27 protein-coding genes, 1 tRNA gene and 2 riboswitches (1 of these 30 only partly in view) are annotated in these 57,671 nt (G+C 42.5%); of the genes, 4 read left to right on the top strand and 24 right to left on the bottom strand.

Annotated elements, in window-relative coordinates:
- Together ACJV45_RS01990 and ACJV45_RS01985 are read right to left on the bottom strand one after the other, a co-directional pair.
- On the bottom strand, nt 1-1,834 hold the 5' portion of the coding sequence (locus ACJV45_RS01990) for a ribonuclease J (protein WP_419397526.1). It extends 146 nt beyond the left edge of the window; the window shows 1,834 of its 1,980 coding nt (coding positions 1-1,834); it begins with the start codon at nt 1,832-1,834; its stop codon lies off the left edge, out of view.
- 146 nt (nt 1,835-1,980) lie between these two features.
- Nucleotides 1,981-2,124 carry a hypothetical protein gene (locus tag ACJV45_RS01985; RefSeq protein ID WP_004113042.1) on the bottom strand — a complete coding sequence of 48 codons (144 nt, stop codon included), beginning with the start codon at nt 2,122-2,124 and terminating at the stop codon, nt 1,981-1,983.
- A 605-nt stretch (nt 2,125-2,729) separates the two neighbouring features.
- Between ACJV45_RS01985 and ACJV45_RS01980 the strand changes: the two genes are divergently transcribed.
- Entirely contained in the window at nt 2,730-4,127 is a 1,398-nt protein-coding gene (locus ACJV45_RS01980) for an MFS transporter (protein WP_004124613.1), read from the top strand.
- Nucleotides 4,128-4,408: 281 nt separating this feature from the next.
- Here the strand turns inward: ACJV45_RS01980 and ACJV45_RS01975 are convergent, their stop codons facing one another.
- From ACJV45_RS01975 to ACJV45_RS01940, 8 genes are all read right to left on the bottom strand, one after another.
- A complete protein-coding gene (locus tag ACJV45_RS01975; protein ID WP_019261591.1) occupies nt 4,409-5,089 on the bottom strand; it encodes a GNAT family N-acetyltransferase in 681 nt (226 codons plus the stop codon).
- Between the two features lie 95 nt (nt 5,090-5,184).
- On the bottom strand, nt 5,185-9,393 hold the full coding sequence (locus tag ACJV45_RS01970) for a UvrD-helicase domain-containing protein (protein ID WP_419397525.1): 4,209 nt from the start codon (nt 9,391-9,393) through the stop codon (nt 5,185-5,187).
- Between the two features lie 12 nt (nt 9,394-9,405).
- A complete protein-coding gene (locus ACJV45_RS01965) occupies nt 9,406-14,322 on the bottom strand; it encodes a PD-(D/E)XK nuclease family protein (RefSeq protein WP_419397524.1) in 4,917 nt (1,638 codons plus the stop codon).
- Between the two features lie 568 nt (nt 14,323-14,890).
- The gene (locus ACJV45_RS01960; RefSeq protein ID WP_004122644.1) at nt 14,891-15,649 is read right to left on the bottom strand and encodes a hypothetical protein; all 759 of its coding nucleotides are present in this window, start codon (nt 15,647-15,649) and stop codon (nt 14,891-14,893) included.
- Nucleotides 15,650-15,898: 249 nt separating this feature from the next.
- On the bottom strand, nt 15,899-17,749 hold the full coding sequence (locus tag ACJV45_RS01955) for a bifunctional hydroxymethylpyrimidine kinase/phosphomethylpyrimidine kinase (protein WP_419397523.1): 1,851 nt from the start codon (nt 17,747-17,749) through the stop codon (nt 15,899-15,901).
- A riboswitch (TPP riboswitch) is annotated at nt 17,737-17,829 on the bottom strand. (Overlaps the previous gene by 13 nt.)
- Nucleotides 17,830-17,958: 129 nt before the next feature.
- Nucleotides 17,959-25,944 (bottom strand): cell wall-binding protein, encoded by a 7,986-nt coding sequence (locus ACJV45_RS01950; protein ID WP_419397522.1) that lies wholly within the window; start codon nt 25,942-25,944, stop codon nt 17,959-17,961.
- Between the two features lie 154 nt (nt 25,945-26,098).
- Nucleotides 26,099-27,280, bottom strand: coding sequence for a class C sortase (locus ACJV45_RS01945; RefSeq protein ID WP_419397521.1), 1,182 nt, complete (start codon nt 27,278-27,280; stop codon nt 26,099-26,101).
- A gap of 218 nt (nt 27,281-27,498) precedes the next feature.
- Nucleotides 27,499-29,328: a SpaH/EbpB family LPXTG-anchored major pilin gene (locus tag ACJV45_RS01940; protein WP_419397520.1), complete on the bottom strand. Its 1,830-nt coding sequence runs from the start codon at nt 29,326-29,328 to the stop codon at nt 27,499-27,501.
- Between the two features lie 1,155 nt (nt 29,329-30,483).
- Between ACJV45_RS01940 and ACJV45_RS01935 the strand changes: the two genes are divergently transcribed.
- Together ACJV45_RS01935 and ACJV45_RS01930 are read left to right on the top strand one after the other, a co-directional pair.
- Entirely contained in the window at nt 30,484-31,677 is a 1,194-nt protein-coding gene (locus tag ACJV45_RS01935) for a hypothetical protein (protein WP_032836451.1), read from the top strand.
- A 535-nt stretch (nt 31,678-32,212) separates the two neighbouring features.
- Nucleotides 32,213-33,655 carry an ATP-binding protein gene (locus ACJV45_RS01930; RefSeq protein WP_419397519.1) on the top strand — a complete coding sequence of 481 codons (1,443 nt, stop codon included), beginning with the start codon at nt 32,213-32,215 and terminating at the stop codon, nt 33,653-33,655.
- 482 nt (nt 33,656-34,137) lie between these two features.
- Here ACJV45_RS01930 and ACJV45_RS01925 read toward each other — a convergent pair whose 3' ends face one another.
- The 5 genes from ACJV45_RS01925 to ACJV45_RS01905 all read right to left on the bottom strand — a co-directional run bounded on the left by ACJV45_RS01925 (nt 34,138) and on the right by ACJV45_RS01905 (nt 44,498).
- The gene (locus ACJV45_RS01925; protein WP_419397518.1) at nt 34,138-38,157 is read right to left on the bottom strand and encodes a DNA-directed RNA polymerase subunit beta'; all 4,020 of its coding nucleotides are present in this window, start codon (nt 38,155-38,157) and stop codon (nt 34,138-34,140) included.
- A 105-nt stretch (nt 38,158-38,262) separates the two neighbouring features.
- Nucleotides 38,263-41,829: a DNA-directed RNA polymerase subunit beta gene (rpoB, locus tag ACJV45_RS01920; RefSeq protein WP_020761981.1), complete on the bottom strand. Its 3,567-nt coding sequence runs from the start codon at nt 41,827-41,829 to the stop codon at nt 38,263-38,265.
- Between the two features lie 199 nt (nt 41,830-42,028).
- Nucleotides 42,029-42,763 carry a peptide ABC transporter permease gene (locus ACJV45_RS01915; protein ID WP_415686117.1) on the bottom strand — a complete coding sequence of 245 codons (735 nt, stop codon included), beginning with the start codon at nt 42,761-42,763 and terminating at the stop codon, nt 42,029-42,031.
- 77 nt (nt 42,764-42,840) lie between these two features.
- Nucleotides 42,841-43,494 carry a tRNA (cytidine(34)-2'-O)-methyltransferase gene (locus tag ACJV45_RS01910; protein ID WP_419397539.1) on the bottom strand — a complete coding sequence of 218 codons (654 nt, stop codon included), beginning with the start codon at nt 43,492-43,494 and terminating at the stop codon, nt 42,841-42,843.
- A 56-nt stretch (nt 43,495-43,550) separates the two neighbouring features.
- Complete coding sequence (locus ACJV45_RS01905) at nt 43,551-44,498, bottom strand: DMT family transporter (RefSeq protein WP_020761977.1); 948 nt, start codon at nt 44,496-44,498, stop codon at nt 43,551-43,553.
- A 661-nt stretch (nt 44,499-45,159) separates the two neighbouring features.
- On the opposite strand from ACJV45_RS01905, the gene ACJV45_RS01900 reads away from it, so the two are divergent.
- A tRNA-Ser gene (locus ACJV45_RS01900) sits at nt 45,160-45,244 on the top strand.
- Nucleotides 45,245-45,354: 110 nt separating this feature from the next.
- Here ACJV45_RS01900 and ACJV45_RS01895 read toward each other — a convergent pair.
- The 9 genes from ACJV45_RS01895 to pgi all read right to left on the bottom strand — a co-directional run bounded on the left by ACJV45_RS01895 (nt 45,355) and on the right by pgi (nt 57,458).
- Nucleotides 45,355-46,092 carry an HNH endonuclease family protein gene (locus ACJV45_RS01895; RefSeq protein ID WP_004122666.1) on the bottom strand — a complete coding sequence of 246 codons (738 nt, stop codon included), beginning with the start codon at nt 46,090-46,092 and terminating at the stop codon, nt 45,355-45,357.
- On the bottom strand, nt 46,076-48,676 hold the full coding sequence (locus tag ACJV45_RS01890) for a 6TM ABC transporter family protein (RefSeq protein ID WP_419397517.1): 2,601 nt from the start codon (nt 48,674-48,676) through the stop codon (nt 46,076-46,078). Before ACJV45_RS01890 ends, ACJV45_RS01895 begins: the two co-directional genes overlap by 17 nt.
- Nucleotides 48,677-48,929: 253 nt before the next feature.
- Entirely contained in the window at nt 48,930-49,613 is a 684-nt protein-coding gene (locus ACJV45_RS01885; RefSeq protein WP_004573792.1) for a ribonuclease HII, read from the bottom strand.
- 39 nt (nt 49,614-49,652) lie between these two features.
- Nucleotides 49,653-50,507, bottom strand: a complete 855-nt coding sequence (gene lepB / locus ACJV45_RS01880; protein ID WP_419397516.1) for a signal peptidase I — start codon at nt 50,505-50,507, stop codon at nt 49,653-49,655.
- A 38-nt stretch (nt 50,508-50,545) separates the two neighbouring features.
- Nucleotides 50,546-50,914 (bottom strand): 50S ribosomal protein L19, encoded by a 369-nt coding sequence (gene rplS / locus ACJV45_RS01875; protein WP_004114457.1) that lies wholly within the window; start codon nt 50,912-50,914, stop codon nt 50,546-50,548.
- A 263-nt stretch (nt 50,915-51,177) separates the two neighbouring features.
- On the bottom strand, nt 51,178-52,728 hold the full coding sequence (locus ACJV45_RS01870) for an ABC transporter ATP-binding protein (RefSeq protein ID WP_419397515.1): 1,551 nt from the start codon (nt 52,726-52,728) through the stop codon (nt 51,178-51,180).
- A 133-nt stretch (nt 52,729-52,861) separates the two neighbouring features.
- On the bottom strand, nt 52,862-54,610 hold the full coding sequence (locus ACJV45_RS01865; RefSeq protein ID WP_419397514.1) for an ABC transporter permease: 1,749 nt from the start codon (nt 54,608-54,610) through the stop codon (nt 52,862-52,864).
- A 137-nt stretch (nt 54,611-54,747) separates the two neighbouring features.
- Nucleotides 54,748-55,005, bottom strand: coding sequence for a hypothetical protein (locus tag ACJV45_RS01860; RefSeq protein ID WP_410312801.1), 258 nt, complete (start codon nt 55,003-55,005; stop codon nt 54,748-54,750).
- 65 nt (nt 55,006-55,070) lie between these two features.
- Nucleotides 55,071-55,231: riboswitch (M-box (ykoK) riboswitch) on the bottom strand.
- Between the two features lie 532 nt (nt 55,232-55,763).
- Nucleotides 55,764-57,458 (bottom strand): glucose-6-phosphate isomerase, encoded by a 1,695-nt coding sequence (pgi, locus tag ACJV45_RS01855; RefSeq protein WP_004120935.1) that lies wholly within the window; start codon nt 57,456-57,458, stop codon nt 55,764-55,766.
- Between the last annotated feature and the right edge of the window lie 213 nt (nt 57,459-57,671).

Raw genomic sequence — 57,671 nt, 5'->3', positions numbered from 1 at the left:
CTTGAAGCTGGAAAACAATCTGACTACGAATCTTTTCAAAATCAGACTCGTCTTCTGCAACAGCATTCAAGTAGATTTTTGGACCAGCTACAACATCTGCGCTATCTGTGTTTACTACTACAAAGCTAGACACAAATCCTTCTGTGCCAAGAATCCTGCGCTTTTCCAGCTCTTCGTCTGTAAGCTCGCCAACGGAATCGCCATCAACATACACGTATCCGCATGGCACAGATCCAACAACGGCGGCGTTTCCGTGGTACAAGTCCACAACATCTCCATCTTCTGCCAAAACAACATTTTTAGGATCCACGCCCGTTTTAACAGCAATCGAACCGTTTGCCACAAGATGCCTGTGTTCGCCGTGAATTGGCATAGCGCATTTTGGCTTAACAATGTTGTACAAGTAGAGCAACTCACCCTCATTGCAATGACCAGAAACATGAATCGCAGCATTATCTTTGTTGATTACGCGAGCGCCCATTTGCACAAGCTTATTGATTACTTTGTAAACTTCATGCTCGTTTCCTGGGATTAGTGAGCTTGCAAGAATTACGGTATCAAGTTCATTAACTGTAATATCTTTGTGTATTCCGTCTGCGATTCGCCCAAGAGCTGCCATTGGTTCGCCTTGAGATCCTGTGCACATATACACAAGCTTGTCGTCTTGAATATCTTTTGCTTGCTTTAAATCTACAACAGTATTTTCTGGAATATGCAAGTAGCCGAGATCTGCCGCAATGGACATATTTCTAACCATTGAGCGCCCAACGAACACAACTTTTCTGCCATACTTGTGTGCAGCGTCTACGACTTGCTGAACGCGGTGAACATGGCTAGAGAAGCTTGCGACGATTATTTTGCGAGTGGCTTCCGCAAACGCGCGATCCAAAGCTGGTCCAATAGTGGTTTCTGGCTTAACGAATCCTGGAACCTCGGCATTTGTGGAATCCGCCATTAATAAGTCAATTCCCTGTTCACCAAGCTTTCCGAATTCAACTAAATCAGTAAGCCTATGGTCTAGTGGAAGCTGATCTAGCTTTATATCTCCCGTATCAATAAGCGTTCCTGCTGGCGTTTTTACACACACTGCAAGAGCATCTGGAATTGAGTGCGTTACGCTAATAAACTCCAAATTGAAAGGACCTATTTTTAGCTTGTCTCTGCCTTCTACATGAATCATTTTTGGTGCGATTCTGTGTTCTGCACATTTTGCTTCAACAAAGGCGAGTGTTAATTTAGATCCGATTAGAGGAATGTCTGGACGCATTTTTAGCAAATATGGTACTCCACCAATATGGTCTTCGTGCCCATGCGTAAGTACCAGAGCATCTACTTTGTCTAATCTGTTTTGAATATAGTGAAAATCTGGCAAAATCAGGTCTACGCCTGGCTGCTCTTCTTCTGGGAAAAGCACTCCGCAGTCTATAAGTAGAATATGACCGTTGTATTCTATAACGTTCATATTTCTTCCGATTTCGCCCAATCCGCCAAGTGGAACGATTCTCATTGACCCCTTGCGATATTTCGGCGGAGCAATTAACGCACCTTCGCGCTGATCGTTTACCACTGGTGGAAGCGCGTTTTTAACTATTTTAGAACTTTTAGAATTTTGCGTATTTTTGGTTTTTTTGCTTGCTTTCAAAGATTCGATATTGTTATCGTTAATCTTGTTCTCGCTTGTTTTATTGCTTTTTTTACTTGTATTCGTTATTTTTTCTTTTTTCACAGTTTTATTTGACTTTTTATTCGTTATTTTTGAAGGTTGGGAGGTTTTTACAGAGCCTACAATTTCTGCAAGAATCTCATCCGTCAATTGCGTCGTTGTCTTACTCATCTAATCCATTGTAGCGTTACGCCTCAACGGATTAACACTTAAAAATATGAAGCAAATCGCTTTGATTTGTCGCAAATAACCTATAAAGCTAAAACTAAAGTCAAAATGTTAAAACGTGTGTTGAAACGTATGTTAAAACGTAAACTCTAATGCTTACCGTATTTTTTCCAAATCTTGATTCCGATGCCTATTAGTACTACAACTATTGCGAAAATCATTGAACCTAAAATTGCGGAGCCTGATTGAATGTCAGCAAAGCCTGCTGCTGCAAATAAATCTGAACCAAACATTTCGCACCTTCTAAAATTCTTGTTTCTTGTTTCTTGTTTTGTTATAAAAACCTATTGTTCCTAATTCTACAATACTTTTTTGCAAAAGATAATCTCTATATACAATCGAAATAATCACAATAATCGCGAGCGATACGGGGGAATCGTTCGCGCGTTACAGCGCACTCACGTCTTCGCCGCACGTAAAGTCCACTGGACTTTACGTTTAAGCGGCTCAGCGCTCTATTCCTCGCGGCTATTAGTAGCCGCTCGGCTGATTTGGCACATAAAGTCCACTGGACTTTATGCTTGAGCCAAATCACGCTTTGAAGGAGCTTGAAATTCGTTATGCAATTTCAAGCTCAGTCAAAGCGCTTCTCGCGCTACGCTTTAAGCGAAAAGGTAGGTCGTCGCGCCCGCGTTTGTTCCCAAAATCACCAAATCCAACTACAAAACCAAGAACACTTTCCCACGTTTGTTTACCCAAACAGTCAAAACGTAAACAAATGCGGGCAAAAAGAAACAAACACGGGCAAACTTTGACGCCATAATGTAGACTAGAAAGACACTCAAAAATCAACCATGTTAAACACGTTAAGCGCGTACAAATTTTAAGGGAAGTGAATATGTCATCGAAATCGGCGCAGCAAAAGTCTTCGCCTATGTCAAATTATGCAAAATTGTTCTCTTTTGAAGGAACACGAGCATTTTGCATATCTGGAGCAATAGCAAGGCTGCCTATTTCGATGATGGGTTTAGGAATCGTTCTTGCGCTAAACCACATTTACAACAATTGGACTATTGCGGGCACTATGAGTGCCGCATACGTGCTATCGCAAGCAGCCGTAACGCCATTATATGCAAAGCTTTTTGATAGATTTGGTCAGCGAAAAGTTGGAACACTTGCTCTAAGCGCGCAAGTTGTAGCTATGCTATCTTTTGCTATTGCAACGCTAATACATGTACCTTTGCCAATACTTTTCGTGCTTGCAATTTTAATGGGCGTTACGCAATTTGCATTCGGCGCGCTTGTTAGAACTCGCTGGGCGTACACTCTTAAAAGTCAAAGCGACGACACGCTGCTAAACGTTGCATATGCGCTTGAATCTGGAATTGACGAGATTGTGTTTATTTTCGGACCAATTCTTGCAGCATGGCTTGCCACTAGCGTTCACCCTGTATCTCAGCTTTTTGTGCCAGTTTTGGCAAGTGGACTAGGCGGAGCGTGGTTCTTGTCACTTAAAAACACGCAACCAGCTGTGATTAAAGTTGTGCAAGTAGAAAGCGCACCTAAATACGACGAAGACGTACAAAATGCAATAAGCGAGCAAAGCGACAACGTACAAAATGTGCAAGATACACAAAACGCACAAAATAGCAACAACACTACAAAGCTTATCGACAGGCTTTCGCTTAAACAACTTAAAAACAAAAATCGTAAAAATAAGCCTAAAAACGTTCTTCTTTACCGTGGAATCATACCGCTTGTTGTTATGTTCCTTGTTTTTAATATGAGTTTTAGCGCTTTTGACGTATCTGTTACCGCAGCAATGCGCGCTCAAGGATTAGACACTTTAATTGGTTTGCAACTTGCACTATTCGCGTGTGGATCTTTAGTTGGAGCTGTTATTTTTGGTTCTCATAAATTCCGCGGATCTAATTGGTCTCATCTAATTGTGTTTTTAAGCCTTCTTACTATTGGCTTTATTCTTATGAACATTAACTTAGATAGACTTGTACTTCTAAGTATTTTTGAGCTTTTAAGCGGACTATGTGTTTCTCCGATTTTTGCAACTGGAAATCTTATTGTTAAAGACACGATTCCTGAGCATTCTCTTACCGAAGGATTGTCTTGGCTTCCAACAGCATCTGCAATCGGAGCTTCTCTTGGATCAATGGTTGCAGGCTTTGCGATTGACGCGTGGAACTCGCATGGCGGAATGATGGTTCCGTGGATTTCTACGCTTATTGCTATTCCAATCGCGTCAATTGGGTGGATTATTGTAACACGCAAGCGCAGTTAATTTGCGCAATCAACCTTCCGCACTTTGTTTCTTTTTTCCCGTGTTTGTTCCCTTTTTGGTCGATTGGGTAAACAAAAGCGGGAACACTTCCCCGTGTTTGTTCCCTTTTTTGGTGTTTTGGTAAACAAAAGCGGGAACACTTCCCCGTGTTTGTTCCCTTTTTTGGTGTTTTGGTAAACAAAAGCGGGAACACTTCCCCGTGTTTGTTCCCATTTTTGGTGTTTTGGGAAACAAAAGCAAGAAAGTTGCTCATATAAATCAGTCAAATAAGTAGAAATTAATCAGCGCGATTGATGCGTGCGTCTTGTACGGTTTACAAACGGCTCGCCCGAATATATGTACAAGTCCTCAACGAGGTCTTTTACGCGGTTCGCATACTTCTCATGATCCTTTTTAGCCCACGTAGCATCTCGCCTAAGCCCGTGATAATCGTAGAAACTTACATCGCAAGCTGTATCTGTGTGCAGAAAATAGCGGTTCACTCCGCGATGTCGCAAATGTTGCATTGTGCGTTTCCACAATCCGCCCCCAACACCGTGTCCGCGAGCATCGGGAGAAACAACAAAAAGCTCCAACTCTGCCTGAGTTAAATCGTTAATATGGCTCACCGCTTCCAACTTGCGCTCAATTTGCCCCATGCCAATCGCCGCATCTAAAGCCTTAGCATACTGAGAGTCGTTATTCGCCATCATGCTTTCTTCCTGCTTTTTAAGCATGTTTTTTACTTGCGGAAACATTACATTGTCACCGTAAACGCGCGCAAGCAGCAGCCCCATGAACTTTCCATCGATTGTTGCAACAGTACCGTGCGTTGACGGTTCAAGATAATGCAACACAAATCTGCGCGAAAGATTGCGAGAAGCGTCTGCTCCAACAGCATGTGCGATTCCCCATGTGCGCTCGTACTCTTCTACGATTGCGTCAATATCGTTAATTTTAACTGGTCGAAACTCAACCGTCATTTTTCCCTCTCTTGCTTTCCAAGCGCGCAGCTCATTCTACTACTTTTACTATTTTTACTACTTTTACTACTTTTAGATTATCAAAAACGTTGATTTTAAAAAGACATATCACATAAAATTTCGTCACGAGTTTTGTTTAGCGCGTGAATCTCGCGATTTGCCTCATCCTCCTCGCTAACGTAGTACAGTGTGGCATCAATGCAATTTAAATCAACGTTTGCAGCGCGCGCTAGCAGTAGTCTATACCAGTCGAGCTGCTCAAGTTTTAGTCGAATCTGCTCCGCGCTTTTTGGCCGCTTTCCTGTCTTCCAGTCAACGATTGTGTAGAGTTTTGTAGTATCGCTAGCGTCTAATCCTCCTGCAAAAACAGCGTCCAAAGTACCGTTGATGATTCTATCTGCAAACGCAGAATCGTCGATTTGCATTAGAATCGGCATTTCCGCAGCTAGCGGCACTCGTTTTGCCCAGCGCGATTCTATAAGTCGTTGCTTCCACTTATTTATGGCATAACTTTGCGAATCTGATGCTTTACTATTTTGATTAAAATCGTCTATAACTTTTTGTCTGTCTTCAGGCGTTTTTTCTAACGATATTCCGTGTTTTACAATGTTTTTCCACTCGTAGCATGCGCAAGATTCGCTCGGCGTTGCTGAGTCTACAAACTGTTGTGCCCAAGCGTGGAATTTTGTGCCTAGGTTTGCATCTATTGAAGGAATAGACGGGATTGGTCGAATGCAAGCCAATAGATTGTTGTAAACGCTTGTTTTTGCATTTTGCGCGATTTTGCTTATTTTTTGCAGCGATGTTACGTTTAGTCTTGATCCGCTAGATATTTTATTCACTTTTTCGGCTAATTCTTCTAGCGAATAGTCGCAGTCATTTTGTGATGTTAAGTCCGCGTCTTGTATGAAGATTTTTGCCTTGTAGAGCAACGATTTAGGGTTTGTGTTGATGGATGAATCGTATACGGATTCCAAATCAGAATCGCAGTTTTCCACGAGTTTTGCGGATTCTATTAAGGATTTTTCTATAGTATTGCTCAATGTGCAAGGCCATTTAAGTGTTGGCTCTAAACTTGATGAGTCAGACTGAGGCGCGATTTTGCTAAATTCTGCAGCAAATTCCTGAGCGTCGTCTCCAGCTATAAAACCGAAAATATCTTGATTTGAAACATCCTGATTTAAGCCATTTTGACTTAAATCCTGTTCTTCAGATTTTGTTTTATTTTCCTCATCTGAATCACAGCGTTGGACTTCGATAGCTCCATTGAGATTTTTAATAGCATTTATTGATTCGTTAAGGAACACTGACGCACTGCGCTTTCTGCCACTTTGAGCGCTATCTCCAGAGGTAGCTGATCCTGTTAAAAGAGCAGCGAACTTTGCTCTAGTTAATGCCACATACATAAGATGACGCTCATCCATGTGAAGCTGTATTCCGCGCTCCTCACTTTGCGTAAATGGCATAGAATCAACACTTTGCTGGGATTTATACGAATTGTAAACGCGCTTTGTTTCTTCGCTCAAAAAATCGCCAGCAACCGCAGAGCCACAATCCGCCTCTTGAACAGATTCTGCAAATTCACGTAAAGCTTTAGTTCTATCTGGCTTAATCTCGTCAAAGATTTTTTGAACACTATCTAAACTTTGCATGGCTTTTTCAGGATGCATTGCCTCTACACGCGTCGCATTATGTGGAAAATGCGGCAAAATATTAGCGTCCACTCGTAATGCAGTTGGCACACTTGCTGCAAACTCTAATGGTATACGCGCGCTAGCTTGCCCATTATCATCAACTTTCAATGAATCGCCTTGATTGCTCGGAAAAGCGCCCTCATTTAGTCCGACTACAGCAACAGCAGGCCATTGCAATCCTTTGGATTGGTGAACTGTCATTAGCACGACTTGCGCTGGTTCTGTCTGAGCTGAAGATGAAACAGAGGATCCTGACTGAGAATCAAGATTTTTTGCTGAGTCAATCCAGCTTATTAGTCCGCGCAAACTGACGTCCTGCCACTCGCCCATTTCTTGAATATATGTTTCTACAATTGCATTTAGCGAATCTAACACACTACGCATATCGTCCAGCATGATTTGGTTGCTAAAATCCTTGTATTTTAAGGCAGACCCCACTGCTGTATCTATGTCTACGTTAAGCGCTTGAACAGCGGCTTGCATTACGTTTGTTAGCGAGTTTCTTTGTACGCCTTCTACATTATGTAGGATTTTACTAAGTCTTTTTACTGCATCAAACCCTTCAATGCTGAGTTTTTGCTGCATTTGATTAACCCACTGGTCGTTTTTTGTGGAAAAATCACGCATTATTAGGTCTGCTAAATAAACTCCTCCATAAATGTTTGTGATTTGACTTGAGTTTTCGCCGCGGTTTGCTTTGTCTCTGAGTTCTCGCACTGCAGAATCCCACTGACTTTTAGGAAGATCTGCTTCTAATAATCCTGCCGACGAGTAAATGTTGTAAAGATATTCCGTGTTTGCGCTATTTGCGATTGCAGCTAATGCGCCCAAATCGCTGGTAGATAGCGCAAAACGCGGTGTGGCTAAGAGTCGCATAAGTGAGTTTGAGTCGCTGTGATCTTGCACTATTTTTAGTAGGCTTAACACATCTTTAACTGCTGGCTTTTCGATTAACGATGAGTATCCTACTATGCTTGTTCTTATACCTGCTAACTCTAATTTTTCAGCATATTTTGGCATATTTGCTTTACTTCTAAATAGTATTGCCAATTGTGGTTCGCGCGATACTTGCGATACCTGCGATACCTGCGATACTTGACTTTCCTGTTTTTCCTGCTTTTCCTGCTTTTCTATAATTTTTTGTGCGAATCGCACTACTGCGTCGATTTCTTCTGCCTGAGATGGCATAAATAGCGCTGCAATCGTGCCATTTTTTGCATCTTTTGTAGGCTTCAGCGTTTCAACTTCTACTTCTCTATCGTCGATGCTGCTAAAGCGAGAATGATTATTTTGTGACTTATTTGTGCCAGCTTCTCCGCGCATAATTTCGGTTAGCGCATTAGCCACTTTTAGTATAAACAGCGAGTTTCTGCGTGTAACAGTTAGTGAATATTTGTTTTGCTCGTTTATATTAAAGTCTTGCTCAAATTTGCAGAAAGCTCCTGTAGACGCTCCTCTAAACGAGTAGATTGCTTGGAATGGGTCTCCTACTGCCATAACGTGTGTACGCTTTGACGACGCACTATAGCCATCACTATCGCCACCATTCTCCGCATCATTCTCCGCATGAAACAGCGTGTTTATAAGCATTGATTGAGTTGTGGAAGTATCTTGATACTCATCTAAAAGCACTTGCGAATATTGATTTTTGTACTGTGCACAAATAGATGGAAAATGTGTCACTAAATAGTAGGCTGCGATTGTAAAATCGCTAAATTGTGCCATGTTTACGCGCTTTTTTTCAGCGTCAAATTGCAAAACAAGATCTAGCAGTATGTCTCTTTTTACACATGAGTTGTATAGGTTCACGCAGAGTTGCAAGCATGAATCGTCCCAATATTTTTCGTATTTTTTACACGCTTGTTTAAATTTTTCTGCAGATGTTTTTGTAACGTCTTCCGCACTCATTCCAGCAGTTTTTTTGACTTTCCTATATTTTGGTATTGCTGGCGATTTAGCAGGTAATGGCGATTCGACTTTCCTGTTTCCTATGACATTTTTTAAGTGTTCTGCAAACTCGTTATTCCACTCTCGTATTTTTTGTACTGCTTGAAGCACACTGGAACAAGTGTTTCCTTGCGCGTCTACACCTATCATTGAGCATGATATTTCAGCACAGAGTTTCATAACATCTGAACATAACGTGTCAAAATCATATAATTTGTTTAAATTTTTATTGTGATTTTGTGGATTATCTAAATATTTTCCGATTATACTTTTTATAATTTCCATAGCACCAGCATCACTTAATGGCATGGTGTTTTGGTTGAATCCAACTAATAATCCGTATCTTCTTACGATTGACTGGAAGAATGCATCATATGTCATCACTTCTGGCTTTAAGAATGATTTTGCTCCGCTTGCACTCACCTCTGCGGAAACGCGACTTAGTAATTCTGCTGCAGCTTTGTTTGTAAAAGTTAGTCCGAGTATTGATTCAGGCGCTACGGAGCTTTGAATAAGTTGTATTACGCGACGGGTCATGGTGTATGTTTTTCCACTTCCTGCGCCTGCAACTATTAACACGTCTTGATTTGTTGGAGCGTTTATTACGCGATCTTGTTCTACGCTAGGTTTTGATTTTACGGTTGTAATGTTTGCATTATTCATTTTTACCTTCAATCATTTCCCTTCAATCATTTCGTAAACCGTGTCTACTTTTCCAGCGCAACCGGGACATACATCTAAACATCTGCAATGATTTTTATGGTCTGCTTTTGGCTCAACAACAAAACTGGTTGACTTAACAGCAGAAGCAGCAAAGAATACTCGAGATATCATCATAAGCGACCATTTTGTTCTCATAGGCAGGTTTACAAAATCCGACCACGCATTCTGGCTCACACCATCCGCAGGATTTTGCGCATCAATATCTGGAAGTTCGTAAAGACGATTATCATCCGCATACCTGTATCGACTTATCAGTCCTTTAGTGCTCAACGCACCATCAGCATCAAACAAAGACGGCTGACAAATGTTTTCCGCAACACCATTATCTTGCGCAGGAGAATCTTTGTATACAACATGAAACAGCGCGCTTCGTTCGATTTTTGTGTGCTTAAACTTAAGCAATTGTTTAACGTCTTCAACGTTTTCGTTACAAAACACAATCCCAAGCTGATAGCAGATAAGTTGTAAATCGTTAAACACCTGCTGCGTTTTAGGAACTTTTCCTGTCTTATAGTCGATTAAGCGAATTTGTTCCGTATTGTCATTTAACTTTCTAATTTCCATGCGGTCAATTCGACCTTGAATCCTCACTCGCAAATCGCTAGACGCGCCATTTTGCCATCCGCCTACTAAGAATCCCATTATCGAATAAAGATCCGTAATGCTTGTTTTTGTTTTAGATGCACGATTATATGCGTTTAAAATATCGTCGAACCCAAAAGTGGCATTTATATTGCACTCACAATAGGCATGTTCAAGATTCCCCAAATCGACGTCTGCAATTGTAGGTTTTGCAGACTTCGATTTTTCTAACGCTGGTAAAATATCAGTAACCACACCGTCTTCATCTTTTTTTGCCATAATCGGGTAGTTTGATCCAGTTAAAGAACCTACAAAATATTGAGCAATCGTATAAAGCGCTCGTCGAACATTTAAATCATTTTTTATAAAACGATATCGGTCTTTTACGTCTGAAATACTGGAATCACTTGGGCAAATCGAATAATAATGCTCAATCATAGTGTTTGCAATATCTTCAATCGCCTTTTTTTGTAAAGCGCTTATAGATTCAAACGAAAAGTCAAAGTCGGGCAATTCGCTAACTTTGTTATTTTTAATCGCAGCAAACGCCTGTAATTCTGGATATTTTTCGTGTAAATACTCGTTGTCTAAATGCTCATCTTGACTTGCCCATCTAGCAGTTTCGTGAATAAGCGTGCCGAATTGCGCTGCCGTTCCTCCATGCGTAGGACCTGCAAATTTTCGCTCTAAAAGACAACATACTGGACATGACCAAAGGCTATCCACCATTGATGGAGATAGTGTGACCAAGTTTGATTTTGATTCGTTTTCAATAGATTTCTCTTCAATCTTAGAACCGTAATTTTTACGAATAAAATCCCAATTTTCTGGATTTGCCGAATCCACTCCATTATTTTTCAAAAGATTCAACGCTGTTAAAGCGTCTTTAACAGTAGGATTTTCGTCTAAGTTGTGACTATTTTCTGATTCATATATTGCACGCGCTACTTGTGTTCGAGCCGAAGCAACAAGCCCTCTAGGATCCGCATCCATTACAGCAAAATCTTCACAGAAATCAGTGTATTCACTACTTCCATCCGCATTACGCCAATATATTTCTGGCAAATAGTAGTAGAGAAAATCAGAAGGAACACAATCATCACTATTAACCGCGCTTATAAAAAGATGACGGTTGGCGCGCGTAATCGCCATTAAAAAGCTTCGCTGCTCTCCAGTAAAAATCGCTTGTCTATCGTTTACACAAATTCCAGTAGGATTAGTGAATTTATCTAATAATGAATTTTGAGAATTATTAGATTTCAGGTTTACTGAACCGAAAATCCTATTATTTAACACCATGTTTACTAGAGTTTCTGACCCAAACATTGTGCTTCGAGCCGCAGTATTTGGCCAGACTCGCTGCTGTACGGCTGGAATCCACACATAATCCCAGCGAGAACCAACAGAGCCAGACGGAGTTGTGAGTGTTACAGAGTCAGGAACAGGAGCAACACTTGCAAGAGAATCAGCTTCAATTTCCATTTGACGAACTTGATCAATAAACTGTGTGATTGTTGGTGCCACTGCAGAATAGTCGCCAGCAACCGACGACTCGTAATAATCCGCACGCGAATCTATGTAATTAAACGAATTAGCATACTCAAATAATCGCATAGCCGCATCTAGTCTATCGTTTGCAAGACGACCTTCATCGTTGTTTTTAAGCGCTTGAATCTGCCACTTTTTAGCGCAATTACAAAGATTCCACGCCTGCCCAAGTATGTAACTAGCCTCGTTTGTTCCACTATTTTGAATTTTTACTAAATCTTGTTTTAAAATCTTAGATAGTTTAGACGTGATTTTAAAAACGCGCATTAAAGTACGAAGATGAACACTGTTTGGGCGCATTTTTTGCAAAACAGAAAAAATTTCTGGAGTTTGATCAGATTGAGTTTGGTCAGCTGGCGACTCATCAGCCGGCGACTTATCCAATAAATCAGAATCGTAGGAATCAACACAAAAATCATCACAATCCATTGATTTATCGATAGCACAACTATCAATAAGCGCTTTAAGTATCAGCAGATAGCAGGAATCAACACTAAATCGCGTGGAATTAGGGTTTGGATTTGAATCAAAAATACGATTGTCGAAGTTAAAATTAGCATCCAAACCATCATTCTTAGAATCAGTCTTGTTTAAAAGCTGATTTTGCAGTAAATCCCACTGTCTTATAAGAACGCTAAGAGGGGAATTTTCCTTAGATTTAACCATGTCACTAAGAGAGACAATGGAACGCATAAGCGCTTCTACAGCACTTAAATCAGCACAATTGTAATTATCTGAATCAATCAGAGGACTATCCATTATGGTTTTTATGCGACTCTTCACAAAACGCGCAATCGAAGAAATAGTGCGAGTTCCTAAAGATACGTCTTTAGCTAAATTATCCACGCTATTTTGGCTAAATTGCGCCAATTCAATAAGCGCAAACAGTGCTTTTATAAACGGCTCTTCCCTGAGAGCGCGAGTAACGGACGAGTATCGCACAGGAACACCATCTTTGCGAAGTCGCTCGCCGAAAGCACGAACAGTAGCATTATCGTGAGCAATCACAGCCATATTTTTCCACGGGATTTTGTGATCTAAGTGAGCGCGTTTTATTTGCCAAATAACACAATCCATTTCTTCGCGCACAGTACGATACAAGTCGCCAGAAACCGAAGAATTTTCTGTTTCTTGCGAATTTGATTCGATTTTTTCTATAGGAAAAGCGCCTTTAACATTTGCCATCTTCCAAGCCCTTCGGGCGATAGGCGTTGGCGTTGGCATAAGCGAAGGGATTGAAAGCGAAACCCTAGACGAAAAAAGACTCAGTGGAATTGAGCGACTATTTTGTTTTAGCAAATCTGAAGTATTTGAAGAATCTACAGAATCGGCGGAATCATTGGAATCATTGGAAGACTCAGCTACACCGTCAATCCTATAGTCACAAATTTTAAATACCGCTGCTTGCATAACACCGTGCTGAGCAGCTTCAACCACATAATCTGGGTATGATCCACGGAAGGATTGCACAGATTCGTCTGGGTTCGCCGTTAAAACAATACGAACGCCCAAACTAGATAAAGACTCAAGAAATGCAAGTCCAGCAAGTGTTACATCATGAAAATCATCTACTACCAAAAGACGTGGAAGTGAACATTTAAGCGCAAATAATTCTTTAGAAAAATCTTTTGAAGAGCCAGCTGAATAGTCGCCAGCAACCGACGATTCTTCTGTATTATCATCATATAAACTCTTAAAAATCTCATTCAAAATTTGAACACCGCTAGCCAAAAGTTTAGAAGAATCTAATCTAAAAGCATTTGGATATTTTTTCCGCACACAATTCGCATACTGATTGCGAAGTGCAAAAGCCAAATTCCATTGCACACGCAAACGATTAGCAATGCTAGAAGATTGCAAATCCGCCTGCAAAGTTGCAAGCAAATCGAAACTAGAGCCAGATTGCAAATGCGACTGAAAATTAAGGCTATTTAATATTTGCAACTCTGAAGATTCGCTCACAATACCCATTTCGTCTAACCTAGCGAGCATATCGCGAAGTTGATGAATGAAAGCACTATTTATTGGCAAATCCTGAGTATTTTGAGCATTATAAGCATTATGCGCATTATGTTCATTATGTGCATTCCGATAATCTGTAGAGTCGAACGAATCCATAAGATTATCACTGTTTTGCAACTGCGATATTACGTAAATCCAAGAATCATGTGATTTATAATCACCATCTTGCAAAGATTTAGAATACTCTCCAGAAAAATAATCGTTAAAAAGCGAGCAGATTTTGCAATCACCGCTATCGCCTTGCAAAACATGATTAACATGCATTCGCACTATTTCGCGAAGAATCGCATCTTGTTCAGCGCCGTTAAGCAATTTAGGAGAGGGTATTCCAAAAAGCTTATTTCGTGCGGAAATCAGGCTGAATGCAAAAGCGGAAAGAGTGCCAACTGGACGAGACTGGTATGAAACACCAAGATTGCTTATTACGTAGTTAGACATGCGTGCGGCAGTTGCACGATTCTGGGCTGCGGCGATAGCAAAATCAGTGCGAATCGCATATTTGAGTAAAAGCTGTACGGCTTCATCGTATTTAGAGTCCTGCGTATTCTTCCAATTAGCTCGCAAACCGCATAGAAGAGCGTTTAGAGCGAAACTTGACTTTCCAGAATTTGGAGCGCCAAACACCAACAAAACATTGGTGTGGCGTTCGCTGGCGTTTTTAAGACTGCCATCAAGCAACGATTGAACAGCATCTAGCGCAGAATCTTCCGTACACATAAACACAATTCTATCAACTGGCTTGCGCTTGTATGTAACCTCGTAGTGCGTTTGTTTCTTCTTCCCCGCGTTTGTTCCCCTTTTGGGTCAAACGGTAAACAAAAGCAGGAACACTCACCCGCGTTTGTTTACGTATTTGGCGTTTCGGTAAACAAAAGCAGGAACACTCACCCGCGTTTGTTCCCCTTCTGGGTCAAACGGTAAACAAAAGCAGGCGCGACGACCTGCCTTCGCGTTCAAAGCGTAGCGCGCGAAGGCAATTCGGAGCGCTGAGCCGCTCTAGGCAGAAGCACTGCTTCTGCGCGGCGAAGACGTGAGCGCGCTGTAACGCGCGAGCGATTTCCCCGCGTTTGTTTACGTATTCGGCGTTTCGGTAAACAAAAGCAGGAGCACTTCCCCGCATTTGTTCCCCTTTTGGGTCAAATGGGAAACAAAATCAGGAACACTTCCCCGCATTTGTTCCCCTTTTGGGTCAAATGGTAAACAAAAGCAAGAACACTTCCCCGCGTTTGTTCCCAACTTTGGCGTTTCGGTAAACAAAAGCAGGCGCGACGACCTGCCTTCGCGCTCACTGTTGTTGACTAAAAAGTCGCGTAGCGCGAGCGTTTTTAATCGCAAGAAATGCTATTCCAATTCCAATAAAAATCAACGTAAAAATGGCAAGCAAATAAACCACACCCACCCCGAGTGTTGTTGAATTAAACGTGTTTGGCGCAAATCCAAACCATCCTGCAGGAGCTTTGTAGTTCAAAAAGTTGTACGGCGCTGCCATAGCATGCTCTCCCCATCGCACGCCAGCAAACTCGCTTAAACATACAGCATAAGCCACATAAGTAAGCGGCGGAATCGTAGCAAAATAAACGTGCGCACGGCTGGACTTGTACTTGTAGTCGAAAAGAATAAAGTCAAAAATTGCGAGCAACGGCGTTATAAAATGCACGCATAAGCTTGAGCACCCATTGTTCATGTATGCGCCGATAAACCCGAGTTTGTTCGTAGGCGCTAGGAAGCAAAGATACAGCGTGAATGTTACGGCGATTGAAATCGTCATCATGAATTTGAAAACGTACCATGCGTTTGGTTTTGAATCTACCCATCCTTCGGATTTAACGCTTTCTGCAATATTTTTTGGCTTAAAAACATTGAAAGTGTCTAAGATCAAAGATCCTATAAGCGCAACGCAAATCATCAGATTGGAAAGATTTGTAAAATATGTGAGTGCCATTGAATCCCAAGACATTATCATTCCGTAAATTGATGACACTATAGCAATAACTCGAATAATGGTTCTTGTAACGTAGTTTTTGCGCGTTAGGGTTCCGCTCATTCTTATCTCGCTTTCAAATAATTTTTAATTCGCATTTTGTTTTTTGACTATTGTTTTTTACATATATTTCGTTTTTACATAAATAAGATTTACTATACTTGATTCGGATTTAGGAATAGCAAAATATGAAAAATTCGCCTGCGATTTTTGTAGATAACGCCAATCGCAGACGAATAGTAGAAAATGATTCCTAATAACTGTCTAATTAATTAGATATGTGACTATCTAACTAAGTGACTATCTGAGTGACTATCTGAGTGAACGGTGTGCTTGATTAAAGAAATCGTACTCGTACACACAAGACGTCATATATGCTTGCACGGCAAGAATACGCTGGCTTGGTGAAGCTTGTTCGAAAGCTTTTTCAACACATTCAATCGCTTTTCTAACACTCGCATCAAACTCTTTCGACGAATACATTGAAATCCAATCGTTATAAGGATTATCTGGAGTAGTTTTTTCAACAAGAACATGCCCAACTTCTTCATAAAGCCAGTAGCACGGCAAAATAGCAGCTGCAGCAACAACATAATCTTCACTAAAGGTTGTAGCTAAAAGATGATTAACGTAGGCAAGAGTTGCAGGAGAACATGCTGACTTCATAGCAGTACCTGTTTTCTTAAACCAGCTACGATGCAATTCGCTTTCTGCTTCAATACATGCGGCAGCGCTAGAAGACCAGTGCACGCGCGCATCATCATCTTGAGTTTTAGCAGCAGTGGCCGCGAGCGCCCGAGAGTAACGTTTCAAATATTCAGCATCCTGATTCAGGTAAAAGTCAAACAAATCCTCGTCTAAAGACCCATCTCCCAAAGACTTAATAAAATCAAGATTCATAATATTAAAGTCAACGTCTGCAGTGGCATTCCAAAGAGCTTGAGTCCAGCGTCCTGCAGCGCATATTTTAGGTTTTCTAGGCAATGTTTTTGGCACAACATAACAGGTTTCCGGATTTGATCCGTCAAGATTAATTAAATTATCGTCTTTCAGATGTTCCCAAGGCGTTGTAGAGGAATCAAGTTCAAGCCTATATTGTCGTGCGGCGTGATTTACTGGACCATGCCCTTTTCCAACATGCAAATCTTCGCCGTTGCGTATTGCTTCGTTAAGCCAATGCGTTGTCCAAGTTAATGCTTCTGATACGGTTGCAGGATTTTCAAGCGTTTTGCCGTTTTTAAGAGCTAAGGATACACGCGTTGCTAATGATGATGAAAGCGAACATCCTGTACCGTGTGTAGTTTTTGTGTCTACTCTGCGTGAAGGAACATGCACATTAGTGCCATCTGGGAATACGGCGGTGTTTCCAGCGTCTTTTCCTGTTAAGTGTCCACCTTTAACGATTACAATAACATTATTTTCACTAGCTAAAATTTTAGCTTGTTCTAAAGCTTGATTAAAACTCGTTGCAGGTTCGCTATTGCATAAAACAGCAAGTTCTGGAATATTTGGTGTAATAATATCTGCTTTTTTTATGAGAAGTCGTAAGGATTCTTCTGCAGATTCTTTAAGAAGACGATCGCCTGATGTAGCAACCATAACAGGATCTAACACGACTACAGGAACTGGATGATTTTCAAGCCATTCTCCGACTATATCAATATAGGGTTTATCACCTAACATTCCTAGTTTTACAGCATCTACTTTTACATCGTCGAATACTGCCTCTAGTTGAGATACTAGGAATGATGTTGGTGGAGTATATACTTCTCGCACACCGCATGTGTTTTGCGCTACTAAGTTTGTTGTAACGCACATGCCGAAACCATCGGAAGCCATGATTGATTTTAAGTCGGCTTGAATTCCAGCACCACCAGTTGGGTCTGTGCCGGCTATGGAAAGCACTCGTGGAATCACTGGTTTTTCACACGATGGTAATGAGTTTTTGCGCTGTGTAGAAAATAAGCTTTCTGCAGATTGATTAGATTGATTAGATGTATTGGATGTATTGGATGTATTGGATGTATTGGATGTATTGGATGTATTGGATGTATTGGATGTATTGGATGTATTGGATGTATTGTATGTATTGGATGTATTGTATGGATTAGATAGATTTATATTAAATGTATTAGTATGCGAATCTAGTGACAATTCTGTCATGATATTCCCTTCGCTAGCATTATCTAGATCAGGTTCAACGGGTGTAATCTCAGCGTTTAAACGCACCCCGAACCATTATTTGACTATATCGTTTATTTGTGACTTACTACACCCCGCGTTTGTTCCCAAAATCGCCCGATACGTAAACAAACGCGGGATAAAAGTAACAAAAAGCAAACATTAGCACACAAAAGCAAGCCTGATCTAATTCAGCGACTAAACCAGTCAAATAGTCTGCTATTGCGCAACGATTCTGCCGAAGCGTTGCAATGCTTGCTGTATGTTAGCTCGCCACTGATGCCGTTTCCGCTAAGCACAGATGCCAACCATCCGCGCCTACCGAATGCACCCGACGCTATGAAGAGCGCCATCAATATGCCGAATAAGAAGGTGTACGTAATAGCAGCGTTTCCACCAGTAAACGGCAGCGGAATTGGCGACACGTTGATGCCAGTAATCTTTATATAGCCGATGATTGCATTCTTATCATCTTTACCAGCATCATAGTGCTCACTCTCATTATCTGACTTATCTTTTGTCTGCGCGTATACTGCGTAAACAGCCGTATTCCTATTAGTTATAAGCAGCCTCTGCAATGCTTCAGTATCTACACTTGCGTTGCCTTTGGCATCGCGCTTCAAAATAGGCGTGCAAGTATCATCAACAGGCTTGCGATTGTTTAACTTTCGCACGCATACTTGAAGATTCTTCTCAACTACATCTCGAGAATCAAAATCATCGCTAGCGTTTACTAACAGCTCTTTGCCATTCACTTTGCCTTTAGCATCTGGATTACCTGTGAAAGCGAAGTTAATGTCATTAGCAGTAACCTCGTAAGGCTTATCCATAGTCGAAGTCTTAAGCGAACCTATAGATTCAGCTTTAGGCTTTACTACATCAACCGGCACTACGTATACTGGTATGAGCGAAGTTGCAGAAGCAACATTCTTAAAATGAGTTTGCGCATCATAGCCATAAGTATTCTTTAAGCTTCTCATTGCCCAACCATTAGAAAGCGACAAAGCATAGACTGGAGCAATAGCTTTCTTAGATGTTCCAGCTACATCATCTGCAGTTTCTATATTCTTATTTCCACCTAAAACTTTCGTAAGCTTAAAGGAATCGGAATTGACAGTCTTGCAATTTGGATTTGCAGTACCACTACCCTCACACCATTTGTTCACAGTAATATCTTGAGGACTCATATTCGAATAATTATTACCCAATGTACTGTAATTCATGCCATTAGTGTTAGAAACATTTAATCCGCCACCATAGTTTCCATTACCTAATACTAAATCAGGTATATTGATATACTCACCGTTAAGCGTGAAGAAGTAGGAACCATCATCATGACCGAATTGATCTACCCTAGTTTTGTTGTCAGGAAGCTGTACTGTAACCTTACTGCTATGCTCGCCATTTTCCTTATCCGCGCCGTTTACAACGCGCAAAGATGGTTGAATCTTCTTAAACTCATCTTCACTCATGCTGTTTGGAATATTCGGCTTAAGAGTGAGAGCATTCTGCAATTGGTTTAAATCAATTTGTTTATTTTTCGTACTCGCGTTATAACGGTACACAAGCGATTGATGACCAGACGCGCCAACCAGCTCAAATCCTGGGTCGTCAGAACGTTCACCAACATATGGCTTATTCTTATCCCAAGTAATCTTGTAGTCGGCAGCAGCATTGCCAACACTTCGCAACGTAGCGAATCGAGTTACAATATTATATCTCGGTTCTGGCGTTACATTTCGCCTACGCCATCCGCGCAAAAGAATAAATGAATCCTGCTCATTGCCTGCGTTAGAGTAATTACTGCGCTTATCCGCCTGCTCTTGAGGAGCAACATACTCCCCGCGCTTCCAAGCAACTTCTGACTGGTTTGCAGAAAGCGTATCATCATCATCCACGCTTATAAGACTGTCAGCATCTCCAAAACCAAGCCATTTGCCGCCGGAATTGCCATTGCGTAGCACGTAATTTACAGCATGCTTTTCAGAGTCATTCAGCAGCAATGGATGCACTTGTACTACTTTCTTATTGACTACGACTGGGAAGAATACGCAATCTGAAGGCGAACTCCACTCTTTTGGTGCTTTTGTTTCAGGCCTACACACGCTACTACGTTGCGCAACCATTGAGTCAGCAGATAGCACGTTTCGCATATCTTCTTCTTTTAGCGCATTTGACTCATTACCACCTGTTTGAGTGCTATCTACAGAACTACTTGCATGATCTGAATTTATACTGCCGCTTGATTGAGATGAGTTTGTGTTATTCGATAACTCATCCAAATTTTCAGATTTAACGCCAGGCATATTAGACCAAGGTCCATAAGATCCTGCGTGATTCCTTGCACGCACTACGCTTCCAGGAGCTAAGAATCCAGCATTAAATATTATTGCAGAATTATTTCTTCCTTCGTCTTTAGAATTCAACGTAACGCCTTGAGGTAGCGTATAACCTTCGCAAACTTGCCAGTTATCAGTTGACTTAGTTCTGCATAATGCTAATGCTTCACTCGTGTCACTATCGCTTTGAGAAGTAGCATTGTTACTACTCAAGTTATCCTGTGCACCCAAGCTAGACATTAGATTATTGCTAGATTGTAATCTAGCGAGTTTTGCTTTTTCGGCGCGAGTGAAATACACTACGAGTCGAGTCGCATCTTTCCCTGCAACAACTGACACAGCATTATAGTAATTATTCGCAACAGCACCTTCCCAATCGTGAAGCCAGACTTTAGAGGAAGATGAATCACCATAATGATGACCATCATATGCGCGCACAATTGGAGAGTCAGCTACAGTCCAATTGAACTTGAATTTGCCCACTACTGCTTCGTTACTCTTGTTTCCAGAGTCGTCAGTTACTTGAGCAATCATCTTGAAAGTTGGTGAATTTTTAACATCTTGCCCACGCCATTTTTCTATGAACGCACGCAATAGTTCCTTGTTAATATTCCCGTCTGTAACAAACCTTGCGCGAGGAGCTTTTTTAGTCTTTGGATCTGTTACACCGTCTGCTTCAATATCTATGCTCAGCGTATTCTTCAAAGCGTTGCTTACATGCGTATCAGGATTTGCCACATTGAAATCATCATCCATTCCAAGCAAATCTACTACGTTGAATAAGCCCGACTGCTTTGTAATATCAGTCTTGTTCATATCAATAGTAGTAGGAGTTCCGCAAGAATCAGCCTTATCTTTAGTAGGATTGCACTCGCCAAGAAGCTTCTTATTAGCATCTTTAGGATCTTTTACTGAAATCCACGGCTTGTTCTTGTCTACAGGCACAAACCACACGTTAATTACATTTGGAGTTTGATTTTTATCGCCTTCGTCACGAGCTTCCAAATCTTTCCATGGTTTACCGTTGAAAATATAGAGCTGAGTGCGTCTTTCTGGAACAGCAGAGTTTTTACTAAGAATTACAGACCTTAAGTTTATACCAGACGCTTGCTGATTATATTCTTTACCACCAGGCATAATATAACCTTGCGGCTGCAAGAAACTGTTTTTATCAGTAATACCATTGGTATTTATGCCGAGTCCACCGCCAAGACTGTCGTATTTTACTAAGTCAACAACGTTCACCCAGTCTCCGCGCGCACCATTGACTTTACGAGCGTAACCGATGCCGCCATCACCACGCTGAGGCATGCTGTTGTATCCACCCCATAGATTTTCTATGGTTGCTTTATTAGTAGCATCAGCATCATTGGTGTTCAATGGGTAAAGTGATGGCTGTATTTGGTTTCCAAGCCGTCTAGTTTTCTTTGTGCCTTTGAATAAGCTCAAAGCGTCATTCGTATTGAAGTTGTTACCTTGGTTAATGTTGAATTTGTACACTAAATATTGCGTACTATATTCATCGCTGCCATACCAATAAAAACCATCGTCACTATCTCGACCCGGTAACTTATCTCCGTTACGAATTGACCAATCGTAATCTGCACGAATATTAACAAATCGCGTGATTTTCTTCTGCTTTGGATCAAGCACAGTTTCCTGCTTTTGATCATCTTGAGTGTCAGTGCCTGTTCCAGTTGCTTTTACTACATTAAAAGTCTTTTCTGAACCAGACTTATTTTGACCAGTATTTTTACCGTCAGGAGTTACAGAAAGGCAGATTTTATACTGCTTTTTATCGTCTTTACAAGAATATTTATCGTTTTTGCCACCAAGAGTTTTAGTTTCATCTTTCGACCAACCAATTTCATCTTTTCGGTAATCGAACAAACGCGGATTCTTTTGCTTAATTCTCTCTATTAAACCCTGTTTTTCGGAAGGATTCAGCTCATAAGGGTTCACTTGAACCATGCCATCGTCTGGCCATTTCATATCAAGCGGAAGCGGCTGCGAAACAGCGTGTTTACTAGTATTAATCTGACCTGTATCTGTTCCTATGCCAACATAAATTCTTGAACCGATTTCTGCCAAATTTTCTGGAATAGTAATTTCACCAGTTTTTGGATTAAAAGTAATCTCTTTTTCATATGGCATAATTTTTGTGAAAGTCGTATCATTTTGAGAATTTATCTGTACCCAATCGTGTTTTTCGTCTTCACGATGCAGCATTATTCCTTGACAACCATCAGAGCGATCGCTACATTTCTTGTAAATATTTGTTGGAGTTCCATCTTTTTCTTCTTCAAAAGGCTTAGTTTTCCCACGTCCCCAAATTCGCACTACCAACATTTTCACTGACGTAGCGTTTTTAGAAAGCGTCACTTTACCAACATACTTACCATCATTCTGCTTTTGCCAACGTACGTTAGGAACAATAAAATTACCATCAATAATATTCAACTTCACAGTTTTTTGAACATTATTTCCAGCATCATCCCAAGCGTGGAATGTAAACTCTTTAGACGGAACATCGTTAGCAGAAGCCGGAGAACCATTAGGATCATTTGTAGTTACATAACCGGATTGATCTTTAAGAGTATTAGCACACGCTGTGCTACCACATTTTGAATTTTGATCATATTTACTAAAACTGCCGGACCATTTTCTACTAGCTTCCAAAACATCTGTGCTATTAATATTAGGCACATTCTCCTTAGTACCCATATGCACATGCATATCGTCATGACCTGTTACTAAGAATCTAACGCGGCTACCAACAGATACGTTTAATCCACCTTCAGGAACAGACTGAGGCTCACCGCCATCAACACTCACTTTCACGTCTATAGTTGGCTTCTCGCCGTCAACATGCGTGAATACGAGTGGCAAAACATCCTTAGACTCATCCCAGTATGTAATCTTCGCATACTTAGCTAATACGTATACTGGCTTTACTTCTGGATTCGCGCCAGATTGAAGCATAATGCGATTTTCGTTATTAGTATTAGTTGGAGTTGCGTATTCTTCTTTTACTGGCTTTGAGAAGTCTGCTTTCGCAAGCTGTGCATATCTTGCTTTCTCATCACTAGTCAATGCTTGATCAACAGATTTACCTTTAGGCGCATCATAAAGTTTCCAAATATAACGCTTAGTATCGTTTAATGGCCTAAATTGACACTCTTGACCGTCTTTATTTTTTTCAGCAGCGTTATCTGCAGCTTTATCATCATCGCCATTACAAGGATTTACTACGTTTACTACAGGAACTTTTACAGCAACCTTTGTTTCTGCATCTTGCAAAGTGTCTGACTTTTTATCATTACCTGTGTTATCAGTCCACTCAACGCTATAAATTGCGCGATCTTTAATAGCTTTGCTTGCTCCGGATCCGCCATCGGAATAACTATCATTGAGCGGATATTCTAAGCCATGAGTATCCCCAGGAATTTTGCCATCTTTAATAGAACCGTAATAAACAGAGTCCTCTGCATCTGAATAATTATCATAGTTGTCAATATTCTTCTGAGTATGAGCATCAGGCATGTATATGCGCGGATTCAACGCAATAGCAAAATCATAAATTCCAAGTTTGCTATCAAGGTATTTCACATAATTTTCTGCTTTACCTAAACTGGTTTTAGGAGAACGATACTTAGCATTATCATTCCATTCTTCAGTCTGGAGTGGTCTAAACACGTCCGCTTGACCAATAATATCGTACTTAAAAGGCATACTCGAGCCCATTTGAAGTTTATCGTTCCAATATTTTACTGTCATCTGGTGAGAGCCGAAAGAAGAATCTTGAGTGTTAATATTAGTGTTTGGATCTAATGGGATTCTCCACCAACGGTTTCCTCTCGCATACTTATTATCTGCGGAATTGTATTTTGGAGAAAGTGAAATCTGACCCTTTGCCCACACTTGACCTTTGCACTGAGATTCATCAGCTTTATCGCACACTCTTTGCTGTGAAGGGTAGAAAAGTAAGCTTGTAACGCCAATATTATTAGTATGAGCTAATAATTGACCATTATTGCTTGTTAAAGGTCCTAAATGAGTACCGCGAAGGAACTGGAAATGCGGCACTCGCATATCAACTAGATTTGGTATACCGTACCACTGCTGGTACAAAGTCGTGTACTCGTAATCAGTATGGCCTTTACCACCGCGCCATTGCCAGAGTGAATATGGTTTAGAACGACCATATGGATCAGAACGACCATATCTAGTTGCTGGACCACCCCACTTATCACCATAATAAGTTCCTGCACCATAATACGATGTACTCAAAGCTCCATATTTTCCATTATCTGAAGTCGTATAATGAATATGGTAACTATAAGGTGATGTTTGATTATTTTCAATGTTATTAGTCAACGTAAATATTTTTGATTTTTCTGGACTATCTGGTCCGCGCATTTCAAGATACAAATGATCAATCAAATCAATATACGTTTGGTTGAATCGCTGTCTACCATCAGGAGGAAGACGAGTACCAGTAAGATGTTCTCCATCGCTTGGGAAACCATAGTTAGTACTGTGATAGCAATCAAAGCCATAACCAGTATGGCATAAGCCAAGACCCCTATTTTTATTTTCATTATTGCTTTGAGTTCCGCCATTATAAACAGCTGCATCACTAATAACAGTATTATTTTTAAGGCGATACCAAGCTTTATCAAGAGTTTCACCATTACTAAGCGGAGCTCTTAGAACACCTTTATCAAGGCAAAAACCGTTAGGATTAACCCAATCTTTTGAGCAAGTGCGCTTAGTTGCATCAAAATGCAAGCGCTCTACATACTGGTCATACTGACCGTTACTTTCATCGAGTCTCTGATCTTTAGGAACAACGAAATATGTTAAAGCATTAGCAGCACCATGAATACGCGCCCCCATGTTGACGAGCACATCCCAGATGTATCCTTTGCCATCGCGTTTAGGAGTACGCTTCATAAAAATGTAATCGTGAACATCATCAAGCTGATTAAAAGCCAAAGGATCAACACCGTTTCTGCCTGCATCATATGGCAAATTACGAAGACGTTTTTGTAAATACGTTCCGCGCGGATACGGAGTAAAGTTTGGATCATTTTCAGTGTAACGACCTTGAGGACTAGCAAAATTGCTATATACAGTACTCCAAGGATTTTGTCCGCGTTCCATATCAGCACCATTAGATGCGCGATGCCCCATTTCATCGCCGTCATCAGTAATGCATTCGGAACGTGAGTATTGTCTATAACAACCTGGGCGGAACTCCATTTTGCTATTGCGATTGCTAGCACGATTATTATTGCTAGCACGATCAGTATTGACAAAAGCACCGTCAGCTCCGCTTTGCGAAGCCATACCTTCAGCAGCGCTCATTAAAGCACTATCAATAAGTCCTTTGACAGACCCATCACCCTTAGCGACGCTGTTAGCAAGATTATTATTTACACCATTTTGCATTTGCATCTTTGCAAACGCATTGCTTTGTCCATCGACAAAAACTGGAGGTTGCGATGGCGCAGAAATATTGGCATTATCGGCACCAGCATTATCGGCACTACTACTGGCATTAGGATTATCAGCAGACTTAGCTTTATCGCCAGACTTAGCTTTACCAGCTTTACCAGCAGCCTTACCAACATCAGCCTTTTTATCAGAATTACCAGAGCTAGCCACAGTCGAAGCAGTGTCACTTTCAGCAGCTACAGCAGTGTTTGCAGTTAGGCACATCGGCAGCCACATCGCCACCGAAATCAGGAAAATAAGAGCAGCCTTAGTCGCCTGCTGAGCTAAACGTCCTACCCAGACGACAACACTTAGCAAAACCGTCCAAATACTTCTCATTTGTCCACCTAAACTCTCGTATGCCAATTTCCACATGCCAATTAACGTATTATTTCTAAAATCTTAAATTTTGACTTTTTTAACGCATCAACTTTTTAACGCATAAAATTACTGAACGTATCAACTTATTAAACGCATAAAACTATTTAACGCATCAACTTTTCAATTTTTTAAGCTTTGAAGCCTTCGGACGCTTGCCCTGCGCAAAACCATCAATAATCGACTCAAAGGATTCCTGACTAATCCTTCTCGCTTCTTCAGAATTCCTATACATCTGCTTGTTTTGGTCGCCATAAATGCCAAGCCAAAGAGCATCATTCGTATGGTCATCACCATTTCGATCACTATCATGATCACCATTGCTATCACCATGGTCATCACCATTATTTCGATCATCGCCGTTCTGCTTATCGTTTTTCTTCTTTTTCTTCTTAACAATCGGCAGACCAGCCCAGTAAATGTAGCCTCCAACCACACTTAGGCTTGCAATGCTCCCAACAATCCACCACGGGAATCTCGGAACATCTGGCTTTTTACCAAGCAAAGACTTGTCCGCGGCAGGAGTCGGTATTACTCGCTCCCCCGTCACCAAGATTCTCTGTGTGTTGATTCCAAGCGGCGTGCAAGTAATCAGAGTCACAAGATCCTTGCCTGGCACTGCAGCAATCTTCTTTGTTTCGTCTGGGTTTACAACAATTTTTTCTATCACCTTGTAAGTGAGAATCTCGTCAAAAACCTCGATCGTAAAAGAATCGCCCTTATCTATCTCATCCAATCTCGTAAACATTTCCGCACTAGCCAAACCACGGTGGCCAGTAATCACGGAACGAGTCCCTAATCCTCCAACTGGAAGAGAAGTACCGCGCAAATGCCCAAGTCCCTTAAGCAAAGTAGCATCCTGCGTACCGTGATACACAGGCAAATCTAGGTCAATTTTCTTAATGCGAAGGCGAGCCATAAGACCATCGTCATTCGCTTTCAACTGATCCCAATAGTTTTGACTAACGTCAGACGTTTCGCCATGAGATGTTGGAATATTCGTGTTCGCCTCATATATTGCACCTACGGATAGCTTGCGATTGTATTCGCGCGCGCGAGCAAGCTGCTCATGCGGAGCCGGAACAGCATGCGTGATTAGCTTAGCGTATTCCGCAGCTACTTCCGACATGTGATACTGGCTTAACCACATTGCTGCATGTGGGTATAACAGTGAGGCGAACGATGCGGTTAATAGAAGCGCTGGAACGATAGAAGATTTAGAAAATCTCCACTTTCGTTTATCGCGTTTCTTATGCTTAACCGCAACGTTTCGATTTAAGAATAAAAACCTAAGCATTTGTTGCTTTGCGATTGGACTTGAAACTGGACTTGTGACTTTATTTGTGACTTTATTTGTGATTTAATCTGCGACTTTATTTTCGATTTGATTTTCGATTTTGTGAGCCGATGCGAGTATTCGCGAATCCGCGCAATTCACTCACTTGAATACGCAAACACTCGCATACAGCTTAAATCACAAAACAATCACAAAATAATCACAAAACCAAGTAAGCCTTACGCTTCTTCTTGTTCCTTGCGACGACGAGTGATGATGTAGAACAACGTGCCGCCCAAGCCAACAATGCCGAATGCGGTGAGCAATACCAAGCCGCGCGCACCAGTCATTGGCAGTGCCGAGAGGATCTTGTCTAAGCCAGTGGCTTTCTTGTTTTCGATTTCCTTAGTATTGTTCGTCGTTGCATTTTCAGCAGTATCTGCCTTCAAAGCAACGCACTTAGGAGTAGAATCAAGCAAATAACCGGCAGGAGCATCAGTCTCAACCACGCAGTAAAGCTTAGTCGTTACAGCAGGATTAGTTTCCTTTGAATTGTAGACGAACAATCTTACGGAATCTGTACCTTTTTTATCTCCGATTGTTTTAGTAGTCAAAGTAGTTTCTACTTTTTTACTACTAATCTCAGTACCATCGTTGCCTTTAAGCTTAAAACTACCATCACCTTGCTTTTCAGCAGTTTTAATATCTGAAGCTTGCTTATCAGCAGTAATTTCATACACATTAAACTTTGCATCATTCAAAGGCAACTTTTTCTTATCACCAGCTGCGCCGATTTCTTCCGTAACCTTATTAACAGTCAACGTACCAAAGTGGGCGGTATCATTAGGAATGTCGTCACCACCGCAGTCACCATCTTTCTTGGTTGGTGTACATGGATCATTACCGTCACCGTTACCAGTCTTATTATCATCAACGTATGTATTGGCTACGTTAGCAATGTCCTTAACATCATCAGCAACTTTAGTGACAAGCTCTACCTCAAGCTTAACAACTTTCCCACCAGTGGCTGAAGTATAAGCATCATATGCTTTCTTAAGACCACCAGTAGATTCGGTATTAGTAAGAGAGAATGCGACTAAACCATTATCACTTGTAACTGTGTAATGAGTATTAAGAGTAAGAGGTACGTCAGTTGCACTTGTATCTTTTGTACCAGCATCAGTATAAGTTACAAGATTCGCACTTTTAATCTTATCGTAAGTTAAACCAGTTTCTAGCTTATCCTTAAAACCGATCTTCTCGTACTTATTACCATCCTTAGGAGCTGTGAGAGGAATCGCAATCTTCCAAGTTATAGTGGTTTTATTATCCTTCGTCAAGTCCTTACGACTTAACTCACTAACTGTCTTAGTTGGACGTTCCTTGCTTGTATCATTCTTTGGATACACGTTAACATCGTAAATCCAAGGATTAGTCTTGTCTTTAGGATTTGGAAGAGGCGTGGTCACAAAGAACGGAGAAACACGCTTTGTAATGGAAACCTTTTTCCACACGTTGTTTTCTTGTAATTGTGCACCAGAAGTATCGGTTTCTTCGATGTAGTAGAGACCCATCGCAAGATTTTCAAACTTGGCTTCACCATTATCATCGGTTGTTTTCTCAGTACCATTTGTATCAGCTTTAACAAATTCAGATTGAGCACCATTAATAAAATCGGAAGCCGTTTTCTTATTCGTACCAGTGGTAGCTGTTTCAACTAAATTATCTAAGCCTTTGATCTTCTTCCAGCCTTCAGACGTAGAAAGGTCAATTTCATCAGCACCCTTCTTTACTCGCCATAGAGTAAACTTAACGCCCTTAACTGGATTCTTACCAGTTAAAGTCTTAACAGTACCATCAGATCGGTCACCAGTTGCAGGACCCTGATACTTATGAATAATAATGGATGTAGCGCTCTTTTTGCCCTGATTAATGTTTCCAGTGTCAACACCAGCACCAGCATTAGGGTCTGCATAAGCAACAGAGCCAGCAATACAGCAAGTTCCAAGCGTGCAAACCGCCGCCAAAACAGCAACGGTGCGCTTCAGCGAATTCGTATTTAAACGCATGTTCCCTCTCTTCTTTAGAGTACATCTCGTTATGAGAATTTTGTGTTTAGAAAGAATCGCCCATGTGATTAGACTTTTCCGCAAAATCGCATAAATATTGCGAATTACAGATTCCTCTCACCGGGCTTCTAGGCGCACTAAAGCTGTGCACCAAACCTTCATTTACTAAATCAGACTAGCATTTTGTGGTATGAAAATCACCTAAAAATCAACTAACAAAAGATTACTAAAATAAGCTTTTAATACCCCCCCCCCCGGTATTGTTGAAATATCAGGGTTTTCTCAGCTTAACAAGTGATTAAAATTGTTAAAAATTCTTTCCGAATTTTTGCTAAAATCGCACCTCGGCGTGTCGAATTAACCGCGTCGTTATCCCTCGCGCGTATTGCGGCTCTCACTTCTTCGCCGTGCCAGCGTTTGTTTCCCACTCGACCCAAAACGTAAACAAACACGGGCAAGCATCCCCACTTTCGTTTCCCACTCAACCCAAAACATAAACAAACACGGGCAAGCATCCCCACTTTCGTTTCCCACTCAACCCAAAACATAAACAAACTCAGGCAATCATCCCCGCTTTCGTTTCCCACTCAACCCAAAACGTAAACAAACACGGGCAAGCATCCCCACTTTCGTTTCCCACTCAACCCAAAACATAAACAAACTCAGGCAATCATCCCCGCTTTCGTTTCCCACTCAACCCAAAACGTAAACAAACACAGGCAATAATCCCCGCTTTTGTTTACCAAAACACACAAAATGGGAACAAACTCGGGAAAGTGTTCCCGCTTTTGTTCCCCACTCAACCCAATACGTAAACAAACACAGGCAAGCATCCCCACTTTTGTTTACCAAAACACACAAAATGGGAACAAACTCGGGAAAATCGAGAACAAACACCAAGCCAAATCAAGCCAAAATCACATACACACAAAATCAATTTTGTCAAGTCATATGAAAGAATGTGCATAAAGCATAGGCTTTAACCACATTGCAAAAAATATCTTGCAATAATAATTTCATAACAATAACATCGTCAGCATGAATAACAGTAAATTATTATCTGACATTTTAAAAGCTGAAAGTCACAACTCCTGCTTGATGGCTTCATACACCAAGTGTCGCAAAAGTTTAAGGACACACTTAAAGTCCAACAATTTGGTTGAACCATATCGCGGACTTTATGCTATAAGCAACTATTGGCAGCGACTATCATACAAGGACAAGGTTCTACACATAGCCATCCCACTTACTCAAAAAATAAAGATTAAGGAATGGAAGTTCACTGGAGAAACCGCCGCCGCACTAAAGGGGTTTGAAGTCATCAAGCTATATAGCAATCAGCCAAAGGCAATAAACATACACGTATCTTGCGCATATGCTGACAAAAATTTGACCGATACTAGTGAAAAGTCTACAAAAAAGATAGCTAGACGGCAGCTCAAACGCATACATCTCCCAGATATTATTGAGGACGAGAATGGCATTAGGCTTGAAGAATGTTACAAAAGATGCAAGAAACCGAATTCACCAAATACTTGCGATTCAAATGTAAAAACCTGCAAGCACACAAATGAAAAGAAAACCTCCACGTTCGGTCACATTAAAACAATGGAGGAAGATGCAATGTCCCATGTCGCAAGTACTTACAACACCCTATTCGTTGAAGCATGGACTAATCCATTTAGAATAGCCCTGCCAACTTTTGATTCTGCTTCTCAAAAAGGCGAGAATCTAAAGAAAATTTACAACGTATGTAGTGAGTTTTACAGATTTGCGCGCTATCAGTATAATGCGTCACAATTGCAAGACGACCCGTATCTTAGAAAAATCGACAACCCCTATTTTTCAAACATTGACTACACTGACGCATTATCTCGATTGAAACTTTTATGCAATTTTGCATCAGCTAAAAGCGAAAATGCAGGCGAATCTTTGGCTCGAGCAACAATTATTGAACTTGGGTTCATTGTGCCTCAAATCCAATATGAATTCCCGAACAATAAAAACCCAAATTATCCATTACGCGCAGATTTTGCATGGAATGTCAATGGAAATCTTATAGTCGGAGAATTTGATGGTACCGATAAATATTTGATTGAATGTGGGAAAAGCTCTGTTTGCAATATTAGTCAAGAATCTTCTAAAAATACTATTATCACTGACCTTCATGAAGAAAATATGCTGCTTCGATACGACCGCGATGCCGTACGAAAAGAACGCGATCGGGAGAGGTACCTATATGACTGCGGAGTGAGCAAAATCGTTCGCTTCGACTTTGCGGAAGTCATTGATCCACAAAAACTCGAGCAGAAGCTAACTTTGGCAGGGATTCCCAAGGCTTATAAATAAGGTAATTAAGGTAAATAAGAGTGTACTCAATATAAATAAGAGTGTAATTAAGATAAATAAGAGTGTACTTGCGTGGTAACCGTTTTAAGTGCTACCGCAAATCAATGCCCCGCGTTTGTTCCCAAAATCGCCAAATACGTAAACAAACTCGGGCAATCGTTCTTGCTTTTGTTTACCATTCAACACAATACGTAAACAAACACGGGCAAGCATTCCCGCTTTTGTTTACCATTCAACACAATACGTAAACAAACACGGGCAATCGTTCCCGCTTTTGTTTACCATTCAACACAATACGTAAACAAACACGGGCAAGCATTCACGCTTTCGTTTACCATTTGACCCAAAAAGGGAACAAACACGGGCAAAAAGAAACAAAAACAGGAAAAAGAAACAAAAGCAGCCAAATCAACCAAGGTCGCATTTTCATATCAAAAATGTCGATTCTGCAATAAATCATCAAAATAAAATTGTCGATTCTGCAAAAATTTGCTAAAATAAAATAATCGATTTTGCAAAGAATGGCGGAATTACAATGATTTATAACCTTAATCAATCAGCATCTAGCACAACATACACTATGCGCAAATTTCCACGCAAAATCTACTCACAAATGCTCAATTGGAAAAACTCTTCCAACGGAAAAACAGCACTGCTCATAGAAGGACCACGTCGCGTAGGAAAATCCACTATCGTCAAAGAGTTTGCGCAAAATGAGTACGAAAGCTACATCTTAGTGGATTTTTACACAGCATCTCCAGAAGTAAAACAACTATTCGAAGACCTTTCAGATTTAAACTACATCTTTCTGCAACTCCAGCTAGCGTATAAAACAAGCCTCAAAGAACGCAAGTCGTGCATTATTTTTGATGAAGTTCAACTCTGCCCAAAAGCGCGCCAAGCAATTAAAGCCCTAGTCAACGACGGAAGATACGACTACATAGAAACGGGCTCACTAATTTCAATCCACAAAAACGTTAAAAATATTCTTATTCCAAGCGAAGAACGCAAACTAAAAATGCATCCTATGGATTATGAGGAATTTAAGTGGGCACTTGGCGACAATACAACCATTCCGCTTCTAAAAAAACTCTACGATTCTAAAAAACCAATCGGTCAAGCAGCATGCAGAAAAATGCTAAGAGATTTTAGACTTTATATGCTTGTTGGAGGAATGCCACAAGCTGTTGAAAGCTATATTGAAACCAACGATTTTAGTGTTGTAGATAGAGTAAAACGCGATATTCTTTCACTTTACGAAGATGATTTTAGAAAAATAGACCCTACTGGTAAAATATCTGCAATTTTTGATTCCATTCCAGCTCAACTCATGTCTAACACTTCCCGTTACCATGTTTCGAGCGTTCTTGCTGGCAACAGAGCAAATACTGTTCTTGAACAACTAGCTCAACTAGAAGATTCTGGAACTGTGCTAATCTCCCACCATACTAACGATCCTAATTCTGGAATGTCTCAACACAAAGATTTATCTAAGTTCAAACTCTTTCTTGCAGATACTGGTTTGTTTGTTACGTTAGCATTTAAAGACAAGTCTTTTACAAGCAACGACATTTATATGCGATTGTTAAACGATAAGTTGCAAGTAAATCTAGGTTATGTATACGAAAATATTGTTGCTCAAACTTTGAGCACTCATGGACACGAATTGTATTATCACACTTTTATGGACGGCGACGCGCGCTTAATCGCGGACGATACTAATGTTGAGATTGACAATCACGATAATTGCAATAATCACAACAATCGCAGCTATGAAGTAGATTTCTTGATTGCTGATAAGAACAAGATTGTGCCGATTGAAGTAAAGAGCTCAGGTTATAAAACGCATGCTTCGCTTGATACTTTCGCGCGCAAGTTTTCTTCGCGAATCGCACGGGAAATTCTGATTTATACGAAAGACTACCAACATAACGGAATGCTGGAATACATTCCAATAGTAATGACTGAGTTCTTGTGATTTTCCCGCTTTTGTTTACCATTCGACCCAAAATGGGAACAAACTCGGGCAAGCATTCCTACTTTTGTTTACCATTTGATCCAATACGTAAACAAACTCGGGCAAGCATTCCTACTTTTGTTTACCATTTGACCCAATACGTAAACAAACTCGGGCAAGCATTCCTACTTTTGTTTACCATTTGACCCAATACGTAAACAAACTCGGGCAAGCATTCACGCTTTTGTTTACCATTCAACACAATACGTAAACAAACACGGGCAAAAAGAAACAAAAGCAGGAGAAAGTAAACGCACAAAAAACAAAAAGCCGCGCAAGACGTGTAAAACAAAAATGTGTAAAACAAAAAGCCGCTGCAAGATGCATAAAACAACTTGCAACGGCTAATTCGATTCAGACTAGCAAAACCAAACCTAAAGATTTAAGCAAATCACCCATAAACAGTATGGATAGCCTAAAATCGCCAGCTATACATAGTCTGATTAGTTAAGGTCATCGTCATAATCACCCTGACCACCCTGATCATCAAGGAAGTCATCTGGATTAAACTCATCCCCAAGCTGCATGTCGCCAAAATCAATGTTCGAGAAATCAACATCTCCCATGTTGCTCTCGCCAAAGTTTGACGGAGTGCCATTTGCTCCACCCAAACCAAGGTTTGGATAAACAGCATCACGCACCTCTGGATCTGCAAAGACATCCGCATTACGATAACGCGCCAAACCAGTACCAGCTGGGATGAGCTTACCAATAATAACGTTCTCCTTCAAGCCCTTAAGATCATCTTCCTTCTGACTCAAAGCAGCTTCAGTAAGCACGCGTGTAGTCTCCTGGAAGGATGCGGCAGAAAGCCAAGAATCTGTAGCCAAAGAAGCCTTTGTAATACCCATAAGCTCTGGACGACCAGCAGCAGGCTTACCACCATTCTTAACAGCCTCAAGATTTGCCTCGCGGAACTTAGCCTGATCCACAAGTTCGCCTGGAAGAAGGTTCGTGTCTCCAGAATCAATCACCGTAATACGGCGAAGCATCTGGTGCACAATAACCTCAATATGCTTATCGTGAATATCAACGCCCTGAGAACGGTACACGTTGTGCACTTCTTCCACAATGTTCACCTGAGCAGCACGAGGACCAAGAATTCGCAGAATCTTCTTAGGATCCACAGAACCTTCAATCAGCTGTGTACCAACCTCAACGTGGTCTCCATCCTTAACAAGCATTGGAGCACGACGAGTTACTGGGTAAACGATTGGCTCAACCGTAGTATCGTCTGGAGTCAAAGTCACCTGACGACCATGGTCAGTATCCTCAACCTTCACAACACCTGGGAACTCAGCAATTGGAGCCTCGCCCTTAGGCGTACGAGCCTCGAAAAGCTCGGTAACACGAGGAAGACCCTGCGTAATATCAGAAGCCGAAGCAACACCACCAGAGTGGAAGGAACGAAGCGTAAGCTGCGTACCAGGCTCACCAATAGACTGTGCTGCAACAATACCAACAGCCTCGCCAACATCAACAAGAGAGCTTGTAGCCAAAGACCAACCGTAGCACTTTGCGCAAACGCCACGCTTAGACTCGCAAGTAAGCACAGAACGAGCCTTAACTTCTTCGACACCGTGCGCAACCAAGTCACGCAAAACATCCATCGAAAGCGCGTCACCACACTTAGCCAAAACGGTTGTACCGTCTGCTGGATCAAGCACGTCTGCAGCAAGCAAGCGCGAGTATGGACCACCATCAGCAGCCTTAACAAGCGTCAAATTGCCATTTTCGTCGCGGTCCGCAATCTTCATCATAAGACCACGCTTTGTGCCGCAATCTTCCTCACGAACAATAACTTCCTGAGAAACGTCAACAAGACGACGAGTCAAGTAACCAGATTCTGCAGTACGAAGTGCGGTATCAGCCAAGCCCTTACGCGCACCGTGCTGGGAGATGAAGTACTCCAACACAGAAAGACCATCACGGTAGTTTGACTTGACAGGACGAGGAATAATCTCACCCTTAGGGTTTGCCACTAAGCCTCGCATACCAGCAATCTGACGAATCTGCATCCAGTTACCGCGTGCACCAGACTGAACCATGATGTTCACGTTGTTATCATCATGGAAGTTCTCGCGCATAGCATCTGCAACTTTATCGGTGCATTCAGTCCACAAGTTAATCAACTCTTGACGACGCTCTTCATCTGTAAGAAGACCCATATCGTACTGGGAGTTAATCTTTGCAGCCTGATTCTCGTAGTCTTGTGCAATAGCCTCACGATTTGGAGGAAGCACAATATCAGAGAATGCCATTGTAACGCCAGACCAAGGTGCTCGAGTAAAGCCAAGATCCTTCAAAGCATCAAGGGATGCGGCTACCTGAGCAGTGGAATAACGTGTAGCAATATCGTCAACAATCTTGGAGAGAACACCCTTTGGAACCTGCTGGTTTACAAACGGATAGTCCTCTGGAAGAGTGCCGTTAAACAACACGCGACCGTAGGATGTGGCGAACAATACAGTTCCATCCTTAAAGCGCTCTTCATGAACAACATCTGGGCTGCCTGGCTCTGGGTCTACGACCTTAAGTTCTCCTGGCTCCCAATCCTTTGGTAGCACAAAGTCTTCTGGCACGCGGATTAATACCTTTGCCTGCATGTCAATCTCATGCTTGTCGAGTGCCATTTGCGCTTCGGCAAGCGAGGAGAAGATTCGTCCTTGACCCTTTGCTCCGTCAATTACGGTAGACAAGTAGTACAAGCCCAAAATCATATCCTGAGATGGCATGGTAACAGTGTGACCATCTGCTGGCTTCAAGATATTGTCGGATGCCATCATCAAGCTACGAGCTTCTGCCTGAGCTTCGGCGGAAAGTGGCAGGTGCACTGCCATCTGGTCACCATCGAAGTCGGCGTTGAATGCGGCGCAAGCAAGTGGTGGAAGGTGAATTGCTTTACCTTCAACCAGAATTGGCTCGAATGCCTGAATACCCAAACGGTGAAGTGTAGGAGCACGGTTAAGAAGCACAGGATGCTCAGAAATAACTTCCTCAAGCACGCCCCAAACCTCGGAATCTCCGCGATCTACAAGACGCTTTGCGCTCTTCATATTCTGAGCAAAGCCCTGATCTACCAAACGCTTAATAACGAATGGCTTAAACAGCTCCAACGCCATTGGCTTAGGCAAACCACACTGATGCATGCGAAGGCTTGGGCCAACAACGATTACGGAACGACCAGAATAATCAACTCGCTTACCGAGCAAGTTCTGACGGAATCGACCCTGCTTACCTTTAAGCATATCGGAAAGCGACTTTAGTGGACGGTTCGATGCGCCAGTTACTGGGCGACCACGACGACCGTTGTCGAAGAGTGAATCAACTGCTTCCTGAAGCATGCGCTTTTCGTTGTTAAGCATGATTTCAGGGGCACCAAGTTCAATCAACCTCTTCAAACGATTGTTACGGTTGATTACGCGACGATACAAGTCGTTCAAATCAGATGTTGCAAAGCGTCCACCATCGAGCTGAACCATTGGTCGCAAATCTGGTGGAATAACTGGAATAACATCCAAAACCATTGCTTCTGGCTTGTTTCCAGTGGTAAGGAACGCGTTTACAACTTTAAGTCGCTTCAAAGCGCGCGCCTTGCGCTGACCAGTACCATTGTCGATTTCTTCGCGAAGTTCTACGGCAGCAGACTTAAGGTCGAAGTCCTGCAAGCGCTTCTTGATTGCTTCAGCACCCATGCAGCCTTCAAAATAGTCACCGTAGCGGTCTTCCATTTCTCGCCAAAGGTCTACATCGCCTTCCATATCTCCTGCGCGCAAGCCCTTGAAACGATCGAAAACTGCGTTCAAACGCTGAATCTGCTCATCGTAGCGAGTACGAATAGCAGCCATTTCTCGCTCTGCTCCAGCACGCAACTTAGACTTTGCGTTGCCCTTTGCTTCGCCTGATTCTTCCAGCTCGTGCAGGTCTTCTTCTACCTTCTTTGCGTGAGCTTCAATCTCATTGTCGCGGCGCTTACGAAGATTGCCGATTTCAGTATCGAACTCGTCTTGCAAATCTGGAAGATCTTGATGACGCTGTTCTTCATCTACCTTAGTAACCATATAGGCAGCGAAGTAGATGACCTTCTCTAGGTCTTTTGGAGCAATATCAAGCAGGTAACCTAAGCGGCTTGGCACACCCTTGAAGAACCAAATGTGTGTTACAGGAGCCGCAAGCTCAATATGACCCATGCGTTCACGGCGAACGCGGCTGCGTGTAACTTCCACGCCGCATCGCTCGCACACGATTCCCTTAAAGCGCACGCGCTTATACTTGCCGCACGCGCACTCCCAGTCGCGAGTAGGACCAAAAATCTGCTCACCGAACAGACCATCCTTCTCTGGTTTAAGGGTACGGTAATTAATGGTTTCTGGCTTCTTAACTTCGCCGTGGCTCCAGCTACGGATGTCGTCGGCGGTTGCCAGTCCAATCCTCAGTTTGTCAAATGCGTTGACGTCCAGCACTATTATCGTCCTGTCTCATGAAATTGTTTTTCTAAGTTTCTTAAAGTGATTAGTGATTAGTGATTAAGTGATTTCTAATCACTGATATCACTGGTATCACTGGTATCACTGGTATTCAGGTTCTTGAATAACTTGATCTTCCTTGGCGGACGAATCTGGTCGCGCACCAATGTTGAAGCCCAAATCTTCAGAAGACGACACCGGATCATCATCCTCATCCTTCATGTCAATTGCCACTCCTTCGGAGTTAAGCACCTCAACATTCAAGGAGAGCGACTGCATTTCCTTGAGCAACACCTTGAAGGACTCAGGAATACCAGCTGGTGGAAGGTTATCGCCCTTGACAATAGCGCCATACACGCGCACGCGACCGTCAACGTCATCAGACTTTGTGGTCATCATTTCGTGCAATGTGTAAGCAGCACCATAAGCCTCAAGCGCCCACACTTCCATTTCGCCGAAGCGCTGGCCGCCGAACTGCGCCTTACCACCCAACGGCTGCTGGGTAATCATAGAGTAAGGACCAGTGGAACGAGCGTGAATCTTATCATCAACCAAGTGATGCAGCTTCAAGATGTACATGTAACCAACAGAAATTGGCTTAGGGAATGGCTCACCAGTGCGACCATCGAACAATGTTGCCTTACCGTCGGAACCAACGAGCTTATTGCCGTCGCGATCGGTAAGAGTCGTACTCAAAAGACCCTTCAAAGTCTCTGGACGAACACCGTCGAACACTGGAGTTGCAACAGGAGTGCATGGATCGCCATGCTCAGCACCTTCTGGCACATACTTCTTCCAAGCAGCCTCAAGGTCTGGATCCAAATTAATATCCCAGCCAGCGTGAGCAATCCAACCCAAGTGAAGCTCGAGCACCTGACCCAAGTTCATTCGAGAAGGCACACCCAACGGGTTAAGCATAATGTCAACTGGAGTACCATCAGCCAAGAATGGCATATCCTCTTCTGGCAAAATGCGGGAAATAACACCCTTGTTGCCGTGACGACCAGAAAGCTTATCGCCCTGCGTAATCTTACGATGCTGAGCAATGTAAACGCGAATCATCTGGTTTACGCCATTTGGAAGCTCATCGCCATCATCTTCAGCGTCTTCACGAGTGATTTCCTTAACAGCAATCACAGTACCAGTTTCGCCGTGTGGCACGCGCAAAGAAGTGTCTCGAACTTCACGGCTCTTTTCGCCAAAGATCGCACGAAGCAAGCGCTCTTCTGGAGTAAGCTCAGTCTCGCCCTTAGGCGTTACCTTACCAACCAAAATGTCGCCAGCTTCAACCTCGGCACCAATGCGAATAATACCGCGCTCATCGAGGTTTGCAATAGCGTCTTCGCCAACGTTTGGAAGGTCGCGAGTAATCTCTTCTGCACCAAGCTTGGTTTCGCGCGCGTCAATCTCGTACTCTTCAATGTGAATCGAAGAAAGCGTATCGTCTTGCACGAGTCGCTGAGAGATAATCACAGCATCCTCATAGTTGTAGCCGTTCCAAGGCATAAACGCAACGAGCAAATTCTTTCCGAGTGCAAGCTCGCCCTTGTCTGTTGCAGGACCATCAGCCAAAACAGTTCCTGCTTCCACACGCTCGCCATCTTTAATAAGCGGCACCTGGTTGTAGCAGGTAGTCTGGTTGGAACGCTGGAACTTGGAAAGCTTGTAGCTAGATTGAGTTCCGTCATCGTTCATAACGCGAATAATATCTGCAGAAACGTAGGTTACAACGCCTGGCTTTTCGGAAAGAATCACGTCTCCAGAATCAACTGCAGCACGCCATTCGGAACCCGTACCAACAAGTGGACGCTCCGACTTAATAAGCGGCACAGCCTGACGCTGCATGTTAGTACCCATCAAAGCACGGTGGCCTTCATCGTGCTCCAAGAATGGAATCAAGCTTGCGCCAAGAGAAACCATCTGTCGTGGGGAAACATCCATGTAGTCAACAGTGCTTACAGGCACATCGACTGCTTCTTCTTCGTCAACACGAGCAAGTGCCTGAGTGCCAACAAAGTTGCCATTTTCATCGAGTTCCTGATTTGCCTGAGCAATAACGTGTTCGGCTTCGCGATCTGCAGTCATATATTCGACTTCGTTAGTCACATGACCATTAACAACCTTACGATAAGGTGTTTCAATAAAGCCGAATGGGTTGATGCGACCAAAGGTTGCAAGCGAACCGATAAGACCGATGTTTGGACCTTCTGGGGATTCGATTGGGCACATACGACCAAAGTGGGATGGGTGCACGTCTCGAACTTCCATAGATGCGCGATCTCTAGAAAGACCACCAGGACCAAGAGCCGAAAGACGACGCTTGTTTGTAACACCTGCCAAAGGATTGTTCTGATCCATAAACTGGCTAAGCTGAGAAGTTCCGAAGAACTCCTTAATAGTAGCGTTAACTGGTCGAATGTTAATCAAAGACTGTGGTGTAATCGCCTCAGCATCTTGCGTGGTCATGCGCTCGCGCACAACGCGCTCCATACGGCTTAAGCCAGTACGAATCTGATTCTGTACAAGCTCGCCAACCTGACGGATTCGACGGTTTCCAAAGTGATCAATATCGTCCACGTCTACACGCAACTGTACATCTTCGCCATCACGCTTGCCTGGGAAGGTCTTTTCGCCCGAGTGCAAAGTAACCAAATACTTGATTGTGGCGATAATGTCTTCGCGATTCAAGCTGCGATCGTTGTAATCCGCTTCCAAACCAAGCTTGCGATTGATCTTATAGCGACCAACGCGCGCCAAATCGTAGCGCTTTGTGTTGAAGTAGAAGGATTCGAGCAAATTGCGACCCGCGTCTGGAGTTGCGGTATCTGCTGGGCGAATCTTGCGATACAAGTCTGTAAGAGCATCATTTTGAGTGTCGATTGGCTCTTTTTCTAGAGCATCGAGAACAAGAGGATACCCTTGGAATGCCTCGGCAATTTCTGGCTTAGTCATGCCAATTGCCATCAAGAACACTATTGCAGACTGCTTACGCTTGCGATCTACGCGCACGCCAAGAACATCGCGCTTATCAATCTCAAACTCAAGCCACGCTCCGCGACTTGGAATGATTTTTGCGCCAAAAACGTCTTTGTCGGAAGTGCGATCTTGCGTGCGGTCAAAATACACGCCTGGGGAACGCACAAGCTGGGACACGATTACGCGCTCAGTGCCGCCAATAATGAATGTTCCGTGTGGTGTTTGCAGCGGGAAATCACCCATAAACACAGTCTGGCTCTTAATCTCGCCAGTTTCGCCGTTTTCAAACTCTGCGTTTACATACAAAGGAGCGGAATATGTGTAATCCTTCTCTTTGCACTCAAGCACAGTGTGACGTGGCTCTTCAAAATATGGATCCGAGAATGTGAGGCTCATTGTCTCAGCAAAATTCTCAATTGGAGAAATCTCTTGGAACACTTCTTCCAGACCAGAGACATGAGGCACAGTGTGAGTGCCATTTGCCTCATCTTCTTCGACGCGCTTCTTCCAACGCTCGGAGCCGATCAGCCAGTCAAAGCTGTCGGTTTGCACACCGAGGAGGTATGGCACATCGATTGGCTCACAAATGGAGCCGAAATTCACACGATCCGACGCTTTATGCAATTTAATGCTATGCTCGTCGGCACGCGCGATGACTTTGGTGGTGTTCGTCGTAGCTTGTTCAGCAGCCAATGGACGTTCCTTTATCGCTAGCTAGTTTTCTTAATCCTTGGGAGCTTTAGAAAATCGCAGCAAACGCGCTTAAAATCAATGATTTTGGGTTTGCGGGCGCCTTCTTCGGTTCCTTGAGTATGCCCGCTATATGACACACCTTGTACAAGGAAACAATTTTACCCCTTCGCTTCGACTTTTTGCGCCATTTGTGCATGTGCTAGCGAACAGAAATAACCACGGGATTGCTTTGTAATCCTGACACATCTTTATGCTCAATTTGTGCAATATACGTTCCGCGCGAAACTTTAGGCAAGTCGGCGTCATCTAAGCAATCCTTGCCAGTAGGCGTTCCGACTGTAGCATCCGTACTCCATACGATTTTTTTCTCGTACGAATCACCTTTTGCCATTAACAAAGGCTTGAGTGGAATTTCGCACACATCTGATCTCCACTGCGGCTCTATTTTCTGCTGCTTTTCTTGCTTTTCTCTAGATTTATCGGATTTATCAGATTTATCAGACTTATCAGACTTATCAGCACTTACGCTGTCTCCAATTGTCAACACCATTCTGCCATCCGACGCATCTATTCTGCAAGAATCGTCTCCTTCATGAACTATGCGAGCAGTAAATTCTACGCTTCCTCCCATCGGTACAGATTGCGATGCTGAGGTTAATTCAATACGAACGTCTTTTGCACTACATTTTTTTATGATTCCAACAGGCCTTGGATCTGGCACAAGTTGTTTAGATAGAGTAACGTCTGAATGTTTGCTTATAGCACTTCCAATTGCAGATATGCCTTTAAAAATGCTAATTATGCAAAAGATACAAAACACTAAAACAGCCAGCAGCCCCACGCAAACTACGATTCGGCGACGAATGTACATGCGACGGCGCGCAGCACTAATCTTCCGCTTCGGTTTACGTTTTAACACAGGCATAGTCACCATTGTAATGCATGAGTAGTTTTAAGACTATTTTTGACTATAGGCTATTTTGCTATTTTCTATAAGCTATTTTCTGTAGACTATTTTCCGCCCTCAAATCCAAGCTGACGCCACGCTTCATAAATTGCGATTGATGCGCAATTCGTAAGATTTAAGCTTCTAAGCGAAGGACGCATCGGCAAGCGAACCTGTTCCGCAACATGAGGACCAGCCATAATATCCATTGGGTCTGGAATATCTCCTGGCTCCGGTCCAAAAAGCAGAATATCGTTCGGCTTATACTCAATATCTGTGTAAAGTTTTGTGGCATTTGCAGTAAACGCAATTATGCGAGAATTTGGCATTGATTCCACAAGGTTTTCAAAATTCGGGTGCATAACAACGTGTGCCATATCGTGATAATCAAGACCCGCGCGGCGAAGCTTTGTGTCTTGAAGATTAAATCCAAGCGGCTCTACAAGATGCAAAATGGTGCCCGTTACCGCGCAAAGACGAATCGCAGAGCCTGTGTTTCCTGGGATTCTAGGTGAATAGAAGCACAAGTGCGGGGTCTGAGTTTGCGCAGTGCTTGCATCTTGCGCGCTTAGCATTGCATCCATAACGCTGATTGGATTTCCGTGCGCGTCTGTTACAAGCTCGTCCGGACCGTAGTTTGACTTTCGGTAGCCGTACTCATACATCTGCTCTACACGATTGACTGGGTTTTGTGTGTCTTGATTTTGTGCGTCTTGCATACTTTTATCTTCTTTACTTTTATCTTCTTTACTTGTGACTTGCATACTCGTAATAATCACCTCAATAAAATCATCATAATAAAAATAAGCGCAAATCCTGCAAAATCAGCCCACGAGAACACAGCTCCAGTAAACACAACAGCCGTGATTGCCGCCATAACAGGCTCGCTCGCCCCCAAAAGCGTTCCGCGCACAGATCCGACTCGCATAACGCCAGCCAAAAACATCCAATATGCGCCAAAAGTTCCGCCAACAATCGTAAAAGTAAACAGCAAATACGCGCGCAAATCCAAAGGAGGCATTGTTTGCCATGGTCGCACAAATGGCAGCATAATAAGACCTGCAATAATAAACGTAATTCCGTTTACAGTAAGATTTCCCCATTTTGCAATCAATTTAACTGGCATAATCGCAAGAGCCGCCGTACTTGCAGCATCTGCCAATCCCCACAAAAGTCCCATCAACGGCAGCGAAAGCGAGCTAAAATTGCCACCCGTTGCCATAAGCGCAGTTCCTGCAAATGCAAGCAAAACACCAATGTTTTCGAGCAAAGTCGGAGTTCTTTTTGACCGCAAACACACATAAACAAGCACAAAAAGCAGATTCAGGCTTTGCAAAACAGTAGCCGTGCCAGAGTTAGTCCAGTCAATTGTAAAAAGATACGCCACTTGCGTTAAAAGCACACATACAATACCTGTTACGACTAGCATTGGCCATGATTTTTTTGTACTTAATGCACCAACGAGTTGCTTGCGATTAACAATTGACGCAACGATTACAAAAAGCACGCCTGCAGCAAGCTGACGAACGCACGCGATTTGCAACGGACTCACAAGGTATTGCGACATTAGAATCTTAGAAACAGTAGCATTTGTACCCCAAAGCGCGCCACCAAGAATCGTTAAGATTATGCCAATCATCATTGTGCGCGGACTATGATCCACCGCAGGATTTGGCTTTTTAGGCTTTATTTTTTGGATATTCTTTACAAAACCAACATCCATGCTAAACACCTTCTAAACTTAAATCCTGTATTTGATAATAATCCTGTAGTTTTGCGCATATGTAGTAAGTCGTAAGTTGCAAACCTCGCAAATCGCTTACTACATATGAAAAATCTACACTATCACATAATCAACAACACGCACATAATCAACAACACGCAATTGCAAAGGTTGTGTGTGCAATAAATCTATTGAGGTGATTTGAGAATCGCGAAAACGTTAGAAATGTCGCTCGCGCGTTACGGCGCGCTATTCCTCACGGCTATTAGTAGCCGTTCGGCTGATTTGGCGCATAAAGTCCACTGGACTTTATGCCTTTAAGCCAAATCACGCTTTGAAGGAGCTTGAAATGCGTTATGCAATTTCAAGCTCAGTCAAAGCGCTTTACTTGCGTTGAAAGCACACCGTGCTTTCAACTTGAGCAAGCTCAGCGCTCCGAATTGGAAAATCGTTAGCGCGGTCTAAGCGCGCTAACGTCTTCGCCGCACGTAAAGTCCACTGGACTTTACGTTTGAGCGGCTCAGCGAATCGAGGTGATTTCTCGCGCATTATGCAGCTCGAAATCGTCGATTCGCGCCACGCGCGACTTTGCATTATCCTCAGTTTATGTTATCTTATTTAAGTTGTCTTTCGTTATGCTGTTTAGCACAATGATTGATGTGGAGAATTCGCCTAGTGGTCTATGGCGCACGCTTGGAAAGCGTGTTGGTGTAACAGCCTCACGAGTTCGAATCTCGTATTCTCCGCGCTTAGGGTTCTAGCCAATTGGTCTGGTTGGAACCCTTTTTATATATTTGCCTATGCATCAAGATATATAAATATACAAGCAGCTTAGCGTCGAAGCTTAGCGTCGAACTCAACTATTAGGCAATTTCTGCGCAGAACAACCGTGCAAAATTGAAGCCATGCTACGTTTTTCTGCACTAGTAACGCTAAGATCGTACTTATACTTAACAGCAATCTGCCTAGCTACATAATCGCATCTAAAGGATTTATTAGATGGCAGCCAATAAGCTGCAGAAGCAGATCCTTTTTCTTGATTCGCTGCTCCTTGAACAGCAAGAAGATTAAGCATATCGTTACCAAACTTAATCCTCTTCGCATGACTCCATTTCCAGGCTCCTGATTGCCAAGCGTTTTCTAGCGCTACAACATGGTCGATTTGAACAAGAGCACTAGTTTTTCTTCCTCGAACAAAATTAATATTCAAGCCAGTATAAGGATCATGCAAAAGCCCTGATGCCACCTTGCAAGAACCAGAATACTTAAAACGAACCTGTTTTAAATCGCGCGCAAGAACATCTTCTCTAACATCACAGCCATTTTTATCAACATCTGTAGTCCTGTATCCAAAGACACTCCTGTTGTATCCAGACGGGTGTGATTTAGCGACTTTTAGCTTATTAAGAAGAGCAGCAGCATCTCCATCAGCAACGTATTCACCAGTAATTTCGCCAACATCATGATTGATTTTTGGCAGAACAAGCCCAATAACAATGCCTATAAGAATAGCCAAAGAAATAAGCCATATAAAAGAGGTTATTCTTTTGGATATAGGATTACTTGAATAATGCGTATTACGATCGTACTGCATGATTTATGTCTACAACCCAAGGGATACGCCTAATAACAACGTCTAAAACTTGTTGAATAAGGCTAATAAGCACAATAATTGCCATAACCGCGTAAACAACATTCCATTGTGGATTCTTAGTGACAATTGGGTGAATAGTGTTAGAAACAAGCATTATTGTGTTCGCAATACCTATAAGAGCAACAGACATAAGAATTGCCTGCATTCTTCCCACTTTACGAGATAATCGCACTCGCTGTTGCGAAAGCTTACGCATTGAATCAACAACACGCTTAACACAATGCTCACCCTGTCGGAAAGCTAGAACCTCATCAATACCAAGTTCTACATCATCAACTTCAAGCTCCACCATCTTTTGTTCTGAATGAACTTTCTTAATAAAACTGCGGAGTCTAAGTCTAAATAATCCTGGAATTATAAACACTATTAGAGCACAAATCACAACAGCAAAAATAGCAATTTGAATATCAAAGTAACATAACAAGACGATTGCTGGAATAATCGACAAAACCATTCCAACACTCATGCTTAAACCTGCCTTGTGCAAATGCGCATGATGAAGATCCACGCCAGCAAAAGATGTTACTAATGTTATGCATCTTAAACATGCACATACGCTTACGATAAGCACGTATTCTTGCACAGCAAGTCCAAAAAGCGGGCGATTAGCGATAGCGAACATTGCTGCAAAAGTGCAAACAGGTATCAACACTGCGCAAACTATATTGATTGCTGTAGAAAATGCTGAAAGAATCGCAAAAAATGCCTTTTTCAACGAAGATATGGTGGATTTACTTTCATGAGCTAAATCTTTCAATAAGCCTTCGTGTTTTGCATTATTAAAATTCTTATTAGAGTTTTTATCAAAGCTTTTAGCATATTCGTCTACTCTATTAGCTTTATCAACGCTACCATCTGCAAGATTTTCGGCATAAGAGCTAATAGCACTAGAACTAGCGTAATGCGAATTATGATATACACTAACGTGAACCAAATTGTCTGCTTTAGAAACGTAGTTATCATCTGGCAAAAATACAAGAATCGTAGCTTTTTTAGCAACATGACGCAAAATATCACATAAATTCTTAGCTTCATCAGAACTAATATCGCTTGAAGAATAGTCGAAAATATACACTGGAGTTCTACGAATAAGCGCACGAGCCATAATAATTCGTCGGAAAATGTCTTGCTTATTTTCAACCTGAATATTATCTACGCGCAAATCTAATCCGTTATAATCCGCATAAACAACACCATCTACATGAGCAGTACGCAATGCTTGCCACATGGATGTAGTAGTAGCATTAGACGATGCCATGAGCAGATTCTCTCGCAAAGTGGCTGAAAACAGATGACTATTTGAACGAACAATAGTAACAAGATCTGCAATAGCACCAGGATTTGCATTATTTAGTGAAACATAAGTTGAGTTTCCAGAAATATCACCAAAATCAGATACTACAAAAGGCGATTCAACATCTACTTCAGGAAAACCATATCTATCGCTGTAAGATAGCGCAACATCTGATTTATCGCTAAAAACTACGCCATTCAAAACATTATTAGTAAATAAGTCGTAGTATTCCTTTGGCATTACATTCAATTTTCCACTTGAAATATTAAAGGATGCGCGCAAAGGTTTATTATTTTCAGTGAAATTGCATCGCACATGAAGAGAAACATTACTAGCTCCATCTGGGATGTTCAGCGACTTTTTATTATCTGAGAAATCTATGGAATCTGCAGAAGCAGAAGATTCTACAGAGTCTAAATTAGAAGAATGAACTTTACTAGAAGCAACACTTTTAAACAAGTCACTAATGTTATTCAAACCTAAAACAGCCCGATTTTTAATATGCATACAGTTAGCAACTCTACGTATTGGATCTACGCTTAGCATAAGAAGTGGCAAAGTTAGCATTGCAGCAGGAAGACCAACAGATTTAACAGAAAGAAGCCAAACTGTAGAAATAATTGCGACACCAGTCATTAAATACGTTAAAAATACGCATAAACAGCGCCACAAAACGCGAACATCTGCAAGAGCAGATATAAGTGCCAAAGTAGAAAAAATTGACGCAAAAACGCAAATAGTGGCAACATAAGAGTTTATTGAAAACATTGCAACACTAACCGCAAAAGGCATGGGGAAAGCAGCAATAATCTGCGGCAAAAGTAAACCAGACCAACGTTGAACCCACGCAACATCATCGTTCACGCAAATAGAAGAATATCCCTTAGACCACTTTTTAGAAGAACTCAAAGAAAGCATAGAGCGCAACATTTTTGGTCTAAGCTTCATAGATACGCGAGTTCCAATTTCGGTAGAAATAGTGCATGACTGATGGAACGCAATATATTTTACGATGAGTATTCCAACAAGAGAAATAAGATAAGACGTCAATTCAACAGAGCTTAACAAGGATTTGCCAGTATATTTTGCAGGAATAAGCACTGGCGAAAGAATGCCAACACAAACATACACAAAACCAATATTTGCAAGAGAAGATATAGCAAGACACGCCGCTCTTAAAACAACCAAGTGCTTAACACCTGGAACAAAAGCGAAGAAACGACCAATCATTTAACTATCCTTTTCTTTTCCATAGAAAACTCTTTTAAATTCCAAAAACACTTTCACGCACTGCAAAGTAAACACACGATACCCTGCAGATTGAATCTACAAATTCGAGTAGCTCGCACTGTTAAAATCAGCTTTAAATCTCTTAAAAACGCTATCTAAACACTCTCTACAAACACATACTCACGCACTAGCTCACTACCCCTTTAGCATTCAAGATTACGCTGAGCATCAGGCATCAACACGCCGAAGAACTTTAGCTTAAATGCCAACTAATACGATGCAAATCACTAGGGCCATACTCTAAAATCGCAGCTCTATGCGATTTAGAACCATAACCCTTGTTATGTGCCCAATCATAAATTTTATATTTAGGATCGTCAGACAAGCTTGTCATAAGAGAATCTCGAGTCACCTTTGCGATAACAGAAGCTGCAGAAACACTAGCACACTTCTGATCAGCCTTAACTAAAGTGTGAACTTTAACAGGAAACTCCATACTAGGCGCATCAAAAGTTCCAGAAACCTTACCAATATAATTAAATGGTCCATCTAAAATCGCTGCAATATGAGCATTTTCAAGCTTATATCTCATACTGTTTTGCACATCTGAAATTGCACGAATCGCTGCCACACCAAGAGCATAACTTATTCCCCACTCGTCAATCTCGCGATTTGTACAAGAACCAACAGCAAAAGCATCGCACCAATTTTCAAGAGGCTCCAATAATCCTTCACGTTTGTGAGCGTTAATAAGCTTGGAATCAGCTAATCCAGCAGGAAAATAACCAGAATTAATTTTATCGGCACCAAAAAGCGCAGCACCAACCATAACAGGACCAGCTAAACTACCACGTCCAACCTCATCTAATCCAATAACCCAATCGAAGCCACTTTTTAAAAGATCTTGCTCAAAGTTAAAAGACGGAACAGCAGCCAAAATCTCCCCAAATCTAATATTTACGCACGTTTACAAGAACTATTTAGCATCTGACTTATTTCTTACATCATCAAACGCATCGCTATGATTTTCAAAAATACCCATACGATTCAAAGGCCAAAAACGCATAAATGCCACGCCTTCAACCTTAGAAATAGGCACCAAACCATCGTCACCATCATTCTTATGATACCTAGAATCCGCAGAATTAGCGCGATTATCTCCTAGAACAAATACATGACCAGGTTTAACCTTCACCTTAAATGGGAAGGAACTAGGACTTACACCTGGTTTAATATAAGCAGATTCAAGCACAGGAATACCATTAACAAGAATTGGGTCACCATCGCCCTTACATTCAACGGTATCTCCAGGCAATCCAATTAAACGCTTTATAAGATCTTTACCAGACACAATTCCGCCGCTACTATTTTCACCTCGAAGCCAATTAGCAGGATCTTCAAAAACAACAATATCTCCACGATTTAGCGGAAACAGTCGAGGAGTGAGTTTAGACGTAACAACATAATCGCCAATATGAATTGTGTCTAACATGGAGCCAGACGGAATAAAATATACGCCGAGAATAAAAACACGAAGAAAAATAACAACAAGAATAGGCACAAGATACCATGCAACAAGCTCTTTCCAAGATGTTTTAAAAAGCTTGCGAGCACGAACCTTGGACTGAGATTTAGAGGAATCATAATCACTATCTTTATATCCAGAAATATGATTCCCTTTTATTTTTCCATGCCTAGCACGTTTAGCACTGAAGCCAGAAGCTAGACTTGGTCTTTCTTCTGGCTCCGGTGGAACTGGAGAAGGATTTAAGCCGTGACCTGCCACATTAACAATGTGACCATCGCTATTTTGCAAGTCTTCGGCAGACATATTAATCCTTAACGTTAAATCCTTAACCTTAAATAAATTTACTTAGCAGCGCTGTTGTCACGACGCTCGGCAATACGAGCAGCCTTACCACGCAAAGCGCGCAAGTAGTAAAGCTTAGCGCGACGAACGCGACCGCTACGAACCAGCTTAATCGAATCGATAGCTGGGGAATGAAGTGGGAAGCGACGCTCAACACCAGTGCCGAAGCTCACCTTACGCACAACGAAAGTCTCGCGAACGCCAGCACCCTTACGAGCGATAACAACGCCAGTAAAGGTCTGAATACGAGTATTGTTGCCTTCCTGAATCTTAACGTTAACGTCAACAGTATCTCCAGGACGGAAAGCTGGGATTTCCTCAGCAGACTTAAGATGCTTAGCATCAAATGCTTCTACAGCATTCACCATGATAATTCCTCCTCGCCGCCGCATATCGACGTAAGCTACATCAAAGTAAGTTAGTCTAATTTTAACTTTTTCAACTTTACTTTGAATAATCCTTCCCAAAAAGTTTGCTTTTCAGGGCTTCCATCTGCCAAAACTTTAAAAAAGCAGGCTAGACTATTGATAAGTCGACTATGCGGCATCGCCTTATCGAAAGCATACAGAACACAAATTTATGCTCAATAATGGACATTATTGAGCATTATTTCGCACTATTTCGCACTATTTCAGCGCGCAACTCCATTAAGCGGCGCCGCCTCAACAGTACGAGTTAATTCGTCATCATCGGCATCGTAGTCAAAAAGCTCACCATAACGACCCCAGCTAATCGCAATATCAAACTGCTGACGAGCCAAAGCGTCCGTGTGCTTACTGCGAAGCAAATCCAAAATCAACTCGCCACGAAGCTTGCCGTTGCGGTTTCGGCTCAAAGCCTGATCAATTGCATGAACAAGAGGAGCATGCTCAATTGCAAGACGCGCAAACACCTGCTTGCTGTGCAAAATGTCGGCGTTATGCCATTCTTGACCTGCTGGAGTAATAGTAATATGACCATTTTCTGCTGTAAGCAAATTAAGCATTGTTCCAGCATCAACAAGTGGGAACAAGTCATCGATTTCAAACGACAAATCCGCAGCCAAATCAGCCAAATCAATGCCATCTGGCTCTTCCGAAATAACATCTAGCAAACCTGCCATTCCTCCTGGCGTTGCGTTCGGCAGCAAGTGCACAGCAACAGGCTCAGGCTTCGGCTCCCCAGCATCCGCCTGCTCTTCGTTTTGCTTAGCTTCTGCCTCCGCGTCGTGATGCTTTTGAATAAGCATGTCAGCGATTGCAGCAGCCTCTGTTTCTTCCGCATCCGTTTGTTCCGCAGGTTGAGAATCGCCATCTGCACCAGACAAGTCGCCAGCAACCGTTGTATCAGTATTATCTGGCTCAGATTCACCCTCTGGCATAGAACCAGTCAAAATCGCATAAAGATTATCAACCATCGCCTCAAATTCGGCACTATGCTTGTCTCTCGGGCGAGGCAAATCAACTTGCACGTCTGCAATCAAATGTCCAGGATGAGATCCCAAAACCACCACGCGATCTGCCATTTGCACAGCTTCTTCAATATTGTGCGTAACGATTACAACAGACTTAATATCGCGCTCTTCACTAGACCAAAGCTTAAGAACTTCCTGACGAAGATTTTCTGCAGTAAGAACGTCAAGCGCAGAGAAAGGCTCATCCATAAACAGAGCATCTGGGCGCAAAACCAGTGCGCGCGCAATACCTACGCGCTGACGCATACCGCCAGAAAGCTCCTTTGGATACGCTGTTTCAAAGCCGTCCAAGCCAATCGCATCTATTGCAGCGAGCGCAAGCTCCGTGCGCTTTTCTTTGCTAACGCCTCTAGCGCGCAAACCAAGCTCCACATTATCTTGAACGGTAAGCCATGGCATAAGTGCGAAGGTTTGGAACACGATTGCCACCCCAGGATTTGGACCCGTAAGCTCGCGACCGCGATACGTTACAGTTCCCTCTGTTGGCTGAATTAAGCCTGCCATTGTTCGCAAGAAGGTTGATTTTCCAGCGCCAGAACGCCCTAGAATTGCAACGATTTCACCCTCTCGCAACGTAAACGATATATCGTGAAGCACGTGCTGAGTAGTGCCGCTATCCGATGTAAAACTTTGAGTTATGTGTTTTGCGTCGATGATATCGCTTGTAATTGAAGATTGCGCAGCAAAATTCTGCGCAGCCTTTTCCGCGGTTTTGTTCAAAGTGTTCATAATATTTGCCAATCTTTTCGTAAAGTTTATAAAGTTTATAAAGTTTATAAAGTTTATAAGTTTAATTTTTTTGAATTTATTTATTCAGCAGTTTAAGCAACTAATCATTGGTTGCTGGCGACTAGCCAATCGCCTAATTCAAAACAAATCTTTTTGCCGAATACCTTTGCAAAGGCGTCCAGAACAGTCGATTACTTAACACAACAATTAAGCTCATAACCGTTACTCCCACAAGCGTTTTTACAGAATCACCAACGGTTGTTGCGTTCGTAATATACGCGCCCAAACCCTGAGTTGCCATGTGATTCTTGCCATATTCCACAATCTCCGCCACAATCGAAGCGTTCCAAGCACCGCCAGCGGCAGTAATTCCACCAGTGCACCAGGATCCAAAAATCGCAGGCAAAACAAGAGTTTTCCACTTGAGTACACGATTTAATCTAAAGCTTCTTGTCATTTCTCTTAAATCATCTGGAATCGCGCTCGCTCCAGCAATAACGTTAAACAGAATGTACCATTGTGTGCCAAGCGCCATCAAAATAATACTTCCCCATCCAAGGTCAATATGCCAAGCCATAAACCACATCATTGCAAATGGGAATATAAAGTTTGCTGGGAAGCTAGCCAGAATTTGCACAACAGGTTGCATAATTCGCGAAATCTTAGGATTCATGCCAATATATACGCCTACTGGAACCCAAATCAGCGAGCTTACAAAAATCAGCACAGCTACGCGAGCAAAAGTCAAAGCTCCTAACGCTCCAGCTGTAGCGAACTCTTGCAAACCTGTGCGAGTTGCTACAAAGTAAAGCATTTGAGCAGCAAGCCCCAAAATCAGCACAGCCATAACAATGTTGAAAACCAAGTCGCCAAGTTTACGCTGTGATGCTTTACGCGGCCACTGTGAACCTGTGCGTCCGAATGGTCGTGTAACAATTTCAAGCCACTCGCGAATTGGAGAAAACAGCTTGCTAATAACTTCGTCGGCATGCGAATGACGAATAAGTGTCAAAACAGCACTCTTTCGTTCTTCGTCGGATGCGCTTTGAGTTATGCGGAATCGCTCTGCCCATGCGGTAAGCGGCTTCCAAAGGAAGAAGTCAATCGCTAGCACAACAACAATCATGGATAAAATAGCCCACCAAATGTTTCCAAGCTTGTTTTCTGCTGCAGATTGCGCCACAAAACTACCTACTCCAGGAAGCGCGTAAGTGTGGTTGTTTACGGAAATCATTTCGGAAGCTGTAAGGAAGAACCATCCGCCACCAACACTCATCATGCAATTCCAAAGCAGCGGAATCATTGCGTTTGGCATATCCAGCACCCAGAATCGCTGCCAATGCGTAAGTTGCAAGCTGCGCACTGCCTCGTCTAGCTCTTTTGGCTCGCTTAAAAGCGAACGGTGGAACGAGAAAGTCATATTCCAAGCCTGGCTTGTAAAAATTGCAAAAATCGACGCTGCTTCAACACCCATCATCGATCCTGGGAAAATCACCAGCCAAATCGTTACTGTAGCCGAAAGGAAGCCAAGAATTGGAACGGATTGCAAAATGTCTAGCAATGGAATAAGAACCTTGCCTAGTCTGCGGCTGCGTGCTGCAAGAGAGCCGTAAACAATCGTAAAAATCAGCGATGCTATAAGGGCTAGCATCATACGGAACACTGATCTAAGCGTGTAGTAAGGCAAATTAATGAGGTCGGTTGAAACTGCAGAAGGTATTCCTTTAGGTCCAATTGGCTGGTTGATGCACTGCAAAAGGAATGCACTTACTCCGAAAAGTGCGATTATACCAACGCACACAATAATGTCGGACCAGAAACGAGTGTTTTCGTCTACTTGCGTACTGGCACCGTTTTTTCCAGATGTTGTAAATATTGTCATGATAAGTCCTCTGGGAACGCGTATTTTTACACACGTTTGCCGCTTATCACCACTATTTTTTGCGTTTATCTTAAATTTTGCTTAAAATTTTAGATTTTATTTTAGAAGCGCTTATTTAATGCGCGGTTGCTGGCGACTTATCCCAACAAATCAAATAAAATCTTCAATCGCAAAAAATCTTCAATCGCAAACGTTTTGGCGGTGACTGCCGGTTTGTCATATTCATCTTTTGTATATTCAGGGGGAACGTCCGTACTACTACTAATACTGTCTGAATCGTCACTAACAGTATTAACTGTATTAGCACTTTTATTACAACTTGTATTACTACTACTGTCATGTTTCACGGCAATCACCTCCTCTAGCCTGTGCGCGCCAACGCAAAACCGTACTATCGTATCATCATTGAACCGGACGGCAAGCAAGAAGACACAAGGTGATTTTTAAACCAAAAGAAATCAGCCTTAATCTTGTCGTTCAAGCTTCAGCTTCGCAGGGCGGTGGCGTTGCATTAGTCGAAGCCTTGAAATCGACAACGACTGTTGACCAACGTGCAGTGTCTCCACTGTGTTGCGGCAGCAACCCGTATCCCCGTGGTAGCCTTACCTACCGACCGTGCTCATTATAAATTATCACTGTTCTTGTGTCAACCTATTTTTGGATTGACTTTTCGCGCTACGGTTTAAGTGAAAAGGCACGTCGGAGCGCAAGCTATGTAGAGATTCAAGATTTTTCGCAGCGGATGAAGCGAACCTAAGCATGAAATGGTGATTCGCTGAAGTAGCAAGAAAAATCGAGAATCTCGGTGATTAAGTGGTACGCAATTGTTCAGACTCGTAAGAGGGCTGGGTGATTCTTGGTCGAACAATATAAGAGCGGCAGCCGATACCAAATAATCCAATGATCAACCACTACAAACAAACTTCAACCCAAAAACAAAATCAAAACCAAATCGGAACAACCGCAACACAAGATAACACGTAATAGGCAGAGCGTTGTGAGACAAGAAACACCCAGCCCTCGCGCAACGCTAAATAGGAAAAGCGCGCAATGCCAAGCAAGAAAAACGCAAAAAACAAAAAAGCCTCTTGAAGAATTTAATCAACAAGAGGCTTTAAATCAACAATCAAATAAGATTGCTATACACTCACTACTACTTGCGATGAGCGCGATAGAAGCGAATCAAGCTCTGGGTAGAAGCATCCTGAGCTGCCAAAGCATCGTCATCCTTAGAGATTGCAGGAGTAATCTGCTTTGCAAGCTGCTTGCCAAGCTCCACACCCCACTGGTCATAGGAATCCAATCCCCAAACAGTGCCTTCAACGAAGGTGATGTGCTCGTAGAGAGCAATCAACTCGCCCAAGCTAAATGGGGTCAAAGCATCGCCGAAGATGGACGTGGTTGGACGGTTGCCGCTAAATACGCGAGCTGGAACGATCTCTTCTGGAGTGCCTTCAGCGCGAACTTCGTCAGCAGTCTTGCCGAAAGCAAGAGCCTTGGTCTGTGCAAGATAGTTGCCCAAGAAGAGCTCGTGCACATCCTGATCGCCATCCTTAGTAGGATTTGGCGTGTTCACGAAAGCAATGAAATCAGCTGGAATAAGCTGAGTGCCCTGGTGAATCAACTGGTAGAAAGCGTGCTGGCCGTTGGTGCCTGGCTCGCCCCAGAAGATTTCGCCGGTTTCGCTTGTTACAGGAGTGCCGTCCCAGCGCACAGACTTACCGTTGGATTCCATGGTGAGCTGCTGCAAATAAGCTGGGAAGCGGTGCAAGTACTGATCGTATGGAAGAACAGCGTGGGAAGCAACCTTGTAGAAGTTGCGGTACCAAACGTTGAGCATGCCGAGAAGCACAACAACGTTCTTCTCGAATGGGGTTTCAGCAAAGTAAGTATCGATTGCGTGGAAGCCCTTCAAGAACTCTTCGAAGCGCTCTGGTCCGAGAACTACAGCCAAAGAAGTGCCAACAGCGGAATCCACGGAGTAACGGCCGCCAACCCAGTTCCAGAATCCGAAAGCGTTGGTTGGGTTGATGCCGAACTCTTCAACCTTTTCGAGGTTGGTGGAAACAGCCACGAAGTGCTTAGCAACAGCTTCAGCCTTCTTTGCGTCGCTGCCGTCAATAGCACCGCTCTCCTGAAGCTTGTTAAGCAACCAGGTACGAGCTGTACGAGCGTTGGTCAAGGTTTCCAAAGTGGTGAAGGTCTTGGAAACAATGATGAAAAGCGTGGTTTCTGGATCCAAATCCTTGGTCTTTTCTGCCATATCGTTTGGATCAATGTTGGAAACGTAGCGAGCGCTAATACCAGCGTCAGCGTATGGCTTCAAGGCTTCGTAGACCATGACTGGACCAAGGTCGGAACCGCCGATACCAATGTTTACAACGGTCTTGATGTTCTTGCCAGTAACGCCCTTCCAAGCGCCGGAGCGAACCTTGTTTGCAAAATCGTAAATGCGACCTAACACTTCACGAACGTCGGCAACGGTATCTTGACCGTCTACCATGAACTTGCCAGCGTCTTCGGCTGGACGACGCAAAGCAGTGTGCAATACTGCACGGTCTTCAGTGTTGTTAATGTGCACGCCAGTGTACATTGCCTTAGTGCGCTCATCAAGCTTAACAGCCTTTGCCAGGTCAGCGAAAAGCTTAAGCGTCTCTGGCTTAATCAAATTCTTAGAAAGATCGAAGTGGAGGTCTCCAGCTTCGAAGCTCAACTTATCCACGCGATTTGCATCCTGAGCAAACCACTTCTTCAGGCTCACGCCTTCGGACTGCAATTCATCATAGTGCTTCTGCAAAGCAGCCCATTCAGGTGTTTTAACGGCGTCAACTGGTGGATTGATGGCCATTTCTTGGTCCTTTCATCTTGAATGAAGTGACGTGATGCCTTGTTTTATCAATCTTTAGGCACACTTGAACACGTTTTAATCACAATAATCATCGAGAATCATAGTGAACTATAAAGTAAACACGTGTAAATGCGCGCAAAGTGAAACTTGTGCATCACTATCTTCCAATTGCCAAGATACTCACAAAAGAGGACAGAAATACACTTTGACTAG

The organism is Gardnerella lacydonensis, from assembly GCF_048545055.1.
Lineage (GTDB): Bacteria > Actinomycetota > Actinomycetes > Actinomycetales > Bifidobacteriaceae > Bifidobacterium > Bifidobacterium vaginale_C.
This window is presented reverse-complemented; position numbering and strand designations above follow the sequence as displayed.

What these genes read in the sequence shown, in the direction of transcription:
- ACJV45_RS01945 (WP_419397521.1), bottom strand. Translation starts at nt 27,280, where the DNA reads ATGCTTAGGTTTTTATTCTTAAATCGAAACGTTGCGGTTAAGCATAAG.
- ACJV45_RS01910 (WP_419397539.1), bottom strand. Translation starts at nt 43,494, where the DNA reads ATGCAAGACGCACAAAATCAAGACACACAAAACCCAGTCAATCGTGTA.
- ACJV45_RS01870 (WP_419397515.1), bottom strand. Translation starts at nt 52,728, where the DNA reads ATGAACACTTTGAACAAAACCGCGGAAAAGGCTGCGCAGAATTTTGCT.
- lepB (WP_419397516.1), bottom strand. Translation starts at nt 50,507, where the DNA reads ATGTCTGCCGAAGACTTGCAAAATAGCGATGGTCACATTGTTAATGTG.
- ACJV45_RS01970 (WP_419397525.1), bottom strand. Translation starts at nt 9,393, where the DNA reads ATGAATAATGCAAACATTACAACCGTAAAATCAAAACCTAGCGTAGAA.
- rplS (WP_004114457.1), bottom strand. Translation starts at nt 50,914, where the DNA reads ATGGTGAATGCTGTAGAAGCATTTGATGCTAAGCATCTTAAGTCTGCT.
- ACJV45_RS01960 (WP_004122644.1), bottom strand. Translation starts at nt 15,649, where the DNA reads ATGAGCGGAACCCTAACGCGCAAAAACTACGTTACAAGAACCATTATT.
- ACJV45_RS01965 (WP_419397524.1), bottom strand. Translation starts at nt 14,322, where the DNA reads ATGTGTACGGAAGATTCTGCGCTAGATGCTGTTCAATCGTTGCTTGAT.
- ACJV45_RS01895 (WP_004122666.1), bottom strand. Translation starts at nt 46,092, where the DNA reads ATGCAGTACGATCGTAATACGCATTATTCAAGTAATCCTATATCCAAA.
- ACJV45_RS01915 (WP_415686117.1), bottom strand. Translation starts at nt 42,763, where the DNA reads ATGGTGACTATGCCTGTGTTAAAACGTAAACCGAAGCGGAAGATTAGT.
- ACJV45_RS01940 (WP_419397520.1), bottom strand. Translation starts at nt 29,328, where the DNA reads ATGCGTTTAAATACGAATTCGCTGAAGCGCACCGTTGCTGTTTTGGCG.
- ACJV45_RS01950 (WP_419397522.1), bottom strand. Translation starts at nt 25,944, where the DNA reads ATGAGAAGTATTTGGACGGTTTTGCTAAGTGTTGTCGTCTGGGTAGGA.
- ACJV45_RS01930 (WP_419397519.1), top strand. Translation starts at nt 32,213, where the DNA reads ATGATTTATAACCTTAATCAATCAGCATCTAGCACAACATACACTATG.
- ACJV45_RS01890 (WP_419397517.1), bottom strand. Translation starts at nt 48,676, where the DNA reads ATGATTGGTCGTTTCTTCGCTTTTGTTCCAGGTGTTAAGCACTTGGTT.
- ACJV45_RS01865 (WP_419397514.1), bottom strand. Translation starts at nt 54,610, where the DNA reads ATGACAATATTTACAACATCTGGAAAAAACGGTGCCAGTACGCAAGTA.
- pgi (WP_004120935.1), bottom strand. Translation starts at nt 57,458, where the DNA reads ATGGCCATCAATCCACCAGTTGACGCCGTTAAAACACCTGAATGGGCT.
- ACJV45_RS01955 (WP_419397523.1), bottom strand. Translation starts at nt 17,749, where the DNA reads ATGACAGAATTGTCACTAGATTCGCATACTAATACATTTAATATAAAT.
- ACJV45_RS01975 (WP_019261591.1), bottom strand. Translation starts at nt 5,089, where the DNA reads ATGACGGTTGAGTTTCGACCAGTTAAAATTAACGATATTGACGCAATC.
- ACJV45_RS01905 (WP_020761977.1), bottom strand. Translation starts at nt 44,498, where the DNA reads ATGGATGTTGGTTTTGTAAAGAATATCCAAAAAATAAAGCCTAAAAAG.
- ACJV45_RS01980 (WP_004124613.1), top strand. Translation starts at nt 2,730, where the DNA reads ATGTCATCGAAATCGGCGCAGCAAAAGTCTTCGCCTATGTCAAATTAT.
- ACJV45_RS01985 (WP_004113042.1), bottom strand. Translation starts at nt 2,124, where the DNA reads ATGTTTGGTTCAGATTTATTTGCAGCAGCAGGCTTTGCTGACATTCAA.